Below are 45,166 nucleotides of genomic sequence, written 5' to 3' on the forward strand. Positions count from 1 at the left end.
TTCCGCAGTAGCTCAGTGGTAGAGCTATCGGCTGTTAACCGATCGGTCGTAGGTTCGAGTCCTACCTGCGGAGCCATGGCCCGTTGGTCAAGTGGTTAAGACACCGCCCTTTCACGGCGGTAACACGGGTTCGAATCCCGTACGGGTCATACAAAAAAGAGTCAGCATTATGCTGGCTCTTTTTTATTTTGTTAATCCTTTTTATTACGTTACTTTCCAGAAATAAATAAAGGAATTTTGGAAAAGCTATGGTATGTATAAAAAGGAGGAAATCATAATGACACGAGTGAGAGACTTAATGAGTACCCATATTGTACATTGTACACCGCTAGACAATGTATATGAGGCAGCTGTAAAAATGAAGGAAGAATCGATTGGATTAATTCCTGTTGTTGAAAATGAGCAAGTTGTTGGGCTTGTTACTGATCGTGATTTAGTCGTTCGAGGGATTGCTGAAAAACATCCTGGATCTAATAAGATTACAAATGTAATGACAACAAATATTATCTCAGTTTCTCCAAATGATTCTATTGAAAAAGCTACAGAGCTAATGGCACAGCATCAAATTAGACGATTACCAGTAGTTGATAGTGGTCAACTTATTGGCATGTTAGCACTAGGAGATTTAGCTATAAGGGAATCAGCAGATGATCAAGCTGGATTTGCCTTGAGCGAAATCTCAGAGCGTACAGAGTAAATTGAAACTTTCATTAACCGAGAGTTTAATGGTCACTCATAAAGAGCTAAATTATATATAAATTTCAGATACATTATTCTAGTATATATGGATTAAACTAATATGTTAGCGTGATGTATCTGAGACATTATATAATAAGTATGTGGTTAATAATTTCGACATTTTTTTAAAATTTGTTATTCTTAATTTTTAATAAGAGAAAAGATGATATACTGATAGATATAAGTATTATGAGAGATTTTGAATATAACAATATTAATTTTTAGTGGTGCGATAATAAATTAATATTTCCTACATAGATGAAAAGGGAAGGGGAATTATATGAAGGCTGTACAGGGCGATCCAAATTGGAATTTGGTTACAGATACATATATAGAACCAAATAATTTCGCTGAATTATTTTCTTTGCTTGTACCTTGTCACCCAAAAGGTGAGGGGAAAGAACGAACTATATTAGTATGGAAAGAGAAAGAATTTTATAAAGAAGAAAATTTAGCGGCATTTATCGTATATGGCATGAATAAAGCAAAGAAATTACCGCAGTTTCATAAAGATGAAATTCCAACTTTAGTGCGTATTCTTCGCTTATGCCAAGAGATTGGTTGGTATGAAGAGGCAAATGATTTTATGATAGCGCAAGGATTAGCTGAGTTTGTTCATACTTCATTGGAATATGAAACATGGGATCTTTTGACGCAATCAGTTGCTTTAAATTATTTAATTATTAAATATCGTATAGGTGAATTGACAGATAGGGATATTGAAATTTGGGATAGAGTTAAATTTAATGAGAAGTGTATAACCGATTGTAAACATTTATTATCTCATAAAGAAGTATTGGAATTTACATTCTTTTATATGTGCAAGAGAGCGAAATCATTATCAAAAGAGCAATTAAATAGTGATATGATGAGTTTAGCAATGTATTGTAATACTTTTGTATATGATTTGTATACACATGATTTATTACGGAAATATCGTAAGTGTACAGATTTCCTATCATATTATGGACCTAGTCAGGCAGTTTTAGCATGTCAAAGAGCTGTATTATCTCAAATTTCCGATCGCTTAGACCCATTAAAGACAACGCATGTAGATGATTATTTATATGTGATGAAAGAAATGATGGAGCATATGACGATAGGAGTAATGGATCGATATGGTCATTTTATTGGAAAGCTACTATCTTATGTGCCATTTTTCGAAATGATACAAGTTCCACAGCATGCATATTATTGTGAAGAATTACTGTATATTTGTAAGGGCATTGAATATAAAGAAGAAACACTACGCAATTATATATTTATACAATTACATGATTGTTTACCATCATTTTTTAGGCTATTTCTTAAAAATAAGCGTTACGCAACGATTCATGATATTCTTTTCTATTGGTGCGATGACGAACAACGAATGAGCTTAGAGAAAAAATATAATCTGAGCTTTATTTATGAAAAATATGCTTGTGGATAAACAATATTTTCGATATGAAAAATTAATATAAATTAAAAAGGATCTCCAGTTTATGTGAGATCCTTTTTTGTTAGTAAAACAAGGAGAAAGTGATTAAGACAAGAAACAACATTCCATATAGGAGAAGTTGTGCAGTATAACTTCCTTGTATACCAAAAAAAGTATTGGCTTTCTTATACAAATTCAATATGTATTTTATTGGAGTATCTTTGAAAGATTGGTACACAGTGTCTCCTCTTTCTAAGCTTCTTGTTTTTGTTTTTGGTTATAAGGGACATTAATATATCTAGCTACAAATAATAAAACAGCCATAAAGAATACTGGAAATACAGTAGATAAATAAAAGCCATTACTAATTATATTTGTTATGAGAGCACTCAAAAGAAAAATAGCATTATAAATATGGGCAATTTTTTGTTTTAGTTGCACTTGAAATGATTCCATCATAATTTCTAATGCAACAAAAGCAATAATAATAGATAAAAATACAATGTTTGTATTGTAAATGATTAAACAACAGATTAAACCTAAAAAGGCTACGTATTCAATTATAAGAGGTATATTGCGTGGCATACAATTTACCTAACTAAATATGGCAGTGGATTTACTGCATTTGTTTTTTCAAAATTCCATTCTCCATTATGTAATTCAAAATGAAGATGTTGCCCGTATGAATGACCTGTGTTTCCCATATGACCTATTAATTGTCCAGTTTGTACTTGATCACCAGCTTGTACAGTGCGATCCTTCATATGAGCATAAACAGTTGTATATAATTTCCCATTGATTTGATGCGCAATGAAAACAACATTGCCATAGCTAGCTGAATAATAAGATTTCACAACTTTACCTGCAGCAGCAGCTTGGATAGAGACGTTTCCTGGAGCGGCAATATCTATACCATAATGCATTTGTTCCCAGCGTATATCAAAGGTTGAGCTAATTCTTCCTTGAGCGGGGAATTTGAAAGCAGCTGGAATTGATGAAGGCTGATCTGTTTTAGCTTGTGGTTGATTTTGTACTACATAGTGTTTTGCTACATATCCGTATCCTGTGCCAAAACGAATTTTATACCAAGTACCTACAGTTTCTACTACTTGTACTTGAGTACCGTTTTGTAATGAACCGAGTAGAGCGCTACTTGTACTAGCGGTGCTACGTACATTTAGATTAGGTGTTGCAACAGTATATTTTGTATTATTTTGAACGGTGATTCCTTTTACTAAGGGTTGTGAACCATTAGAGATGAATGCTTTTTGTACGTAACCTGTTTGGCCATTATGTGATATTTTATACCATTCGCCTTGATCTTCTTGAACGGTAATAAACTTACCATTTGGTAATACATCTAAAATGGAAGATTCTAAATTAGGTTCAGAGCGAACGTTTAATGCATTAGCATTAACGATGTATTGATCATTAGATTGAAGTTTGTTTTTTAGTAAAATAGCATCTTTTTGTACATAACCTACTTTATTATGAACAGATACTTTATACCAACCATTAGTTGTTTCAATGATGTTCACTTTTGTATTAAAGCGAATTGTATCAATTGATGTGCTTTTTACGTTATCTTCTGTATGTAATGCTACTTGATCGACTTTGACATACCCAGTTTTAATATTAGATAATTGTTCAGCGTTTGCTTTTTGTACATTTGTTTCACCCATAGAAGGAAGTAAAGAAGCAATCGCTACAGTAGTTGCTGTTAAAGCAGTAGCTTTCATATTCATGGAATAGAGACCTCCTCTAGTTGTATAGTTGTAATTTTATTATAGTATAAAGATATAATATAGTGGGGGTATTCACATAAATGTAATATGAAATCAATATAAAAATAAATTTTTTGAGGATAATGATTCCTTTTTATACAATTAATTGGGGTTTTATTTTCTAAAATAGAATGTATGTATTGTATAATTTTGATATTATGTTGATAATTAAGAAAATTAAAAAAGTTGATGATGTCTTATTAGGGTGTTATACTGACAGTGATAATTTTATAGTTTGCTAGGAGAGCTGGTGTTGTCAGCTGAGAGTAGGCCGTAAGCCTTTGATCCTTTTTATTACCTGATCTAGATTATGCTAGCGTAGGGAAGCAATTCGGACACTAACAATGAGTCCCCGTTTCTTTGCGTATAGAAACGGGGCTTTTTTATTTGAAAATTTCATATTGAAACCACTAGGGGTGCTTGACTTGCTGAGAGAGGAATAATCCTTAACCCTTACAACACCTGATCTAGGTAATACTAGCGAAGGGAAGTGGAACATCGAATAAATGTATAACTTTATTTGCTGTAACCACTTCTTATATATAGAAGTGGTTTTTTATTTAGATACATATATTGAAAGGGGATAGAGAAATGAAATTTTGCGATAGATTATTAGAAACTGTGCAACCGGTTTGGGAGATGAGTCATAATCATCCGTTTGTAGTGGGTATGGGAGATGGCACGTTAGAAAAAGATAAATTCCAGTATTATATTATTCAAGATTATTTATATCTGCTAGATTATGCAAAGTTATATGCGATTGGTGTTGTAAAAGCAACGAATCCACAAGTAATGGGAAAGTTCGCTGAACAAATTGATGGAATATTAAATGGCGAAATGACAATCCATAAACAATATGCAAAAAGACTTGGAATTTCTATAGAGGAGATAGAGTCTGCGAAACCATCTGCTAAAAATTTAGCTTATACAAATTACATGATGTCTGTATCTCAAAATGGCACACTTGCGGAATTAATAGCAGCGCTTCTTCCATGTATGTGGAGCTATTGGGAAATTGGAAAGCGTTTAAATGATATTCCTGGAGCGAGAGATCATGAGTTTTTTGGTGAGTGGATTCAAGGATATAGTTCGGAAGAATACGGTAATCTTTGTATTTGGTTAATAGATTTATTAAATGAAATGGCAGTTGGAAAGTCTGAGAAAGAACTAGAAAGATTAGAGGAGATCTTCTTATATTCCAGTCGATTTGAATATTTATTCTGGGATATGTCCTATCGTAAGGAGATGTGGGGATTTGAGGAGCAAGAACATACTACAGTTTCATAATGTTTCTTTTCATTACGATGAGAAACCAATCATCCATGAATTAAATGCTTCTATACATGAGAAAGAGTTTGTCAGTATTATCGGACCGAGTGGATGTGGAAAAAGTACTTTATTTCGCCTTATTACAGGTCTAGAAAAGGTAAGTACTGGACAGATAGAACTGACAGAAACAAAGAACCATCCTGTAGGATATATGCCGCAAAAAGATATGCTTTTGCCGTGGAGAACAATTATTGAGAATGCTGCCCTGCCGCTAGAGTGCCAAGGTGTACAGAAGAAAGAAGCAGAAGTAAAGGCAAAGGAACTGTTACATAAATTTGGTTTGCAAGGGTATGAGAAAAAATATCCGAAAGATTTATCTGGTGGTATGAGACAACGTGTATCTTTTATTCGAACTTTATTAACAGGCGGGGAGATATTGCTGTTAGATGAACCGTTTAGTGCGTTGGATGCTTTAACGAAGGCCTCTTTGCAAGAATGGTTGTTTGAACAATGGCAAGAGTGGGAAAAAACAATTTTATTCATTACTCATGATGTTGAAGAAGCGTTATTTCTTTCAAACCGAGTTTTAGTAGTGGAACAGCAGCCGATAACGACTTTGACTGAGCGGACTGTACCGCTTGATCATAACAGAACACGAAAAGATTTATATAAACCGGAAGTATTAGCGCTGAAAGGTGAGCTTCTTAGTATGTTACAAAGGCAGGTACTTGTGTGATGAACCGATTGAAAGAATTAGTTCCTGCTATTACACTTTCTAGTATTTTACTAGCTGTGTGGGAAATAGGAGCAAGAATTGTAGATGAGATGTACATTTTACCGTCACCGTCTGCGATTGTAATGAAGATATGGAAACTAAAAGACATATTATTTACAGTTCATTTACCTGCAACGTTATACGTCGTTTTAATAGGTGTTGTTATCTCTATCGTATTAGGTGTAGGGCTAGCGATGTTAATGAATGCGAGTACATGGATGGAAAGAGCATTTTATCCATTATTAGTTGCTTCACAAACGATTCCGATTACTGCGCTTGCTCCGCTATTTGTTTTATGGTTTGGATATACAATTTGGAGTAAGGTTGTTGTCACAGTTTTAATTACGTTTTTCCCAATTGCGGTCAATACGTATGATGGACTTCGTAGTACGAAAAAAGAATGGGAGGAGCTCTTAGTTACATATGGAGCAACAAAAAGAGATATTTTTCTTAAATTAAAGTTGCCGTCTGCTCTTCCTTATTTTTTCTCAGCTTTAAAAATTGCAGTTCCGCTTAGTGTTATCGGAGCAGCAATTGGAGAATGGCTCGGTGCACAAGCTGGGCTTGGATATTTCAGTAAGAGAATGATGACGCAGTTAGATGGAGCTGGCGTATTTGCACCTATTGTATTGTTATCATTATTAGCTATTTTCTTCGTCGTAATTATTTCCATATTAGAAAAGAAATTCATTAGTTGGAGGAAGCATTCATGAAATTTTTAAAGCGCATCTTTGTGTTTACATTATTAATTGCAATAATTGCAGGATGTTCGAGTAATTCAGCATCAGACAAAAGTAAAAAAGAGAAAGAAATAACAGTCATGTTAGATTGGTATCCAAATGCGGTACATAGCTTTATCTATGCAGCAATTGAAAAAGGATACTTTAAAGAAGAAGGTGTAAAGGTAAATATTAAATTCCCTTCTAATCCGACTGATCCATTAACGCTAGCAGCAGCAGGGAAGGTGACAGTTGGCTTGTATTATCAGCCAGATGTTGTTATGGCGAGAGCGAATGAGCAAATTCCAGTGAAATCAATTGGGGCTGTCGTACGTTCACCATTAAATCATGTTGTATCACTGAAATCAGCGGGCATTCAATCACCGAAAGATTTAGAAGGAAAAACAGTAGGATACTCTGGAACACCATTAAGTGAGATGTATTTAAAAACGATGGTAAAAGAAGCTGGTGGTAATCCTGATACAGTGAAAGTAGTAGATGTTGGCTTTGATTTAGTACCAGCATTAATTACGAAGAAAGTAGATGCGGTAACAGGGGCATACATTAACCATGAAGTACCTGTTATGCGTCATGAAGGCCATGAACCAGCGTACTTTAATCCAGCTGATTACGGAGTACCAAACTATCATGAGCTTGTGTTTGTAACAGGTGATAAAACGTTGAAAAAAGATAAAGAGGCGTTGCAAGCTTTCTTACGTGGTACGAAAAAAGGCTATGATTTCATGAAGAAAAACCCAGATGAAGCATTGAATATTTTATTAAATCATCAAGAAAAAGAAAACTTCCCACTTGTGCCAGAAGTTGAAAAGGAAAGTATGAAAATTTTATTAGAGAAGATGGAAACGAAAGATGAGCCATTCTTATCAGATTCAAAAGAATCTTGGGAGGAACAAAATAAGTGGCTGAAGGACAAAGGAATGACGAATGAAACCGTCCCAGCCGATGAATTATTCGAAAATATTTTAAAGTAGGCGAATGAATATGAAAAATGAGCTCCACGTAATCTCAAATGGCCATATGCCATTCGAAGAGTTAGTGAATGTAGCGATGCAAATTGAGAGTGAGATTGATTATTTGCATATTCGTGAGCATGAGAAGAGTACGAAGGAATTATATGAAGGTGTGGAAAGTCTATTAATGGAGGGCTTTCCAGCTTCTAAAATTGTCATAAACGATCGAATTGATATTGCAATTTTATTAAATATTCCTCGTGTTCAACTAGGATATCGAAGTACAGATGTAAAGTCAGTGAAAGAAAAGTTTTCGTATTTGCATGTCGGTTATTCTGTGCATTCGCTAGATGAAGCAATAGTAGCTTTTAAAAATGGAGCGGATTCACTCGTTTATGGCCATGTATTTCCGACAGATTGTAAAAAAGGTGTGCCAGCGAGAGGGCTTGAAGAAATTTCAGACATTGCAAGGTGTTTATCTATACCGATTACAGCAATTGGAGGAATTACCCCAGAAAACACAGTGGATGTTCTTACTAACGGTGTAAGCGGTATAGCAGTTATGTCTGGAATTGTAAGTAGTAGTAACCCGTATAGCAAAGCGAAATCTTATAAGGAATCAATAAGAAAGTGGGCGGAAAAACATGTGTGAGAAGTATGATGTAGCGATTATTGGTGGTGGTGTAATTGGTAGTTCAGTTGCACATTTTCTAGCAGAAAGAGGACATAAAGTAGCGATTGTGGAGAAGCAAAGTATTGCATCGGAAGCTTCAAAAGCAGCTGCTGGTTTACTTGGTGTTCAGGCAGAATGGGATGCGTATGATCCGCTATTTGAACTTGCTAGAGAAAGCCGAGCTATATTTCCACAACTTGCAGCAGTTTTACGTGAAAAGACGGGTGTTGATATTGGATATGAAGAAAAAGGAATTTATCGTATTGCTCAAAATGAAGATGAGAAGGAAAGAATTCTTCACATTATGGATTGGCAGCAGAAAACAGGTGAAGATTCTTATTTTCTAACGGGAGACCATGTGCGGGAAAAAGAGCCATATCTATCCGAATCTATTATAGGAGCAGTATATTATCCGAAAGACGGTCATGTTATTGCACCAGAGCTTACGAAAGCATTCGCACATTCTGCAGCGATTTCCGGTGCTGATATATATGAACAGACAGAAGTATTTGATATCCGTATTGAAAATAATAAAGTGACTGGAGTTATTACAAGTGAAGGTATTGTCACATGTGAGAAAGTCGTTATTGCAGGAGGTTCATGGAGCACGAAGTTACTCAGTTATTTTCACCGCGATTGGGGTACATATCCAGTTAAAGGAGAAGTGGTTGCGGTAAGAAGTAGAAAACAACTTTTAAAAGCACCTATTTTTCAAGAAAGATTTTACATTACTCCAAAGCGCGGTGGACGTTACGTAATTGGGGCAACAATGAAGCCACATACGTTCAATAAAACTGTGCAGCCAGAAAGTATAACTTCTATATTAGAGCGTGCTTATACAATATTGCCAGCTTTAAAAGAAGCAGAATGGGAAAGCACGTGGGCAGGATTAAGACCACAATCGAATCATGGAGCTCCTTATATGGGAGAGCATGAAGAAATAAAAGGTTTATATGCTTGCACGGGCCATTATCGAAACGGTATTTTATTAAGTCCTATTTCTGGCCAATATATGGCTGATTTAATAGAAGGAAAGCAAGAGAATCATTTGCTAGATTCATTGCTTTCTAGAAGAGTTTAGAAAGGGGATGGGAGTTTGAATTTAAAAATTAATGGTAACCAAATTGAAGTGCCAGCGAGTGTAAAAACAGTAGCTGAGCTACTTACACATTTAGAGCTAGATAACAGAATTGTTGTAGTAGAGCGTAATAAAGATATTTTACAAAAAGATGATCATACAGATACATCTGTTTTTGATGGAGACCAAATTGAGATTGTAACTTTCGTAGGAGGCGGTTGATTATGTTAAACATTGGACCATTTTCATTTCATTCTAGACTTTTATTAGGAACAGGTAAATTCCCTGATTTTGACGTACAGCAAAAGGCAATTGACGTTTCTGAAGCTGAAATTTTAACGTTTGCAGTACGTCGTATGGATATCTTTGATGCAAAGCAACCTAATTTATTAGAGAAACTTGATGTGAAAAAATATACGTTATTACCAAATACAGCAGGAGCAAAAAACGCTGAAGAGGCTGTTCGTATTGCAAAATTAGCAAAAGCTTCTGGGCTTTGTGACATGATAAAGGTAGAAGTTATTGGTGATGATAGAACGTTATTACCTGATCCGGTAGAAACATTAAAGGCATCTGAAATGTTACTGGAAGAAGGATTTATCGTACTTCCGTATACATCTGATGATGTTGTATTAGCACGTAAATTACAAGAGCTTGGCGTGCATGCGATTATGCCAGGAGCATCTCCAATCGGATCAGGACTTGGTATTGTAAATCCATTAAATTTGAGCTTCATTATTGAACAAGCGACAGTACCAGTTATCGTTGATGCCGGTATTGGTAGCCCAGCTGATGCGGCATTTGCAATGGAATTAGGAGCAGATGGCGTGTTATTAAATACAGCTGTATCAGGAGCAAAAGATCCTATTAAAATGGCACAAGCAATGAAATTAAGTATTGAAGCAGGCCGTTTAGGATTTGAAGCAGGTCGCATTGCACGTAAGCGTTGTGCAACTGCAAGTAGTCCTTTAGAAGGAATGAGCGTAGTTGAATAATCGATATTCTCGCCAAGAACTATTTTCTCCAATTGGAGAAGAAGGACAGCAAAAGATAAGAGAAAAGCATGTGCTTATTATCGGTGCAGGTGCATTAGGTAGTGTAAATGCAGAGATGTTTGTAAGAGCAGGTGTTGGCAAGATAACAATTGTTGACCGTGATTATGTAGATTGGAGTAATTTACAAAGACAACAATTGTATGCAGAGAGCGACGTAAAGAATAATCTTCCAAAAGCTATAGCGGCTAAAAAACGTTTAGAAGAGATTAATAGTGATGTAACAATAGAAGCTCTCGTTCAAGATGTAACAGCTGAAGAGCTAGAAGAACTTGTTATAAATGTTGATGTAATTATTGATGCGACTGATAATTTCGAAACGCGCTTTATTGTAAATGATATATCACAAAAATATTCTATTCCATGGATTTACGGTGCATGTGTAGGTAGTTACGGTCTTTCTTACACAATCCTTCCTAGTAAAACACCATGTTTATCATGTTTATTACAGTCGATTCCGCTTGGCGGGGCAACATGTGATACAGCGGGTATTATATCACCTGCTGTATCTCTTGTCGTTTCTCATCAAGTAACAGAAGCTCTTAAACTGTTAGTAGAAGATTACGAATCACTTCGAGATGGGCTTGTATCGTTTGATATGTGGAAGAATGAGTATTCATGTATGAATGTGCAAAAACTTCGCCAGCATAATTGTCCTTCATGCGGAGAGAATGCATTATATCCGTATTTAAATAAAGAAAACACATCAAAAACAGCAGTTTTATGCGGGCGAAATACAGTTCAAATTAGACCACCTCATAAAGATGAAATGAATTTTGAACAATATAAAAAGTTGTTGGAAGGTCGTGTAAATGATTTAAACATAAATCCATATTTACTATCATTTTCTGTTGAAGACAAGAGGTTAGTAGCCTTTAAAGATGGCCGTGTGCTCGTACATGGAACGAAAGATATAAGCGAAGCAAAAACGATTTATCATCGCTATTTTGGATAGAAAAGGATGAGTGGGATGAAAGTGAATAAAGCTTTAACAATTGCAGGGTCTGATAGCGGCGGCGGTGCTGGAATTCAGGCAGATTTAAAAACATTCCAAGAGCTTGGTGTATACGGAATGACGGCTATTACGGCAATTACTGCTCAAAACACGCTTGGCGTTCAAGGGGTATATCCTGTTCCGTTAGAAGGTATTACAGAACAGCTGAATTCAATTGGTACGGATTTAACACCAGATGCAGTGAAACTAGGAATGTTATTTAGTAGTGAAATAATTCAAATTGTTGCAGAACAAATTAAAAAATTTGGCTGGAATAATATTGTGCTAGATCCCGTTATGATCGCAAAAGGCGGTGCATCATTATTACAGCAAGAAGCAGTTCATGCATTAAAAGAATATTTATTACCAGTAGCAACCGTTATAACACCGAATGTTCCAGAAGCAGAAGTGTTAACTGGGGTGGAGATTCATAATGTTGAAGATAGTAAGGAAGCTGCAAAAGTATTGCACGAATTAGGTGCTAAATATGTGCTTATGAAGGGCGGACATGCAGAATATCAAGGTAATGAAGTAATTGATTTCCTCTTTGATGGAGAAGAATTTATTGAGTTTAGAAGCGAGCGAATTCCTTCAAAGCAAACGCACGGAAGTGGGTGCACATTTGCTTCAGCGGTTACAGCAGGACTTGCGAAAGGATACTCAATTGAAGATGCTGTTCAAGAAGCAAAACGATTTATTAGTATAGCAATTGAAGAGCCATTGAATATTGGTAGTGGTCATGGACCAACGAATCATTTTGCGTATAAAGTGAATAGAACGCGTGTATAGATAAGTGAAAAGCCAGTTTTATAACTGGCTTTTTTTCTGTTTACTTTTTCAAAATACAGGAGTAATATATCAGCCAGAATATATTTTTTTGTAAACGCTGAGTCCAATTATATGGAGCGGAGGAACCAATTTGTGCAGTGTCACTAGGGGTGAATCTTTCAAATTTGAAAGTAGGGCTACTCTCAAAGCCCGAATCCGACAGCTAACTTCGTAAGCGTCTTGAGAGAGGACGGTGCCATGATGGATACATCACTTCATCGATCTGATTAGTATAGGGGAATATCAATCTATGTTTGATTTCTTTTATACTAAGGAGGATGAGGTACATGGAACTAACACTTATTTGTGTTGGAGAAGAAAGTAAGGTAAATAGTTTAAGAGATCTAGTTGCATTTCAACATGAGTTAGTTATTTTTACAGCAAATGAAGAGGTAGCGGCTGAAGTTAGGAATTGTGGGTTTGATTGGACTTATAGTTGTAGTAAGGAGCAGGATTTTACTAGTATTTGTGAGTGTATTAAGAAGGTCATTTTACTAGGGGATGAGCTTCCAATCGTTAGTTTCTTCACAGAACACATTCGTTTTTCTTTTCAAGCACCTATTACTGTTGTTACAAGGAATAAACGATATCCAGCGAGGCTCTATGAAACCATTGGAGCTAAGTTTGTCGTGTTTACAAATTGTGATAATATTTCTTTTTTATTTTTTGAATAGGGCGGGGGAAGAAATGATGAAGGTACTATTACTTGGAGATATAGCAAATCGTTGGGCAGTATCGGTAGAGCGAGTTCAAGAATTGGTCCAGATTGATCCCCTTTTTCCAGGGCCATATATTATATTACCATCAAAAGATGCTTTGTATTTAGAGATGGATATTACCGAGTATGAGCAGCTACATGCAGAATTGACACAAGTTTATATTCGTGGGAGAAATTTACGTGCATTTTTACGAGGAGAATAAAGGTTGAATAAAAAAGAGCGAATGCTGAGTGCAACAAGCTATGCACTTCATGTCATTCGCTCTTTTTATTTCATATTTAAAAGGTCATTTTTAAGAAAAGAAAAGAGAAATAAAGAAAATAGATGAAATAACAGTAATAATCTTCAATGTAAGCGTTTAAATGAATGTAAATATTATTATTTTCAGTAATTTACCCCTTTACAAGTGAAATATAGAGGAGTATATTTACTCTCATAAATCATTCATAAAATTTCCAAAAAAACCTAAAATCGCTGAGTTCCAGAAATGGAGCGGGGGAACCAATTTTGTGCATCGTCACTTGGGGTGAATCTTTCAGTTTTGAAAGTAGGGCTACTCTTTAGGCCCGAATCCGACAGCTAACCTCGTAAGCGTTTAGAGAGGAGGTTTACTTTTTGTTGTTCATTTTTTGAACACTGAGTAGAGCTCAGTGTTCTTTTTTAATATTTAAATGGTAAATTTTAACAAAAAGAGAGGGATAGTTATGTTAGATGTTGTAATGGTCGGGATTTTTATTTTATTAGTTGCATCGATGGCAAGTCTTGCAAGTTGGTCAGATAAAGTTGTGAAAGAAGGAAAGCAATCATGATGATTGTCTTATCGGTTATTGTCGCAGCAATTACAGTGTATTTAGTGTATGCATTATTAAATCCAGAGAAGTTTTAATTAGGGGGAATCATTCATTATGATTTGGGTTGCAGTCATTATTACAATGCTCTTGTTTATTTTAGTAGCAAAGCCAACGGGGATTTATTTAGAAAAAGCTTTTCAAGGTAGCAAAACGTTAGATAAAGTATTCGGGCCTTTTGAAAAACTTATTTTTAAAATTACGGGTGTAAAAGCATACAATCAAACGTGGAAACAGTACGCATTATCATTAGTTTTATTAAATGGATTTATGATTGTTGTCGTATACTTCATTTTCAGATTACAAGGTGTGCTGCCACTAAATCCAGCGCATATTGAAGGGATGGAGCCTACGCTCGCTTTTAATACAGCAATTAGTTTTATGGCTGATACAAACTTACAGCATTATAGCGGTGAAAATGGTTTATCTTATTTATCACAATTAATCGGAATTACATTTTTAATGTTTGCGGCACCAGCAACGACATTAGCGCTCGTTATGGCTTTTATAAGAGGACTTGCTGGAAAAGAACTTGGTAACTTTTTCGTTGATTTTACGAGAGCGTTAACGAGAGTGTTTCTTCCTATTGCATTTATTGCGGCACTAGTTTTTGTCGCACTTGGCGTACCACAAACGTTAGATGGGGCGGTTACAGCACAAACGATTGAAGGTGCAAAGCAAAGTATTTTACGTGGACCTGTTGCATCATTCGTTTCCATTAAGGAACTTGGAAATAACGGCGGTGGATTTTTCGGAGCAAACTCTACGCATCCTTTCGAAAATCCAGGACAAATGAGTAATATTTTGCAAATGATGCTTATGATGTTATTACCAACAGCACTTCCATTTACGTACGGACGAATGGTCGGAAATAAAAAACAAGGCCGCATCCTTTTCGTGTCACTATTTATGGTATTTTTACTAGGGTTTATAACGATTACGACATCTGAACTAAACGGGAACCCGGCATTAAATGGAATGGGTATCGAACATGTACAAGGAAGTACAGAAGGGAAAGAAGTACGATTTGGAACAGTATTTTCTTCACTATACGCAACGGTAACGACAGCTGCTGAAACAGGCGCTGTTAATACGATGCATGATACGTTAACACCAATTGGCGGTTTAGTTCCGCTTGTAAATATGATGTTAAATACTGTGTATGGTGGCGTTGGAGCAGGTTTTGTAAACATTATTATGTATGCAATTATCGCGGTGTTTATATCTGGGTTAATGGTTGGACGGACACCAGAGTTTTTAGGTAAAAAGATTGAAGGTAAGGAAATGAAATTAATCGCGGTCACGATTTTATTTCATCCATTGCTCATTTTAGGATTTTCGGCATTAGCTCTTTCAACAAATTTAGGGACGGATGCTATTTCTCATTCCGGTTTCCACGGTTTGACGCAAGTGGTATATGAATATACATCGTCAGCTGCGAATAACGGATCTGGATTTGAAGGATTAGGAGATAATACACCGTTTTGGAATATTACGACTGGTTTAGTTATGTTTTTAGGACGTTACTTCAGTTTAATTACGATGCTAGCTGTGGCAGCTTCATTGAAAGAAAAAACGGTAGTGCCAGAAACAGTCGGAACGTTCCGTACAGATAATAGTTTATTTGGTGGCATCTTCATCGGAACAATTGTAATTGTCGGTGCATTAACATTCTTCCCGATGTTAGTACTCGGTCCAATTGCAGAATTTCTTACATTGAAGTAATGGAGGGTAAATGATGAGACCGGTAGTAGTAAAAGAAAAACAATTAAATGAGTCACAAATACATGCTGTAGAAGATGAAGTTAGACAAGCGAAAACGATGGATCGTGATATCGTAACACATGCGATGAAGCAATCCGTTGCGAAATTGAATCCGAAAGTCATGATAAAGAATCCGATTATGTTCGTTGTGGAAATTGGATTTATCATTACGTTCATTTTATCTTTTCTTCCAAGCAGTTCTAGTAGTATACCAGGATGGTTTAATATAACAGTTTCTCTCATTCTATTATTTACAGTTTTATTTGCGAATTTTGCAGAAGCATTAGCAGAAGGTCGTGGTAAAGCGCAAGCCGATTCTTTAAAGCAGTCGAAGAAAGATGTGTTTGCAAATGTAGTAAAAGAAAATGGAGACATTGTCCAAGTTTCAGCAACTGATCTTAGAAAAGGTGACGTTGTTATCGTAAAACAAGGAGAAATGATTCCAAGTGATGGCGAAGTAATCAAAGGATTAGCATCTGTAGATGAATCTGCAATTACAGGTGAATCAGCTCCTGTTATAAAAGAAGCAGGCGGTGATTTTTGTTCCGTAACAGGTGGAACGATGGTCGTAAGTGATGAAATTACAATTGTCATTACGAGTAATCCTGGTGAATCATTTATCGATAAAATGATTTCTTTAGTAGAAGGAGCTGCTCGTCAAAAAACGCCGAATGAGATTGCTTTAAATACAGTATTAACGAGCTTAACTCTTATTTTCTTAATCGTCGTTGTGACGTTGCCGATTTTTACAAATTATTTAGGTTTTCAAATTGATACTGCTGTACTTGTAGCGTTGTTAGTATGTTTAATTCCAACGACAATTGGTGGTTTGCTATCAGCGATTGGTATTGCGGGGATGGATCGGGTGACAAAATTTAACGTGCTAGCGATGTCAGGGAAAGCAGTAGAAGCTGCGGGCGATATTAATACAATTATTTTAGATAAAACAGGTACAATTACTTTTGGGAACCGAATGGCTCATACATTATTGCCTGTAGGAAATGAAACGATTGAGCAAGTTGGAAAGTGGGCCGCTATTAGTTCTGTTTTAGATGAAACACCAGAAGGTCGATCTGTTATCGAGTATGTGCAGGGAAAATCTATATCATATAATAGAGAACTTGCAGAACAAGGTGAGTTTGTTCCGTTTAAAGCAGAAACGAGAATGAGTGGTGTTGATTTACAAGACGGAACGAAAGTGAGAAAAGGTGCTGTAGGTGCCGTTATTGAATGGGTTGAGTCACAAGGCGGAACAATTCCGAAAGATGTAAATCAAAAAGCAGACTTAATTTCAAAAGAGGGCGGAACACCACTTGTAGTTGCAGTAGATAATCGTATTTACGGTTTAATTTATTTAAAGGATACAGTAAAACCGGGTATGCGTGAGCGTTTTGAACAGTTACGCCAAATGGGGATTAAAACGGTTATGTGTACAGGTGATAATCCGTTAACAGCAGCAACCATTGCAAAAGAAGCTGGAGTAGATGAATTCGTTGCCGAGTGTAAACCGGAAGATAAAATTGCTGTCATTAAAGCAGAGCAAGATAAAGGGAAACTTGTAGCGATGACAGGTGATGGTACAAATGATGCTCCAGCATTAGCACAGGCGGACGTTGGATTAGCGATGAACAGTGGTACGACAGCAGCGAAAGAAGCGGCAAACATGATTGATCTAGACTCGAATCCAACGAAAATTATTGAGGTTGTAGGAATCGGTAAGCAATTGTTAATGACGCGAGGTGCTTTAACGACGTTTAGTATTGCGAATGATATAGCAAAATATTTTGCAATCATTCCAGCAATGTTTACACTTGCGATTCCGCAAATGGAGGCATTGAACATTATGAAATTAACATCACCACTGTCAGCGATTTTATCAGCATTAATATTTAACGCTGTTATTATTCCATTACTCATTCCGTTAGCGATGAAAGGTATTGCATATAAACCGATGAGTTCTAATGCATTGCTTAGCCGAAACTTACTTATTTATGGGCTTGGCGGAGTTATCGTTCCGTTCATTGGAATTAAAGTAATTGATATAATTGTCGGCTTGTTCATATAAGGAAGAGGGGAAAAAGATGGAGAAGAAACAAAGTATACTATCACCAATTATCCGTATTACTTTTACATTTCTAGTGTTGTGCGGACTTGTATACCCGCTTATTGTTACTGGTATTGCACAAGCCGTGATGAAGGATAATGCGGATGGAAGTCTAATATATAATGATAAAAATGAAGTGATTGGTTCTAAATTAATCGGGCAAAACTTCACGGATCCACGTTATTTTCAAGGGCGTGTTTCTAGTATTGAATATAAGGCTGAAGCATCTGGTTCAAATAACTATGCACCATCTAATCCAGATTTAGAGAAACGAGTAGAGAAAAGTATTGAAGAGTGGAAGAAACAAAATCCGAGCGTTCCAGTAACAGAAGTACCGATAGATTTAGTGACAAATTCAGGTTCAGGGCTTGATCCTGATATTAGTCCGAAGGCAGCTTCTGTGCAGGTGGATCGCATATCGAAATTAACGAATATTCCGAAAGAAAAACTTAATCAATTGATTAAAGATCAAACAGAAGGTGCTGCGCTTGGTTTATTTGGAGAAGATCGAGTGAATGTCTTAAAGCTAAATTTAGCATTACAGAAATTAATGAAATAGTAACAGTGCTACCTCAATCTAACGGATTGAGGTAGCGTTGTTTCGAATGAAAGGTAGTGTTTATTTTGTATGCAGATGATTATGAACCGAAGTTTCAAAGGCGAACGCCAGAGGAATATTTAGAATATATTCGTCAGCAAAATCGGGGAAAGTTAAAGTTATATGTAGGAGCAGCTCCAGGCGTAGGAAAAAGTTATAAAATGCTCTTTGATGCAAGGGAAATGAAAAAAGATGGAATTGATATTGTAATTGGTTTAATTGAAACGCATGGAAGAAAAGAGACGGAAGAAGCAATTGCTGATTTAGAAAAAGTTCCTTTGAAAGAAATACAGTATAAAGGAAAGGTATTTTATGAGCTTGATGTGGAAGGAATAAAAAAACGCGCGCCTCAAGTAGTCGTAGTGGATGAACTTGCGCATAGTAATGTTCCTGGTTCTAAACATAAGAAACGTTATATGGATGTGCAGGAATTGTTAGAGGCTGGTATATCGGTATTATCAGCTTTTAATATTCAACATTTAGAAAGTGTTCATGATATTGTAGCTCAAATTACGAATGTAAAAGTAAGAGAACGAATTCCAGATTTTATTTTACAAAAAGCAAATGAAATTCAGCTCGTTGATGCAACACCGGAAGTACTTCGGAAGAGGTTAATAGACGGAAAGATATATAAAGAAGAAAAAATTCAGCAAAGCTTACAAAATTTCTTTACGCTTAATAATTTAGGAGCACTTAGGGAATTATCACTTCGCGAGGTTGCCGATGATATGGACGAGAAAATTAGCCAAACAGTAATAGAACCAATTGGCGTAAAAGAAAAAATTCTTGTTTGTGTACAATACAGTTCAACAGCGGAGAAATTAATAAGACGGGGATGGCGCATGGCTGATCGGTTAAATGCTGAATTGTATGTATTAAATGTTGAAAGAGAAAATATAGACTCTCTTTCAGCTGGTAAAAAACAAACAATTGAAGAGTGGAAGACGCTCACGAATCAATTTGATGCGAGTTTTGTATTAGAAGAAGCAAAGGGAAGAAAGCCAGCGGATGTTATTATTGAAGTCGCGAAAAGATTGCAAGTAACACAAATTTTACTTGGGCAATCAGCGAGAACGCGGTGGGAAGAAATTCGAAAAGGTTCTATTGTAAATGAAATTATGAGACAAACAAAGTATATTGATATTCATATTGTTGCGGATCAAAGAGGGTAAAATAGAGCCAACATTTTTGGGGCTCTATTTTAATTTTTGTACAGCATGAAGGCTTAGCATTTTCATTGTATATAAGATTACAAGTAAAAACATAATTGCGCCTAGGAAGAAAATCCAAAAGTAATTTTGGTTAAATAAAAGAAATCCACCTATAAGTGGCCCTGTGCCCATACCAAGATAGCGGATGAAGTTGTACATACCGATAGCTGTTGCGCGTTCTTGTACGAATTCTTCTGTTAATAAAGTAGTGTGAGTTGGCATAGAAAGTCCCATACTAAAACCGTACAAAGATGTAACGATAATAATGAATGGGATATTGATGCTATATGTGAAAGAGAATAAAACGACACATATAATATTGAAGAAACTCGTAATAAATAAAGCTTGCTTTGTTGTGAGTCGTTTTTGCAAAAACTTGTAGCAAAAACTTCCTAGCATGATAGAAAGAGACATTGGTACAAACATAAGACCAATTTTATTTACAGTTAAATGAAATGAATTTGTTAAAATACTCGGTAAAAAAACGAGAAAGCAAAAGTAAATACAAAATTGAATGAAGCCAATAAGAGTAATAGAAAATCCAGTTTTATTTTTTAAGATAAGAGAGTAATTCTTTTGTGCTTTAGATTGTTTAATTATATTTGGCTTTGTTTCTGGGAGTAGTGAAATGTTTATAATTAATAAGATAATGCCAAGTGTAGACAAAAAGAGAAATACAGATAAGTGACCATTTATACTGCCAAGATAACCACCTATGAGAGGAGCCATTGCAGGTGCGAGGGCAAGTAACATTTGGTATAGGCTCATCGCTTCTCCGCGTTCTTTTCCTTCAAATAAATCGCCGATAATCGTTGCTGAAACTACAGGTATAGCCGCTATTCCTATAGCTTGAACAGCTCTAAAAAAGAGAAATAAATAAATGTTTGCCGAAAAGGCACATCCGATTGAACCAATTGTACTAATGACTAAACTAGGGATAAGGACAGATTTTCTCCCTTTTGTATCAATTAAAGGTCCATATACGAGCTGCATAATTGCAAGAACGAATGTGAAAAGTGAAACTGTTACATTTACAAGATAAAGAGAAGTGTGAAAAGAATTTTGAATCATCGGTAAGATAGGTGTGTAAATATTTTGAGCGAAGGAACCGAGTAAGGCACTAATACAGACAACATATAAAATGAAAGTTAGTTTAGATTTTTTCATCTTGTTAACCTCCTTGTATTTTAGTTTCCTTGGAAACTAAATTTATTTTAACATGATTTTCTCACTTGTAAAGATGAAAAAATGGTTTTAAAATGGTATATAGTTAAATTGTTTCTTTGGAAACTTAGGAGGCGAACGGATTGAAGCATGCAACGAAGCAAATGGAAATACTTTCGGACATTCGTACACTTTTGCATAAAAAAGAAGAACATTTAAAACGACAAAATGAGAAGTTTCTTCGTGAGACAGGCGTAAGTAGTATGTCTTTATCTGAGTTACATGTAATCGAATGTATCGGAAAAAATGGTTTGATGAATGTAACGGCAATTACGACAGAAATGGGCATGACGAAGGGAGCAATCTCTAAAATTTGTACAAAGTTGTTTCAAAAGCAATTCGTTGAGAAGATGCAAATGTTAGATAATCAAAAAGAAATCTTCTTCAGCTTAACGGAGAGTGGGAATGAAATATATAAAGCTCATGAAAAATTGCATAAGCAAGCTGAAGAAAAGTGGTTGTTACTTTTAGATGGATATACGAAAGAAGAGCAAGACTTTATTCAAAGGTTTATAAAGGATGTCTCCGGTCATTTGGAAATATAATTGGAAGAAAAAACTCCTTTTTCTCAAGTCTTTTAAATATAATTTCTGAAAGAACTCATATATAATAGAAAAAGATACTTAACATGGTGAATAATTAAAGAGTCAATATATATAGAGGAGAGAGTAACATGCTTGAAAATACGGGGTTAGTATTAGAAGGCGGCGGTATGCGTGGTGTATACACGGGCGGGATATTAGAATACTTTATGGAACAAGATTTATATTTTCCATATGTAATCGGTGTATCAGCTGGTGCTTGTCATGCAGCGTCGTATCTTTCCAGACAAAGAAATAGAAATAAAACGGTCAATATTGATTATGCATCACATCCGAAATATTTATCGTATAAAAACTTATGGAGAAAACGTCAGCTATTTGATATGGATTTCATTTTCCACGAAATTCCAGAAAAGCATGTGCCGTTTGATTTTGAAACATACTTTAATAGCCCGGAACGTTTCCTTGTAGGAACGACGGATTGTGAAACAGGGCAATCAGTTTATTTTGAAAAAGAAGGAACGAATGATGATGCGCTAAATTTATTACAAGCGTCTAGTTCATTGCCTTTCATTGCACCAGTAGTAAATTATCGTGGTAAGCAGTTATTAGATGGCGGGATTTCTGATCCAATTCCAGTTCGTAAAGCACAGGAAGATGGATTTAAAAAATCAGTCGTTATTTTAACGAGAAATCATGGTTACGCGAAGAAAAAATCAAAATTTGGATGGATTGCAGGAAAAGCTTATAAAAAATATCCGAATCTTGTTAACACGATGCTAAATCGTTATGAAGTGTATAATGAAACACTTCACTACATTGAAAAAGAAGAACAAGCGGGTAATTTATTTGTTATTCGTCCAGAAGTACCGCTTCAAGTAGATCGTATGGAAAAAGATACAGCAAAACTACAAAATTTATACGAGCAAGGCTATGAAGATGCAAAGAGACAATTTGCAGATTTGCAGGCGTTTTTGCAAAAATAAATATTAGGCTGTGGAGAAGAATTTCTCTGCAGCCTTTTTATATTGCTACTTATACGTTACTTTTTAAAAATGTATGAATGTTTAAGTGTTTAAAGAGTTTGTAAAACATCGGGGTTTCTTGTTGAGGAGAATTTATTTGAAGGATATTATGATGATGTAGCGCTACTAAAATATTAAATTTATGAGGTGATTGTTAATGAAAGGAAAAGTTTTTTCAATTACGACTTTAGTATTATTAGCAACATCAATCTCAACAAGTGCATTCTATCCAACTCTAAGCGGTCACAAAAGCGGTAACCTACTATCTTATAGAGCTCAAACTACTACGAATCAAAATGCATCTCGTTGTTCAGTAGCAATTTCTTTTATTAAATTAAATGGAAATAATTCATATATTGAAAGCGCTTCAGACAAATTAGGGTCCCATGAATCTGGAAGAGCATTAAACGCAACTGTGAGTAATGGTGCATATAACGCCTTTGGTGCAAAAGGACTATACTCGGAGCATTATGCAAATGAGAATAATGACTATCAAGAAGATACACACAAAGGTACTTTTGATAGTAACGGTAACTTACGATTACAGTGGTAAAAAGCATTAAACAGTTGTCTTTATAAATATTTGGATAAGGAGAAGGGGATGTTCATCATCTCCTTCTTATTTAAAAGGAGCACAGACATGTACCTAGCTTTTAAAAATATAAAAAGCAATAAACTGTTTTTCTTAATTCTCCTTATGTCATTTTTTATTTCTTTTCTTTCTATATCAATAGCCGCACTTTTAACAGAATCTAAACGAAACTTTATATCTGCTTTTCAAATCGGTTTTCCAGAGAAGAATCAAATTTTAACTGTTCCGATAGCGAATGCAACTGAATTGGAAGAGATAATTCCTTTCATACAAGATATTTTTGTTAAAAGTGATATTTATGTAGAGCATTTAAAAGCATTAAATAGTTCAGGGGCAACAAAGATTATAGCTGTGAACTTAAAAGATGATTATTATTGGAAGCCATATATTTCTGAAGGACAATATTTTCATCGTGAAAATGTAAACGATATGGTTGTTGGCGATCAAACGAATGTAGAGGAGTTATATGAATTTGATGATACATATAAAAAAATAGGAACTATATCAAGAAAAGACAGTGACGTCGGTGTAGCAGGTATATACGTTCCACTTCAAAACTTACCTACTATATCTAAAAAAGGTATTATCGCGAGTAAACAATTACAATTAACAGTTGTTAATCCTACATCATCTATTCATAACGAAATAAAAAAGTTTATGGATAGGAGTAAAGAAGTGCTTTCGGGAGATGTTCAAATACTGAATGAACGAGATCTTCAGGAACTACATGTGACACATATAGATCCAGCAAATAAGTATTATTATAAATTTATTCTTGTTGCAATTGTTTCTGGCATTTCTGCGGTTTTATTTTGGATTTATAAAAAAGAAAGAGAGATTTCATTAAAAAAAGCAGTAGGTGCTTCTAATATATCTATTTACTGCGAACTATATATTCAAATTTTGTTTATTTCTCTAGTGGCGATGCTGTTGGTTTTTCTGGTGTTAGAAATGTTTTCTGGAACAATTCATACGTATTTTCAGACATACTTATTAAAACCGTTAACACCATATGTATTGGTATGTAATATTGTTTTTATAATTTTTCTTACAATGTTTGTTACTGTAATTCCAATCAAGCACATTATAAATATATATCCCGGAAAACATTTAAGAACGTAGGAGGTCTTCATGTTTTTTATATTTGATTCTATACGGTCTGTGAAAAAACGGTTGTTACCAAGTTTGATTATAGTAATTTCTTTAATTATTGCATTTTCTTCAGCAATAGAATTTGTTAGTAATCTTTCGGGATATCGAAAAATGATGACGGTAGCAAATAATTTATCGACTCATAAAAATTTCTATGAACTTTATGCGACGCAAGATATAACATTGTTTAGTGAAGAAAAAGCAAAAAGTGATTATCAACATTTCATGCAAGGGTTATCTAATACGATACCAATAACAAATAAAACAAATTATTTGTTCCGTAACTATTCACTTAGTTTAAAAAAAGAAAATGGAACGATAAAGACTCTTATTGTTGATAAAGATATTAATAAGTACTTTCATATACGAATTTCACAAGGAAGATATTTTGAGGAATCGGAATTTCATAAATCAGTATTTGATATTAGACCTGTTATATTAGGAGCTAATTATATAGAAAAGGTATCTATTGGTGATGTTATGCCATCTGGAAAAATGAAGCTAAAAGTAATTGGCTTTTTAGAAAAAAATTCACCATTTACATATCCTCGAAGTGGTGAAATATCGGATAATCGTATTACATTATTAGATGACATGGCGATTTTACCAATTGGAACAGAAGAAATAGAGTTCTATAGTGTAGAACTTTTATACAATGGGTTAATTATAGAAACAAAGGAGCAGATAAATATAAATGAATTTCAAAAGAAAGTATTAAAGGTAACGGAAGGTAAGGGTTATTCGTATTATGTTACAAATCCGAATAAATTGTTAGAAAATGAAAAACAAGGTATTGATAATATGTCATACCCCTTATTATTAAGCGGTACAGTCTTATTTTTTTCATTTCTATCTATTGTATTGACATCAATGGCAGCACTTTATATGGAGCGTAAAAATATTTCTATTAAATCAGCGTTAGGTGCAAGCACTTTTCAAATATGTCTTCCATTTATTATTGAGTATATGTTGCTATTCGTTTTAGCGATATGTATAGGAATAATGTATTTTCAATGGGAGAATAGCGGAGTAATTGAAATTCAGAAAGGGCTAGAAAATAGTATAGTATCTTTCTTTGGAACGTTAAAAGTCTCTATAGAATCATTGGTTGTTATAGGTGCTTTATCACTTGTAATGATCCTCGTTATATATGCAATCATTTATTTCAATGTACTAAAAATAAAAAATACATATATGAAAGAGGTGTTATAGATGATTCAGCTCGCAAATGTGGCTAAGGGCTTTGGAAAGAATAATTTTAGTGCTTTAAAAGATATTAATCTTACAATAGAAAAAGGCGAAATGATAGCCATTATGGGCCCCTCTGGTTCGGGGAAGTCTACTCTCCTTAACATTATTGGCTTAATCGATAGCCCCTCTGCTGGAAAGTATTTTTTAGATGGAATGGATACGAGTACATTAAAGCAAAACTATCATAAGTATAGAAACACGGAAGTTGGATTTGTGTTTCAGAACTTTTCGCTACTCGATGATTATACGATTATTGAAAATGTAATGCTTCCACTTATATATAGAAGAATTTCTCATAAGAAACGTATGCAAATATCAAAAGAAATGCTGAAAATGGTAGGGCTTGAGAGGCATATTAACAAATATCCTTACGAGTTATCAGGAGGAGAACAGCAAAGAACAGCAATAGCAAGGGCTTTAGCACAAGATACAAAAATTATACTTGCTGATGAACCGACTGGTGCTCTTGATCAAGAAAATGGGGAAAAAATTATGAGTATTTTACAAGAGATTAATAAAGAAGGAAAAACAGTGCTAGTTGTTACACATGATCAAAAGGTAGCTGCATATTGTCAGAGGACGATACGGTTACTTGATGGTTGTATGGTATAATATGGATAATGTTATGTGAAGAGGTGATACATATGGAAAATGTATATAAAGGACTTAGGCATACTGGATTTACTGCTATGCTTATTTTTGGAGGGGTATTTCTACTTCGCTGGCTCATACATGATGAGATGCTACTGGATCAGCTTATTGGATTTAGTGTAGGAATGGTAATGGTTGTTTCGTCAGTTTTCATTCAAAAGTATAGTAAAGAATTACAGATGAATGAGAAATATTAATAATTTTTAACTGCTGTTATCTTTTTCATAGTTTAGTAATCGTGGAGGCTTTCGTGTGATTTTCTTATTTGTAGTATATTTTGTTTTCATTATGACGTTGGTAATTACGTTTCTTCTTTCACAAAAGTCATATAAGAAGCCTGTTATTAAATATATACCAACGTTAGTATTGTTTATTTTGGCTTTCATTTCTTCTGCTATGTTTGTATTGAATAATGGAATGGGAGAGCTGATGATATCGGTCTCTTTAGGGGTTGCAGCGATAGTGAACGGTCTTTTACTTCTTGTTTTGAAAGTAGTTCGTGTGATTGTTGCAAAGGGAAAGTAGAGCATCGAATTCGATGCTCTACTTTTTATTTACGCTTCTTTTTAATAAATGAAAAGGCTAGGGCTGTAATTAAAATACTGCCTTTAATAATATCTTGTGCATAATAAGGGACGTTCATCATTGTGAGTCCATTTAATATAATTCCAATTAATACCGAGCCGAGGAATGTTCCGAATATATTTGGTTTTTTGGCACCGAACATTGCGTAACCGATATAGGCAGCTGCGACTGCATCCATTAATAATGGAGCACCAGCTGAAACTTGTCCTGTTCCAACGCGGCTGCATAGAATAATGCCGCCAATAGAAGCTAGTAAACCACTAATCATATAAGCATATACACGGTAACGATCAGTAGGAATACCGGCTAATCTAGCAGCTTCTCGATTCCCACCAGTCATGTAAAAGAAACGACCGTACGTTGTTTTTTCTAAAAATAGATGTGCAATTAAAACGACAGTAAGCATGATAATGACAGGGACTGGAATTCCTAAGACGGAACCTTGACCGATAAATAAAAAAGATGGAATAAAATGTCCTGTTGCACCGGACATTCCTTCATAAATTGAAGATCCTTTTGAAAATGTTAAGTGTAGTCCATTGACGATATACATGATACTTAATGTAGCTAGTAAATCAGGTAATTTAATTCGGATAACGAGTAGTGCATTTAATAATCCAACTAATAACCCGCAAAGAATAGGAACAAGGAGTGTGACTAATAGTTCTTGTCGATATAAAACGAGACAAGAAGCAGCTGCAATTGTTGCTAAACTAGCGGTAGAGCCGACTGATAAATCAAACCCATCTACAATCAATGTAAAGGTAACGCCGATTGCAAGTAACGTTACGATGGAAATAGAACGTAAAATATCACTAATATTGTTATATGTTAAAAAAGAATCATTGACGATAGAGAAAAAAATTGTAACACCTATAATAATAGCAATTGTACTAAATTGATAAAAAAGATGAGTAGGTAAATATAGTTTCTTAGTTTTCGTTTTATGAACGAGATTCAATGGAATAGCTCCCTTCAGATAAATGTAAAAGCTGTTCAGGAGATAGTTCGCTTGGTAAGTATTCACCTACAAATTCTCCGTTTGCCAGTATAAGAATGCGATCAGCGATATGCAACGCTTCATCTTGTTCTCCTGTGAAATAAATTACAGAACTTCCGTTTTCTGTAATGTCGCGAATGAATTGAAAAATGTCTTGTTTCGCAGCGATGTCTACACCTTTAGTTGGCTCGTCTAAAAGAAATAGATTAGGTTTGAATCCACTCCACTTTGCAATTGAGACTTTTTGTTGGTTTCCACCGCTAAGTGAATGAATAAGTGCCTTTGGGTCATTTGGTGAAATACCGAAAGAAGAAATTGCTGTAGTAGCATCATTTAATTCGGTTTGTTTTCGTTTCCAACCTGATTGATGTAAATTTGTGTGACTTATAATATCTTCCGAAAGAAATACGCCTTGTTTTCTTCTTTCTTCTGGTACAAGTGCGATTTTCGCTTTAATCGCATCTCGTGGTGTTTTAATCGTTAGTTTTTGACCGTTTATTTCTGCGTGATAAGTATGAAGAGCACCAAATAACGTTTCAGCAAGTGTTGTTTTTCCACTTCCAATTAATCCGTATATCACAACAGTTTCTCCTTTTCGTATTGTAAGAGAAAGGGGAGAATGAGCTTCGTGTAATAGAAGCTCTTGTACTTTAAATAGTTCCTCGCTCCCGGTTTTGGGTGCTGTATTAACAGGAAGTGTAAGTTGTTTTCCAGTCATCGCTTCCACAATTTGTTGATCTGTAATCGTTGTAATGGTTTCAGAAAGGGCAACTTGACCGTTATGTAATACAGTTACATCATCCGCGAAATTTCGAATCTCTGATAAACGATGAGAAACTAAAAGGATGCCAATTCCTTTTGAGGTTAAATCTTTTAATAGTTTCCCAAAGGTTTCAACTTCTTTTGGTCCAAGAGAAGAAGTAGGTTCATCTAATAAAAGGTAATTTGTATTGTTAGATAAAGCTCTTGCGATAAGAAGTAATTGTTTTTCATGTAATGAACAGTTTGAAACATCTTCCGAAACATTTAAATTTACCTGTACAGTTTGCAAATGTTGTTTAGCAAGTGCGACTAATTTGGACTTTGAAAATAGTACTTTATTTTGCATTGCTAAATGATCGATTAGTACATTTTCTAATACAGATAATCCGGGAATAAGTCCGTGATCTACTTCTTGCGTTACGAAAGAAATGCCATGCTTTTTTGCATCGCGCGGTGAAGTAAAGGAAACAGACTGAGTATCAATTTTTATATCGCCAACAACTGGTTGAATTTCACCAGTTGCTATTTTTAGTAAAGTACTTTTTCCCGCACCGTTCATGCCTAGTAAAGCGTGTACTTTTCCTTTTTGAATATGAATAGAAACATCTTCTAGAACAGGTGTAGCGACATGATAAGAATGTGTAATGTTTTGAAGAGAGAACGTCATCATTTTTTCTCCTTCTCTAATTTTTTCATCCAAGGGGAATATGCATCTTTTGAGTCTCCCCAACCGTTTATATATTTTGATAACTGATCCATTGTTATACTTTCTTTTGGTAAACTATTTTTCTTTACTAAATAAGGTTCTAGTGAATAAATATCTGGCGTTTGTTCACCAGCAATTTTTTTGTATAAAAATCGTACTTGAACCTTACCTACTTCAGCTGGATTAGTTGCAGCTGTAGCAGTCCAAGGTGAGTTTTCTTTTTGCATGAGTTGTAAATCCTCATTACTTAAGTCAATGCCATATACTTTTATATCTGTACGACCAGCTTGTTCAAGTGCTTTAACAGCCCCTTTAGCAAACTCATCCCACGAAGCGAAAATAGCTTGTAAATCGCCTTTTTTCGGATATTTCTTTAGTAAAGCTTCTACTTGTGTTTGTGTATCGAGCGGTGTGTTATTACTAGCAGTACCGAATCTTGCGACTTCTTTTATATTTGGATACCGTTTATAAAAAGCATCAATGATAACATTGCGACGTTCCATTGGAGCAAATCCGCCGACCCATACAACTGCGATATTTCCTTGTCCATTCAAATCTTCCGCTAACGTTTTTAATGATTTCCATGCAAGACTATAGTCATCTTGATCAATAATTGTCACACCTGGCAAGCGTAGATCGTTATCGAACGCAACTACGGGAATGTTCGCTTGTAACGCTTTTTCTACTCCAGGTTTTAGTGCTTCAGAACGGCCATGATCAATTAAAATACCATCCACTTTTGAATTAATAGCAGTATCTAAATTTGCAGCCATTTTTGCTAAATCGTTATCAGAATTGTAGACTTGTACACTGCCGCCAAATAGCTCAACTTGTTTTTTGACACCCTCAATATATTGAGAGGAAAAAGTTCCGATGGACATTTGCATAATTAATGCGATTTTTAATGGCTTCTTCATTTGGCTTGGAATTTCTGTTTGTAATTGATTTTCTACCGTTGTAGTCGCCTTTCTCACAGTTTGTTGCTTTTGTGAAGAGATAGCATCTTGTTCATTTGTACAAGCTGCTAATGTAAATAAGAGAAAAATAAGTACGATGGAACATAATTTTTTCATAAAAAAATCCCTCCTAAACTAAAAAGAGAGAGGAGGGAGTGAAAATAAAAAACGCCTTTTCATATAGAAAAGACGCCTTATCATATTACTCTTATCTTTCAACACAATGTGTTGTAAGAATTAGCACCGTGCCCATAAATGGGTCGGTTGCCGGGCTTCGTAGGGCTCATCCCTCCACCTGCTCTTGATAAGACATCGAATATTTAACTATTTTGAATTATTCCACAAACGAATGGTGTTGTCAAACAGTATTTATAAAAAAATCCCTCAGGAAGAGGGATTTTAATGTGGTAAGAATATCAATTGATAAGCAAACAAAATTCCAAATACGTATACAAGTGGGTGAACAGCACGGAATTTACCTTTTGCTACTTTCATAAGTGGGTATGAAATAAATCCAAGTGCGATACCTGTTGCGATACTTGATGTAAGTGGCATGCTTAAGATTACTAAGAATGCTGGGAATGCTTCATCAAATGCGTCCCAATCGATGTGGCGAACTGAACCCATCATAAGACTACCAACGATAATTAATGATGGTGCAGTAATAGCTGATACACCAGAAACAGCACTTACTAATGGGCCGAAGAATGCTGCTAGTGAGAATAGAACCGCTACTGTAACAGTTGTTAAACCAGTACGACCACCAGCTGCAACACCAGCAGATGATTCAATGTAAGCTGTTGATGGTGTCGTTCCGAACATAGAACCAATAGTTGCTGAGAATGAGTCAGATAGAAGAGCTCGTCCTGCTTTTGGAAGCTTTCCGTCTTTCATAAATCCACCTTGTTGTGCAACGCCAAGTAATGTACCTGTTGTATCGAATAGTGTAACAAGGAAGAATGAGAATACAACGCCGTATAATCCGTAGTTAATTACGTCAGATACAGCAGTAATTGGATTTGAAACGATAATTCCTTCTGGTAATCCAGGCATTGATGTAACACCGTTTGAGAATGTTAATTGTCCTGTGAAGAAAGCGATAATACCAGTTAATAGCATACCAATAAATAGTGCGCCATTTACATTTAAAGACATAAGGATAATAGTAATTCCAAGTCCAGCTAATGCTAGTAGAACTGGAGCAGAGTGAAGATCACCAAGTCCAACTAAGTTTGCATCATTTTTTGTAACGATACCTGTTAAACGTAAACCGATAAAGGCGATAAATAGCCCGATACCAGCAGTAATTGCATGTTTTAAGTTTTCAGGAATTGCTTCCATTAATTTTGTACGGAAAGATGTAAATGATAGCAAAATTAAAATCATACCTGCTACGAATACAGCAGAGAATGCAATTGCGAAAGTCATGCCTTCATGCGCTTTTACAACAGAGTAAGAGAAGTAAGCATTTAATCCCATACCTGGCGCGATTGCGATTGGTAAGTTTGTAAAGATTGCCATAAATAATGTTCCGACAACAGCAGCGATAATTGTTGCTGTAAATGCTTGTTCAAATGGAACACCTGCATCTCCAAGGATAACAGGGTTTACGACAATGATATATGCCATTGTTAAGAAGGTAATAATACCTGCCATAATTTCAGTTTTAATAGAAGTTTTATGTTTTGAAAGGTTAAACATATAAACATCCTTTCTGTTTACGAATAATTTTCACAACAGTTATATATAATATTCGTTTTTTATCTATTTTGCAATAGTTTTGCATAAAAAGTTTATAACAATTCATATTTTGTGTCTTAAATTCGAATATTAATCGTAAAACGATGTGTGAATTTCAGCTTTTTATTGTGCACATGCTAAGGAAAAGGAGTTGAAAGCAGCTATGCCACAGCAAAAAAACTTTATAACAATGCCTGCGCAACATCAAAATAAGCAGCCAGGTATTGAATCATTAATGAGCCCCCTTCCGCAGTTTGAAGATGCAAACTATAAAGGAAGTGAAAAGTTAAAAGGGAAGAATGTGTTAATTACGGGAGGAGATAGCGGAATTGGACGAGCAGTTTCCATCGCTTTTGCAAAAGAGGGAGCAAATGTTGCGATTGCTTATTTAGATGAGGAAGAAGATGCAAATGAGACGAAACAACGTGTTGAAAAAGAAGGTGTAAAGTGTGTATTGTTGCCGGGGGATTTGAGTAATGAACAGCATTGTAAAGATATTGTGGAAGAGACCGCCCGGCAGTTAGGTAGTTTAAATATTTTAGTGAATAACGTTGCACAGCAATATCCGCAGCAAGGGCTAGAGTATATTACAGCAGAACAGCTAGAAAAAACATTTCGTATTAATATTTTTTCTTATTTTCACGTTACGAAAGCAGCCCTTTCTCATTTGAAGAAAGGGGATGTCATTATAAATACGGCATCTATCGTTGCATATGAAGGAAATGAAACGTTAATTGATTATTCCGCAACGAAAGGAGCAATCGTAGCTTTTACAAGATCACTTTCCCAATCGTTAGTGCAAAAAGGGATTCGGGTAAATGGTGTTGCACCGGGCCCGATCTGGACACCGCTGATTCCATCGAGCTTTGATGAGAAGAAAGTCTCTCAGTTTGGGAGCAATGTTCCGATGCAAAGACCTGGTCAACCATATGAATTAGCGCCGGCATACGTATACTTGGCATCTGGTGATTCATCCTATGTTACTGGGCAAATGATACATGTAAATGGGGGCGTTATTGTAAATGGATAGTTTTCATTTATAAGAGCAAAGTAATGTTAATTCCACTTATTATAGGGAGCGCTAGGGGGGATATAGCTGAAAAAGTTATGTTTCATCATACTATTATTTTTCATCCTACCGGTTAGTGCTTTTGCTAATACAGATCATTTAATATTAGTAAATCTTACGACGAACCAGTTGTCTTTTTTTGAAAATGGAAATTACACAAAAACATTTCCAGTAACGACTGGAAGAGATCGTACACCTACGCCTGAAGGTAATTTTTGTATTATAACTAAATTTAAAAATAAAGAATACCATCGAAAAAAAATACCTGGGGGTGCACCGAATAACCCTCTTGGTACGAGGTGGCTTGGACTAGATAAGAATGAATATGCAATTCACGGGACGAACCGGGAATGGACGATTGGAAGTAGGGAATCAAATGGCTGTATTCGTATGCATGACAGGGATATACAATGGTTATATGACCGAGTACAATTACAAACAAAAGTAATCATTTCTCGTTTTCATACGAGCCCCGAATATGAAGCGAATAAACTTGGTTATCGCGTTGTGAGCTGGAATGGTCGAAAAATAGAAAAAGAACAAATTGGAGTACTTACGTTAGTAGACCGCGCGGATATATATTGGCAAGAACCAAATGGACAGTTAACGAAAGTGAAAACTGTATTGCCAAATGAAAGATATCCAGTGTACTCAAAACGAAAAGATGGAATATATTATATAGGAAACAATTCGTATATTATAGATGAAACAGGAGAGAAAGTTCGTTACGAGCAAATTCCTTCTTCGATTTTAAGTAATATATATAAACGGAAATACAATGTTCCGTAATGGCTACCGTATTATAGACGGTAGCTTATTTATACTTGGAGTTTAACTGCAACTATTGTATTTTGCTGAATATAATACAGTACAGATAGGGGGCGGTTATATTATGAAAAGTGAATTTGCGTTTAAAGTTTTCTTAGTAACGACCTGTTTATTTATCGTGTATTTATATGCGTTTCTCGTCTTTTCTTTTTATGTTCCATATGTTGATTTAATATTGTTCTTCGGATTTATTTGGGCGTTTGTGAAAGCGAGGGAAGGAGAGAAGAGTATATATCGGCGCATTACCTTATGCGGGACGGCCGTTCTCGTTATTTTGTACTTTTTTATTATGCATGATTTTTGGAGAGGGATGTAAAAAAAGCATACGATTAATCGTATGCTTTTATATCTGTTAATGATGGAAGAGAGGCAATTGCACCGTAATTTGTACATGTGATAGCGCCTACTTTATTGGCAAAGGAGATAAATGCTGTTAAGTCTTTGAAATGATACGAAAGTGTATGTTCACTTTGGGCAATCTGATATAACATTGCTCCAACGAAAGCATCACCAGCACCAGTTGTATCGACTTGTTGAATGGAAATAGAAGAGACAATAGTTTGACCTTCATTTGTCGCAAGAAGGGTACCGTCTTTTCCAAGTGTAATAGCTACTACTTTTGCGCCATAATTTAATAATTTGAGTGCAGCTTGTTGTAAATCACTCTCTTTAGAGAGCATAGTAGCTTCCTCTTGACTTACTTTTACAAAGTGTGCATGTTTTATAAAGGTTAGACAATCTTGAGAGAATTGTTCTGTATTTGTAATGAGTGCACTTCGATAATTTGGATCAAAAGAAATAAAATGGCCTTTATCTTTCGCATATTGTAACAACTGAAAATACGTTTCTTTTAATGGGCTTGATAGTAAAGCTGTCGCTGAACCGAAATGTATTAAATCATTCGTTTGTATTTTTGATAAATCAATGCTATTGAATTGATATTCACCATCTGCACCACGCATAAAAGTAAAATCACGTTCGCCATCTTGATCGATGGATACGAATGCAAGTGTTGTTTGTTTATCTTTTATGAGCATGGATGTATCGACTTGCGCACGCTGTAAAGTTTGTTCAAGAAACTCACCAAATGGGTCGTTTCCTACTTGCCCCATAAATGTAGCGTGTCCACCTAATTTTGTAATCGCAGCAGCAACGTTAGCGGGTGCTCCACCAGCTTTTTTTTCGAAATCTGAACCGTTTACTAAAGAAACGTTAGTATTTCGGCACACAAAATCAATTAATAGTTCACCTATACAAAAGACATTTCTCATACAATCCCTCTTTTCAGCTTATATTGTGTGATCGTAAAGTTTAGTTTTGCATCTGAAAAGATTGCGATATGATGTTTCATGTCTTTTCGAGGAAAAACTCGGGACGTAAAGACTGTTGAACCATCGTATAAGAAAATTTCCACGATGCTTTTATCTACAAATATTTGTAGTTCTATCGTATCTTGAATATCGATTTTTTTACAGCGTTCAAATCCATATTCTCCGCCAAATTGATGGTAGAAGTTGCCCCTGTCTATAGAAATAGTACCTTGTTCCCGATTAAATGTAATGGGGAAACATTCCTCCTCATTGTGGAAGAGAGAAAGACCAAAACGCTTTGCATCTTCTGTTTTAAGTGTAACAATTAATTCATAGGAGTCTTCATCATCAAGCGTTGATAATACATTTAATCCAGCTGTTATATCTCCTGAAATGTCTTTTTTTGTTGTTCGTAATTTTGTTAATTCTGAAACTGGTTTTTGTTTTAAGATGTTATCTTCTAATGTTAATTCACGTGGAAGTGTTAGGCAATGAGCCCACATATAATCATCAGAAGGATATGTGATTTCACTTGATCCTGCCCAAGCAAACAATAGGCGACGACTAGTAGAGTCTTCTAAAGTTTGAGGGGCATAAAAATCGAATCCTTTATCAGCTTCGTAATAGGAATCAACATGGAAATATAAATTTTTAATATCGAAATGGCCTATAGCATAAACGACATTGTATACATTGTGAAAGTTTTCTCCGTCTTTTTCAATTCCTTGCGGTGAAAAGAGAAGTACATCTTTCCCTGATAATTGGAAGTAATCGGGGCATTCCCACATAAATCCGAATTCTTTTAAGTTTGTTGTAATTTCGCCTTGGAAATGCCAATTGTATAGGTCTTGTGATTTGTATAGTAATAGAGTTCCTGTTTTATTTTCACGTTGGGCACCGAGTAACATATAGTACATATCATTATGTTTCCAGACTTTTGGATCACGTACATGTTTTGTATATCCGTCAGGAATTATATCAATAACAGGATTATTACTATATTTCGTCATCGTATATTGTGAATCCATTGTTGCCATACATTGTTTTGCATCACGGGAATCATCAGGCTTTTTTATATTCCCTGTATAAAGTAGATGAAGAAGGCCATCTTTTACGATAGCACTACCAGAATATGCACCGTGTGATTCATAGCTTTCAGTAGGGATGATGGCTACAGGCATACGCTCCCAGCTAATAAGATCTTTTGACCTCACATGCCCCCAATGCTTCATTCCATGAATGGGACCAAATGGATACCACTGATAAAAAACGTGATATTCATCATTGTAGTATGATACACCGTTAGGATCATTCATTAATCCAAATGGTGGGTGGATATGATAAATTGGTTTCCATGAATCTTGGTTTGCAATTTCATATAAAGAATGTAATTCGTCTTTATTAGATTGCAGTATTGTTTTATATTTTGACATAGGTTTTCACCCCGTTATTATTTACTTTCTTTATATAAAATGAATGTGGCAACAAAAGCAGTGATAACTGCAATAGCGAAACCAATTATATAGTGAATCATGTTCATCATGCCAAGAGGTGCAACAATTGTAAGCATCGGAATACCTGTTAAACCGTATGCATTAGCCGCTACTTGCATCCAAACAACGTAAGCGCCTCCAATTGCGCCGCCAATAGCTGCTGCAATAAATGGTTTACCAAGTTTTAAATTGACACCAAAGATAGCTGGTTCTGTAATTCCTAAAAATGCTGAAGCTGCTGCTGGAATTGCAATTTCTTTCGTTTTTTTGTTTTTTGTTTTGAAATAGACAGCTAAAGTAGCACCGCCCTGTGCAACGTTCGCCATTGACCAAATAGGGAGTAAGAAATTGACACCGATATCTTTATTTGCGAGTAAGCCCGCTTCAATAGCGTGGAAACTATGATGTAAGCCAGTAAGAACGATTGTTGAATACAATCCACCGAATATAAGTCCAGCTACTGGTCCTGCAAATTGATAAATTGTATTTAAAAGGTACGTAATGCCGTCACCGATTTTATATCCAATTGGTCCGATAATAATAAGTGATAAAAAGCCAGTTATAATAATTGTTAAGAATGGTGTAACTAATAAATCTAAAGAGTTCGGAACACGTTTTCGAAGTTCTTTTTCAATTGTACTCATAACATATACACATAATAAAATAGGTAAAACAGTACCTTGATAGCCAATCATATCAATATCCATACCAAGGAAATGTAAAACAGTGGGTTTTGCATTTGAAAGAGTCCAAGGATTTGTTAAGCTTGGGTGAGTTAATATACCACCAACAACTGCACCTAAGAAAATGTTTCCACCAAATTCTTTAGCGGCACTAACTCCAATTAAAATAGGTAAAATGATGAAAGCTGCACTTGAGAACATATCAAGTAATTGGATAAGTGAGTGATCTCCAGGAACTAATTTAAACGCTTTCAACATTCCGAGTAGACCCATAAGTAAACCGCTTGCAACGATAGCTGGAATAATTGGAACAAAAATATTAGATAGTGTCTTTGCTAGGCGGGCGACAGGATTCATTTTTTTCTTAGGTATATCGTTTGATGTTGTAGAATCTAGTTCAGCTATTCCAATTAGTTTTGAGAATTCATCATATACTTTGTTTACTATGCCAGTTCCAAAAATAATTTGATATTGCTCGGTCGTTGCAAAAGCACCTTTTACTCCATCGATGTTTTCGATTTCTGCAGCGTTTATTTTCGTATCATCCTTTAATATAAGACGAAGGCGAGTCGCGCAATGTGTGGCACGAACAATGTTTTCCTTTCCACCAATATTCTGTATTATTTGAGTTGCAATGTGTTTCATATCCATAAAAATTCCCCCTTACTATAAACTTTTTGTGGAACCGGTTCCGTAAAAAGTTAAAATAAAAAACAGGGAAATGATGTTGAAAATCCTGTTTTTAAAATGTGGAACCGGTTTTAATTTTATTATAAAGCGCCTTTATATTTTGTCAACGCTTTCTTGGATTTTTAATGTATAACGAGAGTGTAATATTTTTGGTATAGTTTTGTTTTCAACAAGCTGTGAAAGAGAAGTGGCAGCAAGCTTTCCAGCATACTCATAGTCAAACGCAATTGTCGTTAAACTAGGGTGTACCATTTCTGAAATATCATATCCACCGAATCCTGTTACAGAAATATCACCTGGTACAGAAAGAGAGTGGGAGTGAATGACTTTCATTGCACCAAGAGCGATGTTATCTGTAGCACATACGATAAGAGTTGGGCGATTATTATCTAAAATATGTTGTACTTGTTTCATGGCATCTTCTATGCGGAAAGTTGTTTCGTAATATGAAACGTTGCAAGTCGGTTCTAAATTTTCAATTGCTTTTTGAAAACCATTTTTTCGATTTATTCCAACAGAAATATCATCTTTTTCTATCCCTAAATAGGCAATATGTCGATGGCCTTGCGATAAAACGTATGCCCCTAACTCATAAGCTGCATCATAATCATCGTGAACGAGGCAATATTGATCTTTATATTCTTGCCCGACGAATAAAATAGGGATGTTTGAATTAGCCATAATTTTTTGATGTTCATTCGTCAATGTTTTTGTTAATAAAATAATGCCAGCTACCTTTTGTTTTATAAAGTTTTCAATTGCTTGTATTTCAGTTCCGGTTGTTTGATTTGCATTTGCTACAAGCATTTGATAGTTATTTTCCTGTAATGTTTTATCGATCCCGATAAGTGTTTTCATTGTAGCGAAGGAGTCTAATCGGGGGATGATGACACCAATTAAATTTGTTGTTTTTGCTTTTAAACTTTGAGCAAATGTATTGGGAGAGAAATTTGTTTCTTGAATAATACCTTCGATTTTAAGTTTTGTTTTATCACTTACATATCCGCCGTTTAAGTAACGAGAGACTGTGCTTTTTGCAACTCCAGCCAATTTGGCGATATCTGCAATTGTTTTAGCCATAGTATTTCACCTTCGTATTCATAAAAATGTTAACTTTATTATAGGGAGAATTAGAGATGACGTAAACAAGAAGAGGGAAAGAAAAAACCACCTCACGTATATGAGGTGGAATAATTGTTAATATCTAGGCTTAAATGTATGACAACAAGTCTCTACACTCGTTGCTACAGAACTTTCTAGCGTCTCGTTTGTTAAAACAGCAGCTGTATATGAATCATTTTCAGTTTGACCAGTTTCATCTGCATCAGGCTGAACGATGATCGCACTTGCTTGACAAAAGTTACCTTGTCCCCAAAAAGAACAGTTGGAAACAGAACATCTTACTTCTGGCATAAAACCCCCTCCTTATACATTAGTGTGGGATTTTACGCCCATTTCATGTGTAGAAGGAGTTTCCTTTTCTAATTACTTTTTCGTTTGTTCAAGCCATTCTTTTAATTTGTCTTTCGGCTGTTCACCGCTAATACGGCTCACTTCTTTGCCATCTTTAAAATGAATGATTGTTGGTGTACCTTGAATTTTATATTCATCCCAAGGAGCATCTAATTTTTCAATATCCATAACTTTCATATCAACGTTCAAGTCTTTAGCCATTGGCACTACGACAGGAGATAATTTTTGGCAATGAACGCAAGATGTTTGATAAAAGTATACTGTTTCTTCTTTTTTCTCTTTTAAGTTCTTTTGAAGATCTGAAAGAGAAATTTTATTTGTATAGTAGTCAGGACCATCTGTTTGACTACCAGTAGCATTATCAATTTTTTGGCTAGTTGAAGCGTTTTTTTCTTCCATTTGTGTTACAGCGAAAATTGCCGCAAACAAGGCGATAATAATACCACCAAATATAAGCATTTTTTTCATTCTTTCATCTCCTTATTTGTTTTTGATGACAATAAAGCTACAAACAGCGATTGTAATAAAGCCGATAAGTGCTAAAAACGGGATTGTCACAAAACCGAACCAGTTTATGTATTCTCCCGTACATGGTACACGTCCACAAGCTGCCCCAGCAGCTGAAAATGCTGCGACTTTTTGAATTGCATAGTGATATAAAGAAATACAAGCACCAATAGTTGCGATTGGTAAAGAATAACTTGCAATGCGATAATCTTTCTTTGCTACAGCGATACCAAGCCATAAAACGAATGGATACATAAAAATACGTTGATACCAACAAAGAACACAAGGCTCAAATTTCATGATTTCGGAAAAGTACAGACTTCCTAGTGTAGCGATAAAAGAAGCTCCCCATGCGGTAAGTAAAGCATATTCTTGCTTTTTTTCTCGTCCCATATTTTATACCTCTCTTATAATAGTTACATACTAAATTATAGTATGAAGTAGTATGGAAAAGAAAGAAAAAATATGTTTATCAATAAAAGTTTTATAAGAGGGAACTTTTATTAATATTAATAAAAGCGCTACCCTCCTAAAGAGAATAGCGCTATATTTTACATTTGAATTTGTTCTACTTCTTCTACATGCGACTTTTGGGATGCGTGGTCAATATATTGAAATAGGAGCTGCAATTGTTTATCAACTTCTGGTAGTTCTTTACTGTATTGATAAGCGTGTAAAAAATGCTCAATACGCTTAGAAAATAATTGATCGTTCGTTTGAACCATGAGAACGAGTAATTTATCCCAATTACAGCAATACGTGTAATAGAGAGCTTTATCATAGTCGTTATATGTTTGCACTGTGTACCCTCCTTACCGAGAGTTATATATAGTGTGTGATAAGTAAGGGGAAATACACTTGAAAGAATTTGTTAAGAAAAAAAGTGAATGAAAAGAAAAAACGAGGAGTTTCCTCGTTTTTTAAGCTTTTGGCATTGGCGTAGGTGTTGGTTTGCCATAGCCTTCTTTGTATTTATTATCGATATAGTTACGAATTTCAAGCGTTGATTTTCCTTTTTGTTTCATGGAAGCAGATTCAACAGCGATTTCTAGGCAATTGACGCAAGTCGTTGCATGGGAATCCCAAACAACTTCACCATTCTTTTTAATTTCACGGATAAAGCAGTTTTTATTATTTTTATGTCCTACACTTTCACCGCAACCACAATAGCATGGAATCCAATCTAATAGCTCTGCATTTTGTCCAGCGACAGTGTAGATATCTTTCATTTGTGGATCAAGCTTGTCTAGGAAGGTAGGAAGTGTGTCGACTCCTTTTGTTTTCTCTTGAATGTCAGATTGCTGAGTGTGCGATGCGTGGTCATGTTCTTCTTTTTTTGATTCAGAAGATTTTTGGTCATTTGTACTAGTACTTCCGCATCCAGCAAGAATTAAGCTTAGTACTGCAAGTAAAGAAAATACATACTTTTTCATTCGCTTGTCCCCTTTACAAATGTATTAATCAAATTGTATCAGACTAAGGGACACCTAGGGAGAAGTTTTTTTTGAACGATTTTTGAAGTACCATCTTAGTGAATGAAACAAAAATAAAATTGGGATATAAGCGTATACAATATATAAACCCGCTTGAGATAGTACGGTATTTAATGTGTTGATACTTTCACGGTTTGTGAAAAGTAGAGAAGCTGAAAATATGATGAAAATAAAAAACGGTAATGTAAATTTAAATGAAATATGAAAGGAACGCTTCATCGTTTGACATGATGACCAAATGGTTAAGCAGAGGTTTGGTAAAATAATTAAAAACCAAACGAAAATAATAATATATTCAAAGCGCTGGATAAAAGGAACTTTAATTATTTTTAACATCGTTAAAGTAGGCCAAATAGTACGGTTTAATTGTCCCTCGCTGTAATACATAAAAGATACGATAGCTAAAACTACATAAATTAAGGTGCTAAAAGCAATTCCAGCATGGGCCCATCGCTTTAAAGATTTTCCTTTTTCAATAAAGGGATAAAAGATAAGAATTGTTTCAAACCCCAGAAATTCCAATGCGGATTGTTTTGCAGATATAAGCATGTCAAAAGGTGAATGTGTAAAAATAGGTAAAATATTACGAAAATGAGCATATTTCATTGGATAGATTAAAAAGAATACAACGAAAATAGGAAGAACAATACCCCAAAAACATATCCCTGTCACAGAACGGAAGCCACCTTTTATAATGTAGTAAGTGACTAATAAAAACATAAGCGTAAGTTTCCATAACTTAATGGTAGGGAAAATCCAAACTTGTATCACTTCCATATACGTACGAAGAACCGTAAGGCAAAATAATAAGCAATAAAGAGTGAAAATTACAGAAAATATAGAGCCAACCCATTTTCCAAAGGTTGTTGTATGAATGCTAATTAAATCCCCATCTTTTTCAAGCATTTTTAACATACAAAACAGTACAATATGAGTTGCAATACCTGCAATAATAAGAGAAATCCAAGCATCATAACCTGCATTTTTCAAAATTACACGTTGATATCCAAGAATTCCTATTCCGATTTGGAGAGAATGCAGTAAAATAAATGCAAAATATGGAGAGACAGTTTTTGTTTTATTCATTGTATTCATTGCTCATTTCACCTCACTATTCTCCGATTCCAGATTGTACAATATTAAGATCTAAATTTATATCCACCGCTACATTTTTATACATATTTCGAATTTGTTTTATATTCCATTTTCTCGTATGACTTCTAATTTCATCGCGTATTCCTAAAGGGTCAATTTCCTTTTCTTGAAATTGTTTTATTAAATCTTCACAGTCTTTTTCAACATTTCGTTCAATTTGTTTTTTTATATAGTTGATATTTGTTTCTTTTCTTAAATCAATCCAATTAGGAGAGTTTTTAATTAATCCATTTAATTTTAAATGGATTTTTACTTTTGGTATGTCGCCAGTTTGATCTATCTCATATGTATTTTTCCCAGCTAAGTTTTGTATAACAACCATACCTTTATGTTTATCCTTTGTTATTGCGGCTTCGTAACGTCCATTTTTTGTAGGATTAATAAGTAATTTTGCTAAAACAGAATGTCTTTTATCCGTATACATGACGACTTTATCGCCTTTTAAAAAGGCAAGCCCTTTGACAGCGACAGAATGATTATCGTCCATTTTAATATAAGGAACATATGCATCACATACGGAAGAGTAATAATTATATAAAAAAATGTTTAATTCGGTTTGTGGAATGTTCTCATTTCTTATATTTTGCTCGAGTAAATCAGCAATATATAAAGATCCATTTTTTTTTCCGTAATTTAAAAGCTCTTCAGCCGATCCATCTACAATTGCTAGTTGTACATCACGTCCGATATTTGGGTCACGTTGTAAGTTAGTAATAATTTCTCCCATTCCGCGTTCTCCTAGAGCCTTTCCAAATAGGACGACACGCATTTGACCTACAACGACATTGTGAGGTGATTTTGCATTTAATCGTGAAGCGATTGTTTCAAGTGAACGGGCAGATGTTGATTGAGTTTCTGGTTTAGACTTTACACCATGTGTGTACTCTGGGAAGAGAATAGTTCCTTGGAATCTTTTGTTTTTTGTGATGTCAAATCCAGCAATATGAATAATACGCTGTGTATCCACTATATACGTTTGTGTACAACCAGTTTGTAAAACGAAGAAGATAATGATTAGGTGCAATAAAAATTTTTTCATTCATTCTCACCATCACGTTTTTGCTTCGATTTGTTTGGATTATAGCGCCATTTTGATTTTGGTCTAAGAAAAGAAGGTCTTTGAGCCGTTTGACTAAATGGTAATCGAAGAAAACCTTCTGCTGTACCTAAACCACGAAATGGATATAAAGGTAATAAATAAGGTGATCCAAGTGATTTTAATTTAATTAAATGAGCTAAAATAAATACAAATCCGACAATAAGACCTAATCCTCCGAATGCACCGGCTAAAAGAATAAGTGGAAAGCGTAATAACCGGATAGTAGAAGACATCTTTACGGTCGGTGTTGTGAAAGATGCAAGAGCGGATAAAGCAACTGCAATTAATAAAATTGTACTAGTCAAAGCTGCCTCCACAGATGCTTGCCCAATTACAATTCCACCAACAATACCAATCGTTTGTCCGACTTTTGTCGGTAAACGCGCTCCAGCTTCACGAAGCAATTCAATTGTAATTTCTAAAAAGAGTGCTTCTAGAATGGGAGGGAAAGGTACGTTAGCTCTCGAGAAAATAATAGGACCTAGTAAATCAGCTGGAATCATTTGATAATGATATGTTAAAGCCGCTGTATAAATAGCGGAGGAAAAAAGAGAAAATATAGCTCCGAAAAAACGAATAATACGAAAGAACGATCCAATCATCCACGGTAAATAATAATCTTCTGGTGAAATGAAAAAATCCAGTAACGTTGTTGGTCCTGATAAAGCATATGGAGAGCCATCTGTTAAAATTAAAACTTCCCCGTTAATTAATGCAAATACAGCTCGATCTAATCGTTCTGTAGGTAATAGAACTGGAAAAGGTGAATTGCTATTATCACTAATAAATTGCTCAATCATAGTTGAATCAAACGGGACATCAAAGTCAATGTCTTCTAGCCGTTGTATTGCGGTGTTGATAAATTGTTCATTTGTAACTCCTTCTATATAAGCAACTGCTACTTTCGTTTTTGACATAGATCCGACGGTAACTTCTTTAAAAATGAGTTGCTCCGTTACGATATTTCGGCGTAATAAGTGTATATTTGTATCAAGGTTTTCAACGAAACCGATTTTAGGACCGATTACGCTATACTCATTTTCTGTATCGTTATATAATCGTTTTCCTAAAACAGTACTTTCGGCGCGAATTAAAGCATATTGATCAGGATTCAAATTGTTTTTTAAGCGTATTAAAATATATCCACCTAATAATTTTTCACGAATATCATCAATAGAAGGGGAGGTAATAATGTCTTCAATAGAGATGATATTACATAAATCAGAGATGTTTTGGATTTGGTCCGATTCCTTTTTTAGAGGAGTTAAAATGAATTGTTTAATAATAAGTGCTTCCACGACAGATTTATAATAAAACAAGCACAACGTTTCATCTTTAAGTATGTTATAAGAGACAAAATCGCTTGATTCTTTCATGGTTTGTATAAATTCTGGGATAGAACAAAGTGTTTTTGTATTAGTCTTTTTTGATTTTTTAGATGATAAACCGAACATTTTCTCACCCCTAACATATATCATTTACTTGTGTTAGTTTTTGGGAAAGACGGGAATTTATACTTAAAAATTGAAAGTTCATAAAGAAAAGGAAGAGTGGTGAATACAATGTACCCTATAGAATAGACACTTAAAAAAAGTCTAGTCTATAGGGTATTTCTTGTATAATGAGAGAAAAATG

The 45,166-nt window shown here is 35.0% G+C and carries 51 protein-coding genes, 2 tRNA genes and 5 riboswitches; of the genes, 34 read left to right on the forward strand and 19 right to left on the reverse strand.

The window, feature by feature from the left end:
* The first annotated feature begins 1 nt into the window (after position 1).
* The 4 genes from ACS2QP_RS25530 to ACS2QP_RS25545 all read left to right on the forward strand — a co-directional run bounded on the left by ACS2QP_RS25530 (position 2) and on the right by ACS2QP_RS25545 (position 2,170).
* Positions 2-76: transfer RNA gene (locus ACS2QP_RS25530), tRNA-Asn, on the forward strand.
* A gap of 1 nt (position 77) precedes the next feature.
* Positions 78-149: transfer RNA gene (locus ACS2QP_RS25535), tRNA-Glu, on the forward strand.
* 128 nt (positions 150-277) lie between these two features.
* Positions 278-697: a CBS domain-containing protein gene (locus ACS2QP_RS25540; RefSeq protein WP_000199006.1), complete on the forward strand. Its 420-nt coding sequence runs from the start codon at positions 278-280 to the stop codon at positions 695-697.
* Positions 698-1,018: 321 nt separating this feature from the next.
* Positions 1,019-2,170, forward strand: coding sequence for a DUF3965 domain-containing protein (locus ACS2QP_RS25545; RefSeq protein ID WP_000648912.1), 1,152 nt, complete (start codon positions 1,019-1,021; stop codon positions 2,168-2,170).
* A 240-nt stretch (positions 2,171-2,410) separates the two neighbouring features.
* Here the strand turns inward: ACS2QP_RS25545 and ACS2QP_RS25550 are convergent, their stop codons facing one another.
* Both ACS2QP_RS25550 and ACS2QP_RS25555 read right to left on the reverse strand, forming a co-directional pair.
* Positions 2,411-2,743, reverse strand: coding sequence for a hypothetical protein (locus ACS2QP_RS25550; protein ID WP_001137823.1), 333 nt, complete (start codon positions 2,741-2,743; stop codon positions 2,411-2,413).
* A 5-nt stretch (positions 2,744-2,748) separates the two neighbouring features.
* Entirely contained in the window at positions 2,749-3,903 is a 1,155-nt protein-coding gene (locus tag ACS2QP_RS25555; protein WP_001056030.1) for an SH3 domain-containing protein, read from the reverse strand.
* Positions 3,904-4,172: 269 nt separating this feature from the next.
* A riboswitch (TPP riboswitch) is annotated at positions 4,173-4,284 on the forward strand.
* Positions 4,285-4,344: 60 nt separating this feature from the next.
* A riboswitch (TPP riboswitch) is annotated at positions 4,345-4,448 on the forward strand.
* 85 nt (positions 4,449-4,533) lie between these two features.
* Here ACS2QP_RS25555 and tenA point away from each other — a divergent pair.
* The 19 genes from tenA to kdpDN all read left to right on the forward strand — a co-directional run bounded on the left by tenA (position 4,534) and on the right by kdpDN (position 19,506).
* Positions 4,534-5,229, forward strand: a complete 696-nt coding sequence (gene tenA, locus ACS2QP_RS25560; protein WP_000666827.1) for a thiaminase II — start codon at positions 4,534-4,536, stop codon at positions 5,227-5,229.
* A complete protein-coding gene (locus ACS2QP_RS25565; RefSeq protein WP_001256796.1) occupies positions 5,198-5,947 on the forward strand; it encodes an ABC transporter ATP-binding protein in 750 nt (249 codons plus the stop codon). Before tenA ends, ACS2QP_RS25565 begins: the two co-directional genes overlap by 32 nt.
* Positions 5,947-6,699 carry an ABC transporter permease gene (locus tag ACS2QP_RS25570; protein WP_001080855.1) on the forward strand — a complete coding sequence of 251 codons (753 nt, stop codon included), beginning with the start codon at positions 5,947-5,949 and terminating at the stop codon, positions 6,697-6,699. The genes ACS2QP_RS25565 and ACS2QP_RS25570 overlap by 1 nt, the downstream gene beginning before the upstream one ends.
* The gene (locus ACS2QP_RS25575) at positions 6,696-7,697 is read left to right on the forward strand and encodes an ABC transporter substrate-binding protein (protein ID WP_332285412.1); all 1,002 of its coding nucleotides are present in this window, start codon (positions 6,696-6,698) and stop codon (positions 7,695-7,697) included. Before ACS2QP_RS25570 ends, ACS2QP_RS25575 begins: the two co-directional genes overlap by 4 nt.
* A gap of 10 nt (positions 7,698-7,707) precedes the next feature.
* Positions 7,708-8,328, forward strand: a complete 621-nt coding sequence (gene tenI, locus ACS2QP_RS25580; RefSeq protein WP_438882964.1) for a thiazole tautomerase TenI — start codon at positions 7,708-7,710, stop codon at positions 8,326-8,328.
* Positions 8,321-9,430 (forward strand): glycine oxidase ThiO, encoded by a 1,110-nt coding sequence (thiO, locus tag ACS2QP_RS25585; RefSeq protein WP_438882965.1) that lies wholly within the window; start codon positions 8,321-8,323, stop codon positions 9,428-9,430. Before tenI ends, thiO begins: the two co-directional genes overlap by 8 nt.
* Positions 9,431-9,445: 15 nt before the next feature.
* A complete protein-coding gene (gene thiS / locus ACS2QP_RS25590) occupies positions 9,446-9,649 on the forward strand; it encodes a sulfur carrier protein ThiS (RefSeq protein WP_001049502.1) in 204 nt (67 codons plus the stop codon).
* 2 nt (positions 9,650-9,651) lie between these two features.
* Positions 9,652-10,422 carry a thiazole synthase gene (gene thiG / locus ACS2QP_RS25595; protein ID WP_000931981.1) on the forward strand — a complete coding sequence of 257 codons (771 nt, stop codon included), beginning with the start codon at positions 9,652-9,654 and terminating at the stop codon, positions 10,420-10,422.
* Positions 10,415-11,434: a thiazole biosynthesis adenylyltransferase ThiF gene (gene thiF / locus ACS2QP_RS25600; RefSeq protein ID WP_438882966.1), complete on the forward strand. Its 1,020-nt coding sequence runs from the start codon at positions 10,415-10,417 to the stop codon at positions 11,432-11,434. Before thiG ends, thiF begins: the two co-directional genes overlap by 8 nt.
* A 15-nt stretch (positions 11,435-11,449) precedes the next feature.
* A complete protein-coding gene (thiD, locus tag ACS2QP_RS25605; RefSeq protein WP_000867372.1) occupies positions 11,450-12,262 on the forward strand; it encodes a bifunctional hydroxymethylpyrimidine kinase/phosphomethylpyrimidine kinase in 813 nt (270 codons plus the stop codon).
* A gap of 85 nt (positions 12,263-12,347) precedes the next feature.
* A riboswitch (cyclic di-AMP (ydaO/yuaA leader) is annotated at positions 12,348-12,495 on the forward strand.
* Positions 12,496-12,588: 93 nt separating this feature from the next.
* Positions 12,589-12,975, forward strand: coding sequence for a hypothetical protein (locus ACS2QP_RS25610; protein ID WP_000424087.1), 387 nt, complete (start codon positions 12,589-12,591; stop codon positions 12,973-12,975).
* Positions 12,976-12,988: 13 nt separating this feature from the next.
* Positions 12,989-13,222: a hypothetical protein gene (locus tag ACS2QP_RS25615; RefSeq protein WP_002025339.1), complete on the forward strand. Its 234-nt coding sequence runs from the start codon at positions 12,989-12,991 to the stop codon at positions 13,220-13,222.
* A 3-nt stretch (positions 13,223-13,225) separates the two neighbouring features.
* The gene (locus ACS2QP_RS25620) at positions 13,226-13,348 is read left to right on the forward strand and encodes a hypothetical protein (RefSeq protein WP_001034421.1); all 123 of its coding nucleotides are present in this window, start codon (positions 13,226-13,228) and stop codon (positions 13,346-13,348) included.
* A gap of 134 nt (positions 13,349-13,482) precedes the next feature.
* Positions 13,483-13,628: riboswitch (cyclic di-AMP (ydaO/yuaA leader) on the forward strand.
* Between the two features lie 96 nt (positions 13,629-13,724).
* On the forward strand, positions 13,725-13,829 hold the full coding sequence (locus ACS2QP_RS25625) for a SipW-dependent-type signal peptide-containing protein (protein WP_000887894.1): 105 nt from the start codon (positions 13,725-13,727) through the stop codon (positions 13,827-13,829).
* A complete protein-coding gene (gene kdpF / locus ACS2QP_RS25630; protein ID WP_223153441.1) occupies positions 13,829-13,906 on the forward strand; it encodes a K(+)-transporting ATPase subunit F in 78 nt (25 codons plus the stop codon). Before ACS2QP_RS25625 ends, kdpF begins: the two co-directional genes overlap by 1 nt.
* 19 nt (positions 13,907-13,925) lie before the next feature.
* The gene (gene kdpA, locus ACS2QP_RS25635; RefSeq protein ID WP_000638330.1) at positions 13,926-15,593 is read left to right on the forward strand and encodes a potassium-transporting ATPase subunit KdpA; all 1,668 of its coding nucleotides are present in this window, start codon (positions 13,926-13,928) and stop codon (positions 15,591-15,593) included.
* Positions 15,594-15,606: 13 nt separating this feature from the next.
* Positions 15,607-17,697: a potassium-transporting ATPase subunit KdpB gene (kdpB, locus tag ACS2QP_RS25640; RefSeq protein WP_001248003.1), complete on the forward strand. Its 2,091-nt coding sequence runs from the start codon at positions 15,607-15,609 to the stop codon at positions 17,695-17,697.
* 16 nt (positions 17,698-17,713) lie between these two features.
* The gene (gene kdpC / locus ACS2QP_RS25645; protein ID WP_000412607.1) at positions 17,714-18,295 is read left to right on the forward strand and encodes a K(+)-transporting ATPase subunit C; all 582 of its coding nucleotides are present in this window, start codon (positions 17,714-17,716) and stop codon (positions 18,293-18,295) included.
* Between the two features lie 56 nt (positions 18,296-18,351).
* The gene (gene kdpDN, locus ACS2QP_RS25650; protein ID WP_078421194.1) at positions 18,352-19,506 is read left to right on the forward strand and encodes a KdpD-like non-kinase potassium sensor; all 1,155 of its coding nucleotides are present in this window, start codon (positions 18,352-18,354) and stop codon (positions 19,504-19,506) included.
* 24 nt (positions 19,507-19,530) lie between these two features.
* Here the strand turns inward: kdpDN and ACS2QP_RS25655 are convergent, their stop codons facing one another.
* Entirely contained in the window at positions 19,531-20,712 is a 1,182-nt protein-coding gene (locus ACS2QP_RS25655; protein WP_000748728.1) for an MFS transporter, read from the reverse strand.
* Positions 20,713-20,852: 140 nt separating this feature from the next.
* Here ACS2QP_RS25655 and ACS2QP_RS25660 point away from each other — a divergent pair, with 140 nt between their 5' ends.
* From ACS2QP_RS25660 to ACS2QP_RS25695, 8 genes are all read left to right on the forward strand, one after another.
* The gene (locus ACS2QP_RS25660) at positions 20,853-21,314 is read left to right on the forward strand and encodes a MarR family transcriptional regulator (protein ID WP_000679681.1); all 462 of its coding nucleotides are present in this window, start codon (positions 20,853-20,855) and stop codon (positions 21,312-21,314) included.
* Positions 21,315-21,442: 128 nt separating this feature from the next.
* Complete coding sequence (locus ACS2QP_RS25665; RefSeq protein WP_000892676.1) at positions 21,443-22,297, forward strand: patatin-like phospholipase family protein; 855 nt, start codon at positions 21,443-21,445, stop codon at positions 22,295-22,297.
* Between the two features lie 196 nt (positions 22,298-22,493).
* Positions 22,494-22,889 carry a hypothetical protein gene (locus ACS2QP_RS25670; RefSeq protein WP_438882967.1) on the forward strand — a complete coding sequence of 132 codons (396 nt, stop codon included), beginning with the start codon at positions 22,494-22,496 and terminating at the stop codon, positions 22,887-22,889.
* Positions 22,890-22,976: 87 nt separating this feature from the next.
* Positions 22,977-24,050 (forward strand): ABC transporter permease, encoded by a 1,074-nt coding sequence (locus ACS2QP_RS25675; RefSeq protein ID WP_153581764.1) that lies wholly within the window; start codon positions 22,977-22,979, stop codon positions 24,048-24,050.
* A gap of 9 nt (positions 24,051-24,059) precedes the next feature.
* Entirely contained in the window at positions 24,060-25,292 is a 1,233-nt protein-coding gene (locus tag ACS2QP_RS25680; protein ID WP_153581763.1) for an ABC transporter permease, read from the forward strand.
* Entirely contained in the window at positions 25,293-25,943 is a 651-nt protein-coding gene (locus ACS2QP_RS25685; protein WP_000615279.1) for an ABC transporter ATP-binding protein, read from the forward strand.
* A gap of 8 nt (positions 25,944-25,951) precedes the next feature.
* Positions 25,952-26,179, forward strand: a complete 228-nt coding sequence (locus ACS2QP_RS25690) for a hypothetical protein (RefSeq protein WP_072939990.1) — start codon at positions 25,952-25,954, stop codon at positions 26,177-26,179.
* A 55-nt stretch (positions 26,180-26,234) separates the two neighbouring features.
* Positions 26,235-26,507 (forward strand): hypothetical protein, encoded by a 273-nt coding sequence (locus ACS2QP_RS25695; protein ID WP_000576483.1) that lies wholly within the window; start codon positions 26,235-26,237, stop codon positions 26,505-26,507.
* 25 nt (positions 26,508-26,532) lie between these two features.
* Here ACS2QP_RS25695 and ACS2QP_RS25700 read toward each other — a convergent pair whose 3' ends face one another.
* From ACS2QP_RS25700 to ACS2QP_RS25715, 4 genes are all read right to left on the reverse strand, one after another.
* Positions 26,533-27,528, reverse strand: a complete 996-nt coding sequence (locus ACS2QP_RS25700; RefSeq protein WP_106823124.1) for an ABC transporter permease — start codon at positions 27,526-27,528, stop codon at positions 26,533-26,535.
* The gene (locus ACS2QP_RS25705; RefSeq protein ID WP_438882968.1) at positions 27,512-28,999 is read right to left on the reverse strand and encodes a sugar ABC transporter ATP-binding protein; all 1,488 of its coding nucleotides are present in this window, start codon (positions 28,997-28,999) and stop codon (positions 27,512-27,514) included. Before ACS2QP_RS25705 ends, ACS2QP_RS25700 begins: the two co-directional genes overlap by 17 nt.
* The gene (locus ACS2QP_RS25710) at positions 28,996-30,108 is read right to left on the reverse strand and encodes a sugar ABC transporter substrate-binding protein (protein ID WP_438882969.1); all 1,113 of its coding nucleotides are present in this window, start codon (positions 30,106-30,108) and stop codon (positions 28,996-28,998) included. Before ACS2QP_RS25710 ends, ACS2QP_RS25705 begins: the two co-directional genes overlap by 4 nt.
* Before the next feature lie 88 nt (positions 30,109-30,196).
* Positions 30,197-30,302, reverse strand: a riboswitch (SAM riboswitch).
* Positions 30,303-30,390: 88 nt separating this feature from the next.
* Entirely contained in the window at positions 30,391-31,692 is a 1,302-nt protein-coding gene (locus ACS2QP_RS25715) for an NCS2 family permease (protein ID WP_438882970.1), read from the reverse strand.
* 202 nt (positions 31,693-31,894) lie between these two features.
* On the opposite strand from ACS2QP_RS25715, the gene ACS2QP_RS25720 reads away from it, so the two are divergent.
* The 3 genes from ACS2QP_RS25720 (at position 31,895) to ACS2QP_RS25730 (ending at position 33,944) form a co-directional block, all read left to right on the forward strand.
* Positions 31,895-32,761 (forward strand): SDR family oxidoreductase, encoded by an 867-nt coding sequence (locus ACS2QP_RS25720; RefSeq protein WP_001136261.1) that lies wholly within the window; start codon positions 31,895-31,897, stop codon positions 32,759-32,761.
* 66 nt (positions 32,762-32,827) lie between these two features.
* Positions 32,828-33,589 carry a L,D-transpeptidase gene (locus ACS2QP_RS25725; protein WP_025921749.1) on the forward strand — a complete coding sequence of 254 codons (762 nt, stop codon included), beginning with the start codon at positions 32,828-32,830 and terminating at the stop codon, positions 33,587-33,589.
* Positions 33,590-33,692: 103 nt separating this feature from the next.
* Complete coding sequence (locus ACS2QP_RS25730) at positions 33,693-33,944, forward strand: hypothetical protein (RefSeq protein ID WP_000834195.1); 252 nt, start codon at positions 33,693-33,695, stop codon at positions 33,942-33,944.
* Between the two features lie 13 nt (positions 33,945-33,957).
* On the opposite strand, the gene ACS2QP_RS25735 is transcribed toward ACS2QP_RS25730, so the two are convergent.
* The 12 genes from ACS2QP_RS25735 to ACS2QP_RS25790 all read right to left on the reverse strand — a co-directional run bounded on the left by ACS2QP_RS25735 (position 33,958) and on the right by ACS2QP_RS25790 (position 44,985).
* Complete coding sequence (locus tag ACS2QP_RS25735; RefSeq protein WP_001246640.1) at positions 33,958-34,899, reverse strand: carbohydrate kinase family protein; 942 nt, start codon at positions 34,897-34,899, stop codon at positions 33,958-33,960.
* Positions 34,896-36,371 carry a beta-fructofuranosidase gene (gene scrB, locus ACS2QP_RS25740; RefSeq protein WP_438882971.1) on the reverse strand — a complete coding sequence of 492 codons (1,476 nt, stop codon included), beginning with the start codon at positions 36,369-36,371 and terminating at the stop codon, positions 34,896-34,898. The genes ACS2QP_RS25735 and scrB overlap by 4 nt, the downstream gene beginning before the upstream one ends.
* Before the next feature lie 17 nt (positions 36,372-36,388).
* Complete coding sequence (locus ACS2QP_RS25745; protein WP_438882972.1) at positions 36,389-37,765, reverse strand: sucrose-specific PTS transporter subunit IIBC; 1,377 nt, start codon at positions 37,763-37,765, stop codon at positions 36,389-36,391.
* A gap of 132 nt (positions 37,766-37,897) precedes the next feature.
* Positions 37,898-38,884 carry a LacI family DNA-binding transcriptional regulator gene (locus ACS2QP_RS25750; RefSeq protein ID WP_001140402.1) on the reverse strand — a complete coding sequence of 329 codons (987 nt, stop codon included), beginning with the start codon at positions 38,882-38,884 and terminating at the stop codon, positions 37,898-37,900.
* A gap of 117 nt (positions 38,885-39,001) precedes the next feature.
* Positions 39,002-39,217, reverse strand: coding sequence for a DUF1540 domain-containing protein (locus ACS2QP_RS25755; protein ID WP_001115482.1), 216 nt, complete (start codon positions 39,215-39,217; stop codon positions 39,002-39,004).
* 72 nt (positions 39,218-39,289) lie between these two features.
* The gene (locus ACS2QP_RS25760) at positions 39,290-39,745 is read right to left on the reverse strand and encodes a thioredoxin family protein (protein WP_000738435.1); all 456 of its coding nucleotides are present in this window, start codon (positions 39,743-39,745) and stop codon (positions 39,290-39,292) included.
* A 12-nt stretch (positions 39,746-39,757) separates the two neighbouring features.
* Positions 39,758-40,177, reverse strand: coding sequence for a disulfide formation protein C (locus tag ACS2QP_RS25765; RefSeq protein WP_000532265.1), 420 nt, complete (start codon positions 40,175-40,177; stop codon positions 39,758-39,760).
* 158 nt (positions 40,178-40,335) lie between these two features.
* Positions 40,336-40,584, reverse strand: coding sequence for a YhdB family protein (locus tag ACS2QP_RS25770; protein ID WP_001195459.1), 249 nt, complete (start codon positions 40,582-40,584; stop codon positions 40,336-40,338).
* A gap of 120 nt (positions 40,585-40,704) precedes the next feature.
* The gene (locus tag ACS2QP_RS25775) at positions 40,705-41,217 is read right to left on the reverse strand and encodes a PCYCGC domain-containing protein (RefSeq protein ID WP_332285395.1); all 513 of its coding nucleotides are present in this window, start codon (positions 41,215-41,217) and stop codon (positions 40,705-40,707) included.
* Between the two features lie 54 nt (positions 41,218-41,271).
* Entirely contained in the window at positions 41,272-42,372 is a 1,101-nt protein-coding gene (locus tag ACS2QP_RS25780; protein ID WP_001095038.1) for a GerAB/ArcD/ProY family transporter, read from the reverse strand.
* Positions 42,373-42,388: 16 nt separating this feature from the next.
* Positions 42,389-43,471: a Ger(x)C family spore germination protein gene (locus tag ACS2QP_RS25785; protein WP_153581752.1), complete on the reverse strand. Its 1,083-nt coding sequence runs from the start codon at positions 43,469-43,471 to the stop codon at positions 42,389-42,391.
* Positions 43,468-44,985, reverse strand: coding sequence for a spore germination protein (locus ACS2QP_RS25790; RefSeq protein WP_153581751.1), 1,518 nt, complete (start codon positions 44,983-44,985; stop codon positions 43,468-43,470). Before ACS2QP_RS25790 ends, ACS2QP_RS25785 begins: the two co-directional genes overlap by 4 nt.
* Positions 44,986-45,166 lie beyond the last annotated feature (181 nt).

Source organism: Bacillus cereus group sp. Bce019 (assembly GCF_051781745.1).
GTDB classification, from domain to species: domain Bacteria; phylum Bacillota; class Bacilli; order Bacillales; family Bacillaceae_G; genus Bacillus_A; species Bacillus_A cereus.

What these genes read in the sequence shown, in the direction of transcription:
- ACS2QP_RS25555 (WP_001056030.1), bottom strand. Translation starts at nt 3,903, where the DNA reads ATGAATATGAAAGCTACTGCTTTAACAGCAACTACTGTAGCGATTGCT.
- ACS2QP_RS25655 (WP_000748728.1), bottom strand. Translation starts at nt 20,712, where the DNA reads ATGAAAAAATCTAAACTAACTTTCATTTTATATGTTGTCTGTATTAGT.
- ACS2QP_RS25715 (WP_438882970.1), bottom strand. Translation starts at nt 31,692, where the DNA reads ATGTTTAACCTTTCAAAACATAAAACTTCTATTAAAACTGAAATTATG.
- thiG (WP_000931981.1), top strand. Translation starts at nt 9,652, where the DNA reads ATGTTAAACATTGGACCATTTTCATTTCATTCTAGACTTTTATTAGGA.
- scrB (WP_438882971.1), bottom strand. Translation starts at nt 36,371, where the DNA reads ATGTCAAAATATAAAACAATACTGCAATCTAATAAAGACGAATTACAT.
- ACS2QP_RS25760 (WP_000738435.1), bottom strand. Translation starts at nt 39,745, where the DNA reads ATGAAAAAAATGCTTATATTTGGTGGTATTATTATCGCCTTGTTTGCG.
- ACS2QP_RS25675 (WP_153581764.1), top strand. Translation starts at nt 22,977, where the DNA reads ATGTACCTAGCTTTTAAAAATATAAAAAGCAATAAACTGTTTTTCTTA.
- ACS2QP_RS25720 (WP_001136261.1), top strand. Translation starts at nt 31,895, where the DNA reads ATGCCACAGCAAAAAAACTTTATAACAATGCCTGCGCAACATCAAAAT.
- kdpF (WP_223153441.1), top strand. Translation starts at nt 13,829, where the DNA reads ATGATTGTCTTATCGGTTATTGTCGCAGCAATTACAGTGTATTTAGTG.
- ACS2QP_RS25775 (WP_332285395.1), bottom strand. Translation starts at nt 41,217, where the DNA reads ATGAAAAAGTATGTATTTTCTTTACTTGCAGTACTAAGCTTAATTCTT.
- ACS2QP_RS25670 (WP_438882967.1), top strand. Translation starts at nt 22,494, where the DNA reads ATGAAAGGAAAAGTTTTTTCAATTACGACTTTAGTATTATTAGCAACA.
- kdpA (WP_000638330.1), top strand. Translation starts at nt 13,926, where the DNA reads ATGATTTGGGTTGCAGTCATTATTACAATGCTCTTGTTTATTTTAGTA.
- ACS2QP_RS25625 (WP_000887894.1), top strand. Translation starts at nt 13,725, where the DNA reads ATGTTAGATGTTGTAATGGTCGGGATTTTTATTTTATTAGTTGCATCG.
- ACS2QP_RS25665 (WP_000892676.1), top strand. Translation starts at nt 21,443, where the DNA reads ATGCTTGAAAATACGGGGTTAGTATTAGAAGGCGGCGGTATGCGTGGT.
- ACS2QP_RS25755 (WP_001115482.1), bottom strand. Translation starts at nt 39,217, where the DNA reads ATGCCAGAAGTAAGATGTTCTGTTTCCAACTGTTCTTTTTGGGGACAA.
- ACS2QP_RS25685 (WP_000615279.1), top strand. Translation starts at nt 25,293, where the DNA reads ATGATTCAGCTCGCAAATGTGGCTAAGGGCTTTGGAAAGAATAATTTT.
- ACS2QP_RS25680 (WP_153581763.1), top strand. Translation starts at nt 24,060, where the DNA reads ATGTTTTTTATATTTGATTCTATACGGTCTGTGAAAAAACGGTTGTTA.
- ACS2QP_RS25745 (WP_438882972.1), bottom strand. Translation starts at nt 37,765, where the DNA reads ATGGATATGAAACACATTGCAACTCAAATAATACAGAATATTGGTGGA.
- ACS2QP_RS25735 (WP_001246640.1), bottom strand. Translation starts at nt 34,899, where the DNA reads ATGAGAAATGTCTTTTGTATAGGTGAACTATTAATTGATTTTGTGTGC.
- thiD (WP_000867372.1), top strand. Translation starts at nt 11,450, where the DNA reads ATGAAAGTGAATAAAGCTTTAACAATTGCAGGGTCTGATAGCGGCGGC.
- ACS2QP_RS25570 (WP_001080855.1), top strand. Translation starts at nt 5,947, where the DNA reads ATGAACCGATTGAAAGAATTAGTTCCTGCTATTACACTTTCTAGTATT.
- ACS2QP_RS25785 (WP_153581752.1), bottom strand. Translation starts at nt 43,471, where the DNA reads ATGAAAAAATTTTTATTGCACCTAATCATTATCTTCTTCGTTTTACAA.
- ACS2QP_RS25575 (WP_332285412.1), top strand. Translation starts at nt 6,696, where the DNA reads ATGAAATTTTTAAAGCGCATCTTTGTGTTTACATTATTAATTGCAATA.
- ACS2QP_RS25705 (WP_438882968.1), bottom strand. Translation starts at nt 28,999, where the DNA reads ATGATGACGTTCTCTCTTCAAAACATTACACATTCTTATCATGTCGCT.
- kdpB (WP_001248003.1), top strand. Translation starts at nt 15,607, where the DNA reads ATGAGACCGGTAGTAGTAAAAGAAAAACAATTAAATGAGTCACAAATA.
- ACS2QP_RS25780 (WP_001095038.1), bottom strand. Translation starts at nt 42,372, where the DNA reads ATGAATACAATGAATAAAACAAAAACTGTCTCTCCATATTTTGCATTT.
- ACS2QP_RS25540 (WP_000199006.1), top strand. Translation starts at nt 278, where the DNA reads ATGACACGAGTGAGAGACTTAATGAGTACCCATATTGTACATTGTACA.
- ACS2QP_RS25690 (WP_072939990.1), top strand. Translation starts at nt 25,952, where the DNA reads ATGTTATGTGAAGAGGTGATACATATGGAAAATGTATATAAAGGACTT.
- ACS2QP_RS25765 (WP_000532265.1), bottom strand. Translation starts at nt 40,177, where the DNA reads ATGGGACGAGAAAAAAAGCAAGAATATGCTTTACTTACCGCATGGGGA.
- ACS2QP_RS25615 (WP_002025339.1), top strand. Translation starts at nt 12,989, where the DNA reads ATGATGAAGGTACTATTACTTGGAGATATAGCAAATCGTTGGGCAGTA.
- ACS2QP_RS25710 (WP_438882969.1), bottom strand. Translation starts at nt 30,108, where the DNA reads ATGAAAAAATTATGTTCCATCGTACTTATTTTTCTCTTATTTACATTA.
- ACS2QP_RS25750 (WP_001140402.1), bottom strand. Translation starts at nt 38,884, where the DNA reads ATGGCTAAAACAATTGCAGATATCGCCAAATTGGCTGGAGTTGCAAAA.
- tenI (WP_438882964.1), top strand. Translation starts at nt 7,708, where the DNA reads ATGAAAAATGAGCTCCACGTAATCTCAAATGGCCATATGCCATTCGAA.
- ACS2QP_RS25730 (WP_000834195.1), top strand. Translation starts at nt 33,693, where the DNA reads ATGAAAAGTGAATTTGCGTTTAAAGTTTTCTTAGTAACGACCTGTTTA.
- ACS2QP_RS25790 (WP_153581751.1), bottom strand. Translation starts at nt 44,985, where the DNA reads ATGTTCGGTTTATCATCTAAAAAATCAAAAAAGACTAATACAAAAACA.
- ACS2QP_RS25545 (WP_000648912.1), top strand. Translation starts at nt 1,019, where the DNA reads ATGAAGGCTGTACAGGGCGATCCAAATTGGAATTTGGTTACAGATACA.
- kdpC (WP_000412607.1), top strand. Translation starts at nt 17,714, where the DNA reads ATGGAGAAGAAACAAAGTATACTATCACCAATTATCCGTATTACTTTT.
- ACS2QP_RS25610 (WP_000424087.1), top strand. Translation starts at nt 12,589, where the DNA reads ATGGAACTAACACTTATTTGTGTTGGAGAAGAAAGTAAGGTAAATAGT.
- thiO (WP_438882965.1), top strand. Translation starts at nt 8,321, where the DNA reads ATGTGTGAGAAGTATGATGTAGCGATTATTGGTGGTGGTGTAATTGGT.
- ACS2QP_RS25550 (WP_001137823.1), bottom strand. Translation starts at nt 2,743, where the DNA reads ATGCCACGCAATATACCTCTTATAATTGAATACGTAGCCTTTTTAGGT.
- tenA (WP_000666827.1), top strand. Translation starts at nt 4,534, where the DNA reads ATGAAATTTTGCGATAGATTATTAGAAACTGTGCAACCGGTTTGGGAG.